The 50447-nt window shown below is 64.9% G+C and carries 63 protein-coding genes and 1 pseudogene (3 of these 64 running past the window's edge); 18 read left to right on the top strand and 46 right to left on the bottom strand.

The window, feature by feature from the left end:
* A protein-coding gene (locus G584_RS11930) for an RNA-guided endonuclease InsQ/TnpB family protein (RefSeq protein ID WP_245563309.1) crosses the window boundary here: on the bottom strand, nt 1-53 show its beginning. The gene continues 1078 nt to the left of window position 1, outside the view; 53 of the gene's 1131 nt are visible here — the first part of the coding sequence; its start codon is at nt 51-53; its stop codon lies off the left edge, out of view.
* Nucleotides 1-195, bottom strand: the 5' portion of a protein-coding gene (locus G584_RS12920; RefSeq protein WP_245563308.1) for a helix-turn-helix domain-containing protein. It extends 60 nt beyond the left edge of the window; 195 of the gene's 255 nt are visible here — the first part of the coding sequence; the start codon lies at nt 193-195; its stop codon lies beyond the left edge, outside the window. Before G584_RS12920 ends, G584_RS11930 begins: the two co-directional genes overlap by 113 nt.
* Nucleotides 186-908: a recombinase family protein gene (locus tag G584_RS11935; RefSeq protein WP_051209167.1), complete on the bottom strand. Its 723-nt coding sequence runs from the start codon at nt 906-908 to the stop codon at nt 186-188. The genes G584_RS12920 and G584_RS11935 overlap by 10 nt, the downstream gene beginning before the upstream one ends.
* 40 nt (nt 909-948) lie before the next feature.
* On the opposite strand from G584_RS11935, the pseudogene G584_RS11940 reads away from it, so the two are divergent.
* The 3 genes and pseudogenes from G584_RS11940 to G584_RS0104235 all read left to right on the top strand — a co-directional run.
* Nucleotides 949-1206 (top strand): annotated as a pseudogene (locus G584_RS11940) (hemolysin III family protein); the annotation flags it as partial.
* Nucleotides 1207-1239: 33 nt separating this feature from the next.
* On the top strand, nt 1240-1914 hold the full coding sequence (locus G584_RS0104230) for a response regulator transcription factor (RefSeq protein ID WP_015718029.1): 675 nt from the start codon (nt 1240-1242) through the stop codon (nt 1912-1914).
* Between the two features lie 77 nt (nt 1915-1991).
* Entirely contained in the window at nt 1992-3398 is a 1407-nt protein-coding gene (locus G584_RS0104235; RefSeq protein ID WP_028493496.1) for a sensor histidine kinase, read from the top strand.
* Here the strand turns inward: G584_RS0104235 and G584_RS0104240 are convergent.
* The 10 genes from G584_RS0104240 to G584_RS0104285 all read right to left on the bottom strand — a co-directional run bounded on the left by G584_RS0104240 (nt 3352) and on the right by G584_RS0104285 (nt 8899).
* Nucleotides 3352-3723 (bottom strand): DUF2089 domain-containing protein, encoded by a 372-nt coding sequence (locus tag G584_RS0104240; RefSeq protein WP_015718031.1) that lies wholly within the window; start codon nt 3721-3723, stop codon nt 3352-3354. The genes G584_RS0104235 and G584_RS0104240 overlap by 47 nt on opposite strands.
* Nucleotides 3717-3878 carry a hypothetical protein gene (locus G584_RS12625; RefSeq protein WP_211218398.1) on the bottom strand — a complete coding sequence of 54 codons (162 nt, stop codon included), beginning with the start codon at nt 3876-3878 and terminating at the stop codon, nt 3717-3719. Before G584_RS12625 ends, G584_RS0104240 begins: the two co-directional genes overlap by 7 nt.
* A 36-nt stretch (nt 3879-3914) precedes the next feature.
* The gene (locus G584_RS0104250) at nt 3915-4286 is read right to left on the bottom strand and encodes an SHOCT-like domain-containing protein (protein WP_028493497.1); all 372 of its coding nucleotides are present in this window, start codon (nt 4284-4286) and stop codon (nt 3915-3917) included.
* A gap of 1 nt (nt 4287) precedes the next feature.
* A complete protein-coding gene (locus G584_RS0104255) occupies nt 4288-4977 on the bottom strand; it encodes an SHOCT-like domain-containing protein (protein WP_028493498.1) in 690 nt (229 codons plus the stop codon).
* Complete coding sequence (locus tag G584_RS11950; protein ID WP_038050675.1) at nt 4967-5164, bottom strand: hypothetical protein; 198 nt, start codon at nt 5162-5164, stop codon at nt 4967-4969. Before G584_RS11950 ends, G584_RS0104255 begins: the two co-directional genes overlap by 11 nt.
* A gap of 66 nt (nt 5165-5230) precedes the next feature.
* Nucleotides 5231-5983, bottom strand: coding sequence for a cytochrome c biogenesis protein CcsA (gene ccsA / locus G584_RS0104265; protein ID WP_028493499.1), 753 nt, complete (start codon nt 5981-5983; stop codon nt 5231-5233).
* On the bottom strand, nt 5980-7158 hold the full coding sequence (gene hemA, locus G584_RS0104270; protein ID WP_028493500.1) for a glutamyl-tRNA reductase: 1179 nt from the start codon (nt 7156-7158) through the stop codon (nt 5980-5982). Before hemA ends, ccsA begins: the two co-directional genes overlap by 4 nt.
* A 73-nt stretch (nt 7159-7231) precedes the next feature.
* Entirely contained in the window at nt 7232-7906 is a 675-nt protein-coding gene (locus G584_RS0104275) for a uroporphyrinogen-III synthase (protein ID WP_028493501.1), read from the bottom strand.
* Nucleotides 7878-8243 (bottom strand): carboxymuconolactone decarboxylase family protein, encoded by a 366-nt coding sequence (locus G584_RS0104280; RefSeq protein ID WP_028493502.1) that lies wholly within the window; start codon nt 8241-8243, stop codon nt 7878-7880. Before G584_RS0104280 ends, G584_RS0104275 begins: the two co-directional genes overlap by 29 nt.
* Nucleotides 8240-8899, bottom strand: coding sequence for an HAD family hydrolase (locus G584_RS0104285; protein ID WP_028493503.1), 660 nt, complete (start codon nt 8897-8899; stop codon nt 8240-8242). Before G584_RS0104285 ends, G584_RS0104280 begins: the two co-directional genes overlap by 4 nt.
* An 85-nt stretch (nt 8900-8984) precedes the next feature.
* Between G584_RS0104285 and G584_RS0104290 the strand changes: the two genes are divergently transcribed.
* Genes G584_RS0104290 through purB form a run of 3 tightly spaced genes read left to right on the top strand, consistent with a single transcriptional unit; the run spans nt 8985 to nt 11443 of the window.
* Nucleotides 8985-9545, top strand: a complete 561-nt coding sequence (locus G584_RS0104290; protein ID WP_028493504.1) for a YceI family protein — start codon at nt 8985-8987, stop codon at nt 9543-9545.
* Nucleotides 9542-10120, top strand: coding sequence for an intradiol ring-cleavage dioxygenase (locus G584_RS0104295; RefSeq protein WP_028493505.1), 579 nt, complete (start codon nt 9542-9544; stop codon nt 10118-10120). The genes G584_RS0104290 and G584_RS0104295 overlap by 4 nt, the downstream gene beginning before the upstream one ends.
* Nucleotides 10121-10132: 12 nt before the next feature.
* Complete coding sequence (gene purB / locus G584_RS0104300) at nt 10133-11443, top strand: adenylosuccinate lyase (protein WP_028493506.1); 1311 nt, start codon at nt 10133-10135, stop codon at nt 11441-11443.
* Between the two features lie 11 nt (nt 11444-11454).
* Here purB and G584_RS0104305 read toward each other — a convergent pair whose 3' ends face one another.
* Nucleotides 11455-12018: a Uma2 family endonuclease gene (locus tag G584_RS0104305; RefSeq protein WP_028493507.1), complete on the bottom strand. Its 564-nt coding sequence runs from the start codon at nt 12016-12018 to the stop codon at nt 11455-11457.
* 73 nt (nt 12019-12091) lie between these two features.
* Between G584_RS0104305 and purC the strand changes: the two genes are divergently transcribed.
* The 6 genes from purC to purF are packed head-to-tail and all read left to right on the top strand — an operon-like array spanning nt 12092 to nt 18016.
* Entirely contained in the window at nt 12092-12787 is a 696-nt protein-coding gene (gene purC / locus G584_RS0104310; protein WP_028493508.1) for a phosphoribosylaminoimidazolesuccinocarboxamide synthase, read from the top strand.
* A 2-nt stretch (nt 12788-12789) separates the two neighbouring features.
* Nucleotides 12790-13044 (top strand): phosphoribosylformylglycinamidine synthase subunit PurS, encoded by a 255-nt coding sequence (gene purS / locus G584_RS0104315; RefSeq protein WP_015718047.1) that lies wholly within the window; start codon nt 12790-12792, stop codon nt 13042-13044.
* Nucleotides 13041-13724 (top strand): phosphoribosylformylglycinamidine synthase subunit PurQ, encoded by a 684-nt coding sequence (gene purQ / locus G584_RS0104320; protein ID WP_028493509.1) that lies wholly within the window; start codon nt 13041-13043, stop codon nt 13722-13724. The genes purS and purQ overlap by 4 nt, the downstream gene beginning before the upstream one ends.
* On the top strand, nt 13721-14434 hold the full coding sequence (locus G584_RS0104325) for an HAD family hydrolase (protein WP_028493510.1): 714 nt from the start codon (nt 13721-13723) through the stop codon (nt 14432-14434). Before purQ ends, G584_RS0104325 begins: the two co-directional genes overlap by 4 nt.
* Nucleotides 14434-16638 (top strand): phosphoribosylformylglycinamidine synthase subunit PurL, encoded by a 2205-nt coding sequence (purL, locus tag G584_RS0104330; RefSeq protein WP_028493511.1) that lies wholly within the window; start codon nt 14434-14436, stop codon nt 16636-16638. The genes G584_RS0104325 and purL overlap by 1 nt, the downstream gene beginning before the upstream one ends.
* Nucleotides 16625-18016, top strand: coding sequence for an amidophosphoribosyltransferase (gene purF, locus G584_RS0104335; protein ID WP_028493512.1), 1392 nt, complete (start codon nt 16625-16627; stop codon nt 18014-18016). The genes purL and purF overlap by 14 nt, the downstream gene beginning before the upstream one ends.
* A gap of 36 nt (nt 18017-18052) precedes the next feature.
* On the opposite strand, the gene G584_RS0104340 is transcribed toward purF, so the two are convergent.
* Nucleotides 18053-18328 carry a hypothetical protein gene (locus tag G584_RS0104340; protein WP_018111348.1) on the bottom strand — a complete coding sequence of 92 codons (276 nt, stop codon included), beginning with the start codon at nt 18326-18328 and terminating at the stop codon, nt 18053-18055.
* 112 nt (nt 18329-18440) lie between these two features.
* On the opposite strand from G584_RS0104340, the gene glyA reads away from it, so the two are divergent.
* The 3 genes from glyA to G584_RS0104355 are packed head-to-tail and all read left to right on the top strand — an operon-like array spanning nt 18441 to nt 22464.
* Nucleotides 18441-19664, top strand: coding sequence for a serine hydroxymethyltransferase (gene glyA / locus G584_RS0104345; RefSeq protein ID WP_028493513.1), 1224 nt, complete (start codon nt 18441-18443; stop codon nt 19662-19664).
* A gap of 23 nt (nt 19665-19687) precedes the next feature.
* Complete coding sequence (recN, locus tag G584_RS0104350; RefSeq protein ID WP_028493514.1) at nt 19688-21292, top strand: DNA repair protein RecN; 1605 nt, start codon at nt 19688-19690, stop codon at nt 21290-21292.
* Nucleotides 21289-22464 carry a GGDEF domain-containing protein gene (locus tag G584_RS0104355; RefSeq protein ID WP_028493515.1) on the top strand — a complete coding sequence of 392 codons (1176 nt, stop codon included), beginning with the start codon at nt 21289-21291 and terminating at the stop codon, nt 22462-22464. The genes recN and G584_RS0104355 overlap by 4 nt, the downstream gene beginning before the upstream one ends.
* On the opposite strand, the gene G584_RS0104360 is transcribed toward G584_RS0104355, so the two are convergent.
* Genes G584_RS0104360 through gmk form a run of 5 tightly spaced genes read right to left on the bottom strand, consistent with a single transcriptional unit; the run spans nt 22448 to nt 25686 of the window.
* A complete protein-coding gene (locus tag G584_RS0104360; protein WP_028493516.1) occupies nt 22448-23059 on the bottom strand; it encodes a MarC family protein in 612 nt (203 codons plus the stop codon). The genes G584_RS0104355 and G584_RS0104360 overlap by 17 nt on opposite strands.
* 6 nt (nt 23060-23065) lie before the next feature.
* Nucleotides 23066-23542: an arginine repressor gene (gene argR, locus G584_RS0104365; protein ID WP_028493517.1), complete on the bottom strand. Its 477-nt coding sequence runs from the start codon at nt 23540-23542 to the stop codon at nt 23066-23068.
* 10 nt (nt 23543-23552) lie between these two features.
* The gene (coaBC, locus tag G584_RS0104370) at nt 23553-24743 is read right to left on the bottom strand and encodes a bifunctional phosphopantothenoylcysteine decarboxylase/phosphopantothenate--cysteine ligase CoaBC (RefSeq protein WP_028493518.1); all 1191 of its coding nucleotides are present in this window, start codon (nt 24741-24743) and stop codon (nt 23553-23555) included.
* The gene (gene rpoZ, locus G584_RS0104375) at nt 24744-25043 is read right to left on the bottom strand and encodes a DNA-directed RNA polymerase subunit omega (RefSeq protein ID WP_028493519.1); all 300 of its coding nucleotides are present in this window, start codon (nt 25041-25043) and stop codon (nt 24744-24746) included.
* The gene (gmk, locus tag G584_RS0104380; RefSeq protein WP_028493520.1) at nt 25024-25686 is read right to left on the bottom strand and encodes a guanylate kinase; all 663 of its coding nucleotides are present in this window, start codon (nt 25684-25686) and stop codon (nt 25024-25026) included. The genes rpoZ and gmk overlap by 20 nt, the downstream gene beginning before the upstream one ends.
* Nucleotides 25687-25779: 93 nt before the next feature.
* Here gmk and G584_RS0104385 point away from each other — a divergent pair, with 93 nt between their 5' ends.
* A complete protein-coding gene (locus G584_RS0104385) occupies nt 25780-27207 on the top strand; it encodes a glycoside hydrolase family 13 protein (protein WP_028493521.1) in 1428 nt (475 codons plus the stop codon).
* Here the strand turns inward: G584_RS0104385 and G584_RS0104390 are convergent.
* The 17 genes from G584_RS0104390 to G584_RS0104475 form a co-directional block, all read right to left on the bottom strand.
* A complete protein-coding gene (locus G584_RS0104390; protein WP_028493522.1) occupies nt 27204-27650 on the bottom strand; it encodes a methylated-DNA--[protein]-cysteine S-methyltransferase in 447 nt (148 codons plus the stop codon). The genes G584_RS0104385 and G584_RS0104390 overlap by 4 nt on opposite strands.
* Before the next feature lie 25 nt (nt 27651-27675).
* Nucleotides 27676-28773, bottom strand: coding sequence for a SpoIID/LytB domain-containing protein (locus tag G584_RS0104395; protein WP_028493523.1), 1098 nt, complete (start codon nt 28771-28773; stop codon nt 27676-27678).
* Nucleotides 28774-28794: 21 nt separating this feature from the next.
* Entirely contained in the window at nt 28795-30249 is a 1455-nt protein-coding gene (bshC, locus tag G584_RS0104400) for a bacillithiol biosynthesis cysteine-adding enzyme BshC (RefSeq protein ID WP_028493524.1), read from the bottom strand.
* A gap of 10 nt (nt 30250-30259) precedes the next feature.
* Nucleotides 30260-30886 (bottom strand): Crp/Fnr family transcriptional regulator, encoded by a 627-nt coding sequence (locus tag G584_RS0104405; protein WP_028493525.1) that lies wholly within the window; start codon nt 30884-30886, stop codon nt 30260-30262.
* A 9-nt stretch (nt 30887-30895) separates the two neighbouring features.
* The gene (locus G584_RS0104410) at nt 30896-31720 is read right to left on the bottom strand and encodes a menaquinone biosynthesis family protein (RefSeq protein WP_038050678.1); all 825 of its coding nucleotides are present in this window, start codon (nt 31718-31720) and stop codon (nt 30896-30898) included.
* Between the two features lie 5 nt (nt 31721-31725).
* Nucleotides 31726-34509 carry a tetratricopeptide repeat protein gene (locus G584_RS0104415; RefSeq protein ID WP_028493527.1) on the bottom strand — a complete coding sequence of 928 codons (2784 nt, stop codon included), beginning with the start codon at nt 34507-34509 and terminating at the stop codon, nt 31726-31728.
* An 89-nt stretch (nt 34510-34598) separates the two neighbouring features.
* Nucleotides 34599-35621, bottom strand: a complete 1023-nt coding sequence (locus G584_RS0104420; protein WP_028493528.1) for a 1,9-bis(guanidino)-5-aza-nonane synthase — start codon at nt 35619-35621, stop codon at nt 34599-34601.
* A 62-nt stretch (nt 35622-35683) separates the two neighbouring features.
* Nucleotides 35684-35905, bottom strand: a complete 222-nt coding sequence (locus G584_RS0104425) for a hypothetical protein (protein WP_015718069.1) — start codon at nt 35903-35905, stop codon at nt 35684-35686.
* Nucleotides 35906-36011: 106 nt separating this feature from the next.
* A complete protein-coding gene (locus G584_RS0104435; RefSeq protein ID WP_028493529.1) occupies nt 36012-36212 on the bottom strand; it encodes a hypothetical protein in 201 nt (66 codons plus the stop codon).
* 45 nt (nt 36213-36257) lie between these two features.
* Nucleotides 36258-37148 carry a 2-hydroxyacid dehydrogenase gene (locus G584_RS0104440; RefSeq protein ID WP_028493530.1) on the bottom strand — a complete coding sequence of 297 codons (891 nt, stop codon included), beginning with the start codon at nt 37146-37148 and terminating at the stop codon, nt 36258-36260.
* Nucleotides 37123-37650, bottom strand: coding sequence for a GNAT family N-acetyltransferase (locus tag G584_RS0104445; RefSeq protein WP_028493531.1), 528 nt, complete (start codon nt 37648-37650; stop codon nt 37123-37125). Before G584_RS0104445 ends, G584_RS0104440 begins: the two co-directional genes overlap by 26 nt.
* A 19-nt stretch (nt 37651-37669) precedes the next feature.
* A complete protein-coding gene (locus G584_RS0104450) occupies nt 37670-38944 on the bottom strand; it encodes a Glu/Leu/Phe/Val family dehydrogenase (RefSeq protein ID WP_028493532.1) in 1275 nt (424 codons plus the stop codon).
* Between the two features lie 11 nt (nt 38945-38955).
* Nucleotides 38956-40215, bottom strand: a complete 1260-nt coding sequence (locus tag G584_RS0104455) for a Glu/Leu/Phe/Val family dehydrogenase (protein ID WP_028493533.1) — start codon at nt 40213-40215, stop codon at nt 38956-38958.
* Nucleotides 40216-40287: 72 nt separating this feature from the next.
* Nucleotides 40288-41232 carry a polyprenyl synthetase family protein gene (locus G584_RS0104460; RefSeq protein ID WP_028493534.1) on the bottom strand — a complete coding sequence of 315 codons (945 nt, stop codon included), beginning with the start codon at nt 41230-41232 and terminating at the stop codon, nt 40288-40290.
* A gap of 502 nt (nt 41233-41734) precedes the next feature.
* Entirely contained in the window at nt 41735-42370 is a 636-nt protein-coding gene (locus G584_RS0104465) for a redox-sensing transcriptional repressor Rex (protein WP_028493535.1), read from the bottom strand.
* Nucleotides 42367-43170, bottom strand: a complete 804-nt coding sequence (locus G584_RS0104470; RefSeq protein WP_028493536.1) for an SPOR domain-containing protein — start codon at nt 43168-43170, stop codon at nt 42367-42369. Before G584_RS0104470 ends, G584_RS0104465 begins: the two co-directional genes overlap by 4 nt.
* 1 nt (nt 43171) lies before the next feature.
* Nucleotides 43172-44521, bottom strand: a complete 1350-nt coding sequence (locus G584_RS0104475; RefSeq protein WP_028493537.1) for a tetratricopeptide repeat protein — start codon at nt 44519-44521, stop codon at nt 43172-43174.
* A 72-nt stretch (nt 44522-44593) separates the two neighbouring features.
* Here G584_RS0104475 and G584_RS0104480 point away from each other — a divergent pair, with 72 nt between their 5' ends.
* On the top strand, nt 44594-45130 hold the full coding sequence (locus G584_RS0104480) for an HNH endonuclease (protein ID WP_028493538.1): 537 nt from the start codon (nt 44594-44596) through the stop codon (nt 45128-45130).
* A gap of 3 nt (nt 45131-45133) precedes the next feature.
* On the opposite strand, the gene G584_RS0104485 is transcribed toward G584_RS0104480, so the two are convergent.
* Nucleotides 45134-45967: a DMT family transporter gene (locus tag G584_RS0104485; protein WP_028493539.1), complete on the bottom strand. Its 834-nt coding sequence runs from the start codon at nt 45965-45967 to the stop codon at nt 45134-45136.
* 45 nt (nt 45968-46012) lie between these two features.
* Between G584_RS0104485 and G584_RS0104490 the strand changes: the two genes are divergently transcribed.
* On the top strand, nt 46013-46489 hold the full coding sequence (locus G584_RS0104490) for a hypothetical protein (RefSeq protein WP_028493540.1): 477 nt from the start codon (nt 46013-46015) through the stop codon (nt 46487-46489).
* Nucleotides 46490-46550: 61 nt separating this feature from the next.
* Here the strand turns inward: G584_RS0104490 and rplQ are convergent, their stop codons facing one another.
* The 8 genes in view from rplQ to map are tightly spaced (at most 49 nt apart) and all read right to left on the bottom strand, a layout consistent with a single transcriptional unit that may run on beyond the window.
* The gene (rplQ, locus tag G584_RS0104495) at nt 46551-46907 is read right to left on the bottom strand and encodes a 50S ribosomal protein L17 (protein ID WP_015718083.1); all 357 of its coding nucleotides are present in this window, start codon (nt 46905-46907) and stop codon (nt 46551-46553) included.
* Nucleotides 46908-46911: 4 nt separating this feature from the next.
* The gene (locus tag G584_RS0104500) at nt 46912-47853 is read right to left on the bottom strand and encodes a DNA-directed RNA polymerase subunit alpha (RefSeq protein ID WP_028493541.1); all 942 of its coding nucleotides are present in this window, start codon (nt 47851-47853) and stop codon (nt 46912-46914) included.
* A gap of 49 nt (nt 47854-47902) precedes the next feature.
* Complete coding sequence (gene rpsD, locus G584_RS0104505) at nt 47903-48532, bottom strand: 30S ribosomal protein S4 (RefSeq protein ID WP_028493542.1); 630 nt, start codon at nt 48530-48532, stop codon at nt 47903-47905.
* A 13-nt stretch (nt 48533-48545) separates the two neighbouring features.
* Nucleotides 48546-48935 (bottom strand): 30S ribosomal protein S11, encoded by a 390-nt coding sequence (rpsK, locus tag G584_RS0104510; protein ID WP_028493543.1) that lies wholly within the window; start codon nt 48933-48935, stop codon nt 48546-48548.
* 37 nt (nt 48936-48972) lie between these two features.
* Nucleotides 48973-49356: a 30S ribosomal protein S13 gene (gene rpsM, locus G584_RS0104515; protein WP_028493544.1), complete on the bottom strand. Its 384-nt coding sequence runs from the start codon at nt 49354-49356 to the stop codon at nt 48973-48975.
* Nucleotides 49357-49365: 9 nt separating this feature from the next.
* Nucleotides 49366-49479 (bottom strand): 50S ribosomal protein L36, encoded by a 114-nt coding sequence (rpmJ, locus tag G584_RS12455; protein WP_003043944.1) that lies wholly within the window; start codon nt 49477-49479, stop codon nt 49366-49368.
* An 8-nt stretch (nt 49480-49487) separates the two neighbouring features.
* Nucleotides 49488-49706, bottom strand: a complete 219-nt coding sequence (gene infA / locus G584_RS0104520) for a translation initiation factor IF-1 (RefSeq protein WP_028493545.1) — start codon at nt 49704-49706, stop codon at nt 49488-49490.
* A 7-nt stretch (nt 49707-49713) separates the two neighbouring features.
* Nucleotides 49714-50447, bottom strand: partial view of a type I methionyl aminopeptidase gene (map, locus tag G584_RS0104525; RefSeq protein ID WP_028493546.1) — the 3' portion only. Its footprint extends 34 nt past the window's final position; only the last 734 of its 768 coding nucleotides appear in the window; its start codon lies off the right edge, out of view — the gene reads right to left on this strand; the stop codon is at nt 49714-49716.

Here is a 50447-nt window from a genome sequence, read left to right on the forward strand (position 1 = left end):
CTCCCGTTTCCACCGGTTCCACTCCCGGTGGAGTTGGGCGGCGTTGGGAACAGCCTTGCCCTCTTCCAGGGCCTTCTTGCAGAGGTTGAGGCCCCAGTTGTAGGCGAAGCGGGCGGCGCCCACGTGCTGGGCCAGGGCGATGCGGGCAGTGCGGTTGGGGTCCAGCTCAAAGCGAAAGGCCTGGGTTACCCGCATCCCATCACCACAAGATACGGGCTTCGCCCGTGACCAAGAGCCCGCTTGGCCCGGTTCCGGGCCGAACGACGTCCGTACAGGCGACCACAGGCGGAGGTGTTGCTTTGCCCGTAGGGCAAACACATTTGCGTAAGCAAGTTGCTTTGCCCGTAGGGCAAACACATTTGCGTAAGCAAGAGGATCTCCAGAAGGTCCCGCACCAGGTCATCCTTGACCTCGCCTTCTTCCACCACCACCACCACCCGCTTGCCTGCCGCCATGAGAGCTGCCTCCACCATCTCGAACCCAAACGGGGCCAGCCGGTCCCGGTGCTCCACCACGATCCGGCCCACCCCGGGGTCCCGGAGCAGGCGCAGGAGTTTTCTGCGCTTCCCATTGAGCCCCGTTGCTTTGCCCGAGTCAGCGAAGCTATCTTGTGGGCAAACAGATTTGCGTAAGCAAGAGGCAATCTCCGTCACCACCTGGAACTCCAGCCAGCCCTGCTCCCGGGCGAAGGCCTCCAGGCGCTGCACCTGGCGCTGTAGGTCATCCTTTTGGTCGGAAGAAGACACCCGTGCGTAAAGCACCGTGCGCCCTTCGGGGTTGGGTTCCTCCACCAGGATGGTGCCGCTGGGGAGTTGCCGGGCGGGCACGGGGAGCTTACCCGCCTTAAACCACCGCCAGGCGGTGAGGTAGCTGATCCCTTGCTTGCGGGCCCAGTGGGAGGGCTTCACTGCTGAGATGGATAATCACAGAAACGTTAACTGCTGTCAACCTCGGTGGCTCTACACCCTGGCCTACCTGGCCCTGGGTTGGCTTTCCGTCTTCTTTCTCCCCAAGCTCCACCTGCCCCTTCCCACCTTCGGCCTCATGGCCCTCTCCGGGACCTTCTACACCCTGGGAGCCTGGGTGTATGCGAGAAAGAAGCCTGACCCCTGGCCGGGGAAAGTGGGGTTTCACGGCCTAGGGCATCTCCTGGTCCTCCTGGGAAGCCTTTTTATGTACCCGGCGGTTCTAAGCCTGTACACCTAGCTTTCTCATGAGAAAGTGAGTATCCTGGAGGGTATGGAACCCCCCCTCATCCTGATCGTGGAGGACGAAAAGGACATCGCCCGCTTCATCGAGCTGGAACTGCAAGCCGAGGGCTACCGCACCGAGGTGGCCTACGACGGCATCACCGGCCTTTCCCGCTTCCGGGAGGTGAACCCCAACCTAGTGATCCTGGACCTGATGCTTCCCGTCATGGACGGGATCGAGGTGGCCAAGCGCATCCGCAAGACCTCCAACGTGCCTATCCTCATCCTCACCGCCAAGGACCGCATCGAGGACAAGGTGGAAGGCCTGGACGCCGGGGCCGACGACTACCTGGTGAAGCCCTTTTCCATAGAGGAGCTCCTGGCCCGGGTGCGGGCCCACCTGCGCCGGGTGAGCCCGGCCATCACCGGGGAGATCAGGGTGGCGGACCTCATCATCAACCTCGAGGGCCGGGAGGTTTTCCGAAGCGGGCGGCGCATAGAGCTTTCCAACAAGGAGTTCGAGCTCCTGGAACTTCTCGCCAAGAACCCCGGGAAGGTCTTCAGCCGCTACGAGATCGAGGAAAAGGTCTGGCCTGGCTACCAGGGGGGAAGCAACGTGGTGGACGTCTACATCGGCTACCTGCGCAAGAAGCTGGAGGCCGCGGGGGAAAGGCGTCTCATCCACACGGTGCGGGGCGTGGGGTACGTGCTCCGCGAGGATTGACGCATTCCTCCCATGCCCCACTTTGAAGCAGCCCTAAGAACCTCCTCGCCGAGATCCCAAAGCCAAGGCAGGGTGGTATGACCCTGCGCTCCCGCATCACCCTCCTCACCGCAGGCCTCCTCCTGGCAACCCTTTTGGTGCTGGGGATAGCCCTGGAAGGCCTCTTGCGGGGCTTCCTCTACCGCTCCCTGCGCCAGGAGCTTCTGGAGGCCAGCAACCAGGTGGTCCGCCTTCTGAACCTGGGCGGCCAAGCCCTTTTGGAGGCCGGGCTTCCCGCAAGCCTCTACGCGGAACTCCAGCTTCTTCCCGAGGAAAACCCCGCCCTTTTGGCCCGGGAAGGGGGAATTAGCCTCCAGAAAAGCCCCGCCTTAGGAAGCCAGCGCCTTCTCCTAAAGGAGGCGGACTACCGTACCCTTCTGGAGCGGGGCGAGGCCTGGGCCTACACCGAGCTGCCGCGGGAAGGACCCCCCTTAAAGCTTCTGGTTTACGCCCGCCGGGTGGAGGTCAGCCTGGCGGGAACCGTGTGGCAGGGAGCCCTCTTGGTGGGGAAGCCCGTGGAAAGCCTGGAGAGCACCCTCTCCCAGTTCGCCCGCATCTATGCGGGTACGGCGCTTCTCGTGCTCCTCCTCTCCATCCTCCTGGCCAGGAACCTGGTGGCCCGGGCCCTCGAGCCCCTGGAATGGGTGGCCCGGCGGGCCGAGGCCATCACCACCCGCCCCGAACCCCTACCCGAACCCGAGGGGCGGGACGAGGTGGCCACCCTGGTGCGGGCGTTAAACGGCATGCTTTCCCGGATGCAACAGGCCTTCCTGGCCCAGACCCGCTTCCTCCAGGATGCCTCCCACGAACTCAGAACCCCCATCACCGCCATTCTGGGCCACGTGGGCTTCCTGCTGCGCCGCACTCCCCTCACCGAGGCCCAGCGGGAGAGCCTCGAGGTGGTGAAGCGGGAAGCGGAGCGCATGGGAAAGCTGGTGTCGGACCTTCTGGAGCTCTCCCAAAGCGGCACTTGGCGTATGGAACCGGCGCCAGTAAAGGTGCTGGACCTCTTGGAAGAGGTCAAGGAGGAGTTCGCCAAAAGCTTCGAGGGGGAGATTGAGGTGGAAGCCCCCCCGGAGCTTTGGGTGCAAGGCGACCCGGATCGGCTCCACCAGGTCCTGGCCAACCTTCTTTCCAATGCCATCAAGGCCAAGGCCCAGCACATTTGGCTCAGAGCCTTTGACCTGGGGGAGAAGGTGGTGGTGCGGGTGGAAGACGACGGGGAAGGCATCCCTAAGGAGCACCTTCCCCACCTTTTTGAGCGCTTCTACCGGGTGGACAAGGCCCGGGACCGGGAGCGGGGGGGGTCGGGGCTGGGCCTCGCCATCGTGAAGGCCATCCTCGAGGCCCACGGGGGGGAGATCTGGGTGGAAAGCGAGGTGGGCAAGGGAACGGCCTTCAGCTTCTCCCTTCCTTCAACCGCGCCACCGCCTCCTCCACGCTGATCTCCCCCCGGCGCAAAGCCTCCAACACCTCAAGCCTGTCTTCCCCTTCCTCTGCGGCCTCGTAGCCCAGAGCCTTAAGGAGAGCGTCCAGCCGCGCCCGCACCGTGGGGTAGGAAACCCCGAGGATCCTCTCCACCTCCTTCAGGTTGCCGCGGGCCTTCACGAAAAGCCGGAGGAAATCCAGGTGCTCCTTGGAAAGAAGGGCGAACTCGTTCAGCTGGAAGCGGCCGTGCACCTCGGTGCCGCAAGAGGGGCAAAAAAGGGCCTTCACCGCCAAAGGAGCCTCGCAGGCTGGGCACCGCACGGGAACGGGTTTCATCACCATAGCCCCACCTTGATTTCTACTCCCTCCGCCTCCACCTCCAGCAGGGTTAAAGGCGGCAACACCCTAAAGGTCCAAAGGGCAGCGAGAGGCAAGGGAATAGGCGCTCCTCCCCGGAAAAGGGCCCGGGTTTTCCACACCCAGAGGGCGAGGAGCAAACCCCACTCCAGGGCGCAAAGGGGGCCAAGCTGGCCTCACACCACCTCCACCAGCACCTGCACCGGATTGCCCTCCTCCTCCTTTTCGATCTCCACCAGCTTCCCCTCGGGCACCCCCTCCCGCACTAGGCGCAAGAGGTCCTTCAAATGCACCCCCCGGTCCTCCAGGGTGAGCTTGGCCTCTTCGGGCAGGAACTTCTCCAGAAGCTCCGCCAAGGCCAGGGGAAGGTTCACGTGGACCCGAACCGGCTTCCCCTTGTCGTTGGCCTGGATCCGCACCCTGAGGAGCCTGGCAGGGGCCTGCGCCCTGGGCCTGGGTTCCTCCACCGCCTCAAGTAGGGCCAAGGCTTCCTCTACCCCAATCTCCCCGGAACGCACCATCTCCAGAATGCGCCCTTTTTCCTCCATGTCATGCCTCCAGTTCCAGATTCCCCATGGCCACCCTGGCCCTGAGCTTGGCCTTCCCCTCTCCCAGGGACCAGCGCCGCCCGCCAGAGGCCGCCACCTGCCGCCAAGGCCCCGCCACTTCGAGGCCCCCCAGGCGCACCTGGGCCTCCACCTCCAGGTCCGAACCCGGCAAAAAGCGGATCTCGGCGTTGCCCGCCCGCACCTCCAGGCGGTGCTCTCCATCCCGGAGGAAAAGGCCTGCTTCCAGGTTGCCTCCCGAAAGGGCCAGGTCCAGGCCCAAAAGCCTATCCCCTTCCAGGTTGGCCCCTAGGGCCCGGCCTTTGAGGACCACCCCGGCAAGATCCACGTGGCTTCCCTTGGCCAAAAGCATAACCTCGGCCCCCTCGGGAACCCTAAGCCTCCCCTCGCCCAGGGAAACCCGATAGACCGGGATCCCGCCCTCCTGGGTTACCCCTACACCCTCCGCCTCCAGCCCCTCCAACCCCGCCACCCCCACCACCTCGAGGCTGGCCCCGAACGCCTGCACCTGAACCCGAAACCCCTGGGGGGCAAAAACCTGGGAAGCCTCCACAGGAGGCCTTTCCCCACCAGCCAACTCCCTTTCCTCCAGCACGGAAAGAAGCTCCAGGGCCTCCTCCGGGGTAAGGACCCCTTCCCTTACCATCTCCAAAATGCGCCGCTTATCCTCCATAGGAAACCTCCCCAAGCTCCGCCGGAGCCTCCGGGGCAAGCCTCTGGGCCCACCGTAAAAGAACCCGGGCCAGCCTCAGACGCCAGGGGGAACGAAGGGGCTTAAGGAGCCTCTCCCGCTCCGCCTCCAAAAGGAGCTCCTCGTACCTCCTCTTCCCCACCCCCGGGTCCCACCATGGGCTCCACATCCTTCACCTCCTTGTGAAGGATTATAAACCCATTGTTCACAATCTGTCAAGTTAAGGTTTCCATATCTAAAACCCCAGGCCCGAAGGATGGCGGGAACCCAGGAAAGGGGCACCGATGAAGGCGAAGAGCAAAAGGGCATAGGCCAGAAGGAGCAGGGCCATGCGCGGGTAGCCCTGAAGCCTCTCCTCAAGGAGGAAGTAAAGGGTGAGGCCGAGCCAGCCCAGGAGCACGGAGATCTCCTTGGGATCCAGGGCCAAAGGGCTACCGAAATACCCCCAGGCCCAGGCCATACCGCTGGTCAGGCCCAAGGTGGCGGCCAGGTACCCCACCCGAAGGTAACCCTGCTCCAGCCGTCTCAGGCTCCAAAGGGGAGCGGAAAGCAGGGCTTTTTCCGGCACCGACCGCAGGCGCAGGTCCTGCATGGCGCACATCACCCCTGCCCCCACCCCCACCGCTAGGGCCAGGTAGGCCACCAGGAAGGCCCCGGCGTGCACCAGGGTAAGGAGGAGGGGCAGGCTTCCCCCCGGATGGGGCAGGGCCTTGAGGGCAAAAAGGCCAAGGAGCATGGCCAGGAGAACCAAGTAGCGGCGGAGAGGGGTAAGCCTCGGCCGAAGCAAGAGGCTCTCTCCCCGTAAGGCCAAAAGCCCCCCCAGGACCAAAGCGGGCTGGGCTGGACCCGAGAAAAACCCCTTAGCGAAGGCATCGGCCAAGGCAGCCCCCAGGTACAGAAAGGCCCCGAGGAAAAGCCCTCGAGGCCAGAACAACCCCACGGCCAAGAGGAGAACCCCCACCAGAGCCAGCAGGGAAACCGCGGTCATAGCCGTGGGGGACGGAAGGCCAGAAGCGGGCACTCCCCAGGGCAGGGAGGTCCTTGGAGAAAATCCTTGGTTCGGGCCTTTACGGCCAAAATCCAGGGATGGGCCCTACGCCCCGCCTCCTTGTGCCAGGTAAGGGGATCGGCCTCCGGGTACTCCCGCACCACCTCCTTATAGGCCAGGCCCTTCAGGGCCCGTATGGCCTCCCGCACCCGGTGGCCCGCATACCACTCCAGGTAGTCCCCAATGGCTCCCTCTATGAGGGCCTCCACCTTGGGCACCTCGCCCTGGCGGGCCTTGAGGTTCTTCTCCACCACCCGCCTTAGGTCGTCCAGGTTGTACAGGTAGGCCTGGGGTAGGCGGCCCACCCGGGGGTCGATGTTCCGGGGCAGGGCGATGTCGATGAGGAAAAGGGGCTTGGACCTCCTCGGCAGGTCCTCCGGGTGCACCAGGTAATGGGGGCTGGCGGCGGAAGCCACCACCAGGTCCGCCTGGCGCAGGACCTGGGGAAGGGCCTCGAGGCCATAGGCCTCCCCTGCAAACCGCTCCGCCAGGACCCTGGCCTTGTCCACCGTGCGGTTCACCACCAAAACCCGGCCTACCCCATGGGCCTTCAAGTGGGTAAGAAAGAGCTCCGCCATCTCCCCCGCCCCCAAAACCGCCACGGCAAGGCCCGTGAGGTCCCCGTACACCGCCAGGGCCAAGTCCAAGGCCGCGTAGGCCACGCTCACCGCTCCCGCCCCGATGCCGGTTTCGCTCCGGGCCCGCTTGCCCAGGGCGATGGCGGACTGGAAGGCCTTCTCCAAAAGGCTTTCCGTGGCCCCATATTTCCGGGCCAGGAAAAGGGCCTCCCGCACCTGCCCTAGGATCTGCGCTTCCCCCATCACCAAGGAGTCCAGGCCCGCCGCCACCCGAAAGAGATGCCGCAGGACCTCTATTCCCTCCTTCTGGTAAAGGTGGTGGGCCTCCACCCCACGTGCAAGGAGGAGGGCTTTGGCCTCCTTAGGGCTCCCCACCCCGTAGATTTCCGTGCGGTTGCAGGTGGAAAGCACCACCGCCCTGCCCAGGGTGCTTAAAGCCGCCGGCAGGGCCACCGCTGGGTCCAGGGCCGCCCGCTCCCGCACCTCCACGGGGGCGGTCTTGTGGGAAAGGCCCACCAGGTAAAGGGGCAGGGCCATAGTCTTTCGTCAGTATACGCCACCCACGTAGGGACAAGTATCCCTCTTTAAGGGCTCACCCTTAACCGAAGGCCTATGAGAGCGCCCGAAGTATGGCCTGAAAAAGCCCTTCCAGGCCCGGCTTCGGTGCCTCCCACACGGCAAAGCCTAGCTGCCTGGCCTCTTCCGCCGTGCTGGGGCCGATGCAGGCCGCCTTGGGCCTCCTAGGGGTCTTCCGGGCGTAGGCCCTGGCGGCGCTTGGGCTGAAGAAGGCCACCACCTGGGCCCTTTCCAAAAGCGCCAGCTCCTCAGGGGAAAGCACCCTCTCCCGGGTAGCGTACACCTCCAATCGCTCCACCGCCACCCCTCGGGCCCAGAGGCCTTCCTCCAAATCCTTCCCCGCCAGATCCCCCGCCACAAAGAGCACCCTTTGGGCCGGGGGAAAGGTTGCCGCCAGGTCCTTGGCCGTGGCCCGGGAAGGGACGAAGGCAGGGGATAGCCCCCCCTGGCGCAGCACCTCCCCCGTTCCCTCCCCCACCGCCGCCACCTTGAGAAGGGGCCTTCCCACCTTTTCCCAGGCCCAAAGGAGCCTCTTAGCTCCCTCTTTGGAAGTGACCGCCACCCAGTCCGCTTGGAGGAGTCTTCCGGGAAGGACCTCGAGGCCCGGCAGGTCCACCTGCTCCAAAAGGGCCACCTCCGCCGCCTCAATCCCCAAGGCGCGGAGCCGGTCCAATAGCCCCTTATCCTTCCCGCGGGTGAGCAGGACCACGGCCTTTAAGGACCTTGTGAAAGAGCTTCATGGCGGCCAACGCTCGAGGGAAACCCAGGAAAAGGGCGGACTGCAGGATGGTTTCCCGCACCTCCTCCTCGGTGGCGCCTACCCGTAAAGCCCCCTCCAGATGGGTGGCCAGCTCCTTGGGGCTACCCAGGGCGATCAGGGCGGTGATGGCCAGGAGTTCCCGGGTTTTGAGGTCCAGCCCTGGCCGGGCCAGGACCTCCTCGTAGGCGAAGTCCCGGATGTAGCGGAAAAGATCCTCGTCCACCTCCTTCAGGCTTGCCTCAATGGCCCCTTGCTTCTCCCCCCAGATGGCCTGCCGCACGCTCATGGCAGGTAGTCTAACACCCCCTCCAGCCGGTGGAGGGCCTGGGGATTCTCCCCCAGGGGATCAAAGAGGAGGGGTTTAACCCCAGCCCCCTGAGCCCCGACCCAATCGGCCTCCGAGTCCCCCACGTGCACCGCCTCCTCGGGAGCCACGCCCAGGGCCTCGAGGGCCTCCTGGAAAAGCCTGGGATCGGGTTTGGCCACCCCGGAAAGGGCACTCACCGAAAGGTGCTGGAAGTAAGGTCTTAAGCCCACCACCTCCAGGATCTCCGGCAGGGTGGCATCCCAGTTGGACACCACCGCCAGGGCATAGCCCCGCTCCTTCAGGGCCTGTAAGGTGGCCTCGGCTCCGGGAACCACGGGCCAGAACCGGGGGTTCCTCCAGTTTTCCACCAGCTCCCGGCTCAGGGCCTCGGCGTGCTCCTCGAGGCCCATCCCTGTAAAGAGCCTGCGGTGGAACTCCCGCCAAAGCCCCAGGGCGGTTTCCAGATCCCGGGCCTTTAGGTGGTGGTCCTCATAGAAGCGAAATGCCGCCAAGGCTGCCGCCTTGGGATCCCTCCTGGGCTTAAGGCCCCGCTCCTCCAAAAAAGGCAGGAGCCAAAACCGGGGGCTTGCCAGGATGAGGGTGTTGCCCACGTCAAAGAGCACCGCCCGGGTCATGAACCCAGTGTATACCCTGGCTTCTCTAAGGGGTGTCTAACCTCCACCTGCTATGGTTTTTATAGCAAAAGGGGAGTGGTAAGGCATGCGATGGCTCGTATGGACCCTGGCATTGCTGGTTCCCAGCCTGGCCCAAAGCTTTGAGGTGGTTTCCGGGGAAGCCCGCTACCGGGTGCGGGAACAGCTGGCGCAGGTGGGCATCGCCGATGCCGTGGGCACCACCCAGGCGGTAAAGGGGCAGGTGGCCCTCCAGGGCACCAGGGCCACGGGGGAGTTCGTGGTGGACCTGAGGGAACTCCGAAGCGACCAGCAGCGGCGGGATAACTACCTCAGGCAAAACACCTTGCAAACGGACCGCTTCCCCACCGCCACCTTCCGGCCCAAGGAGGTGAAGGGCCTTCCTAGCCCCCTGCCCCAAAGGGGCAGGTTCCCCGTGCAGGTGGTGGGGGACCTCACCATCCGGGACGTGACCCAGGAGGTGGTGTGGGAGGGGGAAGTGGAGTTTTCGGGGGAAGAAGTGAGGGTTCGGCTCAAGACCGAGTTCCCCTTTGAACGGTTCCAGCTCACCCCGCCCCGGGTGCCCATCCTCCTCAGCGTGGAAAACCGCATCCGGCTGGAGGTGGACCTCAGCTTGAGGCGAAAATGAAACGGCGCACCCTGTTAGGATTTTTCCTCTCCCTCCCCCTGGCGCGGGCCCAGTGCCCGCCCACCCCGCCCCTCACGGAAGGGCCCTACTACCTTAGGGAGGTACCCCGGCGGAGGGACCTGAGGGAAGGGCTTCCCGGAATCCCCCTTCGGCTTACCCTCCGGGTGCAGGACCGCACCTGCCAGCCCCTTGGGGGCGTGCGGGTGGACCTCTGGCACACGGATGCCCTGGGGCGCTACTCGGGGGTGAACGCCCCCGGGGTCTTCTGCCGGGGCTGGCAGCCCACGGACCACCAGGGCCAGGTGGAGTTTCTCACCCTCTTTCCCGGCTGGTACCCAAGCCGTACCCCCCACCTGCACCTCCGGGTGGAGGCGGGAGGCAGAAGCTTCGCCACCCAGCTTTTCTTCCCCGAGGAAGTCCAGCGCCAGGTCTACGCCCAACCCCCCTACGCGGAAAGGGGGATGCCCCGGATCGGCAACCGCCAGGACATGCTCTTCCGGGCCGACCTCCTCCTGGCCCTGAAGCCCGAAGGGGAAGGTTACGGGGGAAGCTTCGTCCTTACCCTGCCCTTTTAGTACCCTTAAGGCATGGTCCCCCGTTACCAGACCCCCGAGATGGCCGAGCTATGGTCGGAGGAAAACCGCTACCGCATGTGGGCGTTGGTGGAAGCCTATGCCCTCGAGGCCTGGGAAGCCCTGGGCCAGGTGCCCAAAGGGCTTTCCCAAAGGCTTCTTGAGCACCTAAAGGAGCATCCCCTGGACGCCCGCTTCGCCCAGAGGGTGGCGGAGCTGGAGGAGGTCACCCGCCACGACCTGGTGGCCTTCACCCGGGCCCTGGTGGAGTGGACCGGGGACGAGGAGGTGGGGCGCTACCTGCACCTGGGCCTCACCAGCTCGGACATCGTGGACACCGCGCAAAACGCCCTTTTGGTGAGGGCCTTGGACCTGATCCTTGAGGAGCTACGCGAGGTCCAGGAGGAGCTCAAGCGCCTGGCCCTCCGCTACAAGCACACCCCGGCCATCGCCCGCACCCACGGGGTCCACGCCGAGCCCACCAGTTTCGGCCTCCGCTTCCTGAGCTTTCACGCTGCCTTTGAGCGAGACAAGGAAAGGCTTAAGCGCGCTCAGAAGACCATCGGGGTGGCCATGATCTCGGGCTCGGTGGGCAACTACGCCCACGTTCCCCCAGAGGTGGAGGCCCACGTGGCCCGGCGGCTTGGCCTGAGCCCAGAACCCCTTTCCACCCAGGTGGTGCCCCGGGACCGGCACGCGGAGGTGCTGGCCGCCCTGGCCATCCTGGGGGGGAACCTGGAGCGGGTGGCGGTGGAGCTTCGCCACCTCCAGCGCACAGAGGTACTGGAAGCCCAGGAGCCTTTCCGGGAAGGCCAGACGGGAAGCTCCAGCATGCCCCACAAGAAAAACCCCGTGGGTTTGGAAAACCTCACCGGGATGGCCAGGCTCCTTCGGGGATACCTGGGCCCCTCCCTGGAAAACATCGCCCTGTGGCACGAAAGGGACATCTCCCACTCCTCCGTGGAACGGGTCATCCTCCCTGACGCCACCACCGCCAGCCACTACGCCCTGAGGCGGCTAAAGGGCATCCTGGAAGGCCTGGTGGTTTCTGAGGCAAACCTCAAGCGGAACCTGGACCTCACCCGGGGCCTGGTCTACTCCCAGCAGGTGCTGAACGCCCTCATCGCCCAGGGTCTTCCCCGGGACAGGGCCTACGCCATCGTGCAACGCAACGCTCTAAGAAGCTGGGAGGAGGGCCGAAGCCTCGCCGAGCTTTTGGAAGAGGACCCGGAAAACCCCCTAAAGGGGGAAAGGCTTAAGGCCCTCTTTGACCCTGCGCCCTTCCTAAAGCACGTGGACGCCATCTACGCCCGCTTTGGGCTTTGAGGGGAAAACCGTTACCACAAAGGGGCCAGCTGGAGGGCGAAGCCCGGGAGTTCCGGTTCCAGGGAAAGGGTGTCCACACCCTCAAAGCGCTCCGGCTCCTTTCCCGGCCTGTACACCTCCACGGTCCGGGTGTAAGGGTCCACCAGCACCCCCAGGCGCGCTCCCTCCTTAAGGTAAAGGGCCATCTTGGCCCTGAGCTCCTCTATCCCTTGCGAGGAGGAACGCACCTCAAAGACCACGTCCGGAACCAAAGGAGGGAATCCTTCCTTCTCCTCCTCCGACAGAGCCTCCCACCGCTTTTTTTCCACCCAAGAAGCATCCGGGGACAGGATGGCCCCACCCGGTAGCTTGAACCCCGTGGAGGCGTCAAAGACCACCCCCAGACCCCTTTCCTCGTTCCAGCGGGCCAGCTGATACGCCAGCTGGAGGCTCCGCCGACCACTTTGCCCTCCTGTGGGACTCACCCAAAGCCTCCCCTCCGGCGACCGCTCAAACTGGTAGCCGGGATTGCGCTCCGAAAGCAGCCAAAGCTCCCTTTCCCCGATGGGGCGCAGAAGGTCCAGGGATAGGGCCATACCTTCCTCATTGTGGCACCCTCCGGGCTTAAAATGAAGGCTGGATGGGACCAAGGTCCCAAAGCGGAGGCACATGGAAAAGCTTTACGAGGGCAAGGCGAAAATCCTTTACCCGGAAGGGACCGACACCCTCAGGGTTTACTTCAAGGACGAGGCCACGGCCTTCAACGCGCAAAAGCGGGGCCTCATCCCTGGCAAAGGGGTGGTCAACAACAAGATCTCGGCAACCCTCTTCCGCTACCTGGAAGCCCACGGGGTGAAAACCCATTTCCTCGAGGAGCTCTCCGACCGGGAGATGCGGGTCCTACGGGTGGAGATCCTCCCCCTGGAGGTCATCCTCCGCTTCAAAGCAGCGGGGAGCTTCGCCAAGCGCTACGGGGTGAAGGAGGGTACCCTCCTAAGGGTTCCCTTGGTGGAGTACTCCCTTAAAAGCGACCCTCTGGGCGACCCCTTGATCTGCCCCGAGGCCATTTTGGCCCTGGGCCTGGCCACGGAGGAGGAGCTTTCCCAGGTGAAGGCCACCACCCTGAAGGTAGGAGAGCTATTGCGGAACTTCTTCGCCCAAAGGGGGCTGGACCTCATCGACTTCAAGCTGGAGTTCGGCAAAAGGAACGGGGAGATCCTTCTCGCCGACGAGATCTCTCCCGACACCATGCGCCTTTGGGACCAAAAGACGGGAGAGCCCATGGACAAGGATCGCTTCCGCAAGGATCTGGGAGGTGTGGAGGAAGCCTACCAGGAGGTCCTTCGGCGGGTTCTAAGGGGGTAGCCATGCCCAAGTACCAGGCCACCCTGCTCATTGAGCTCAAAGAAGGCATCCTGGACCCCCAGGGCCGGGCGGTGGAAGGGGTTTTGAAGGATCTGGGCCACCCCGTGGATTCGGTGCGGGTGGGGAAGGTCCTCGAGGTGGTCTTCCCCGCGGAAACCCTCCTGGAGGCGGAGGAGAAAGCCAGGGCCATGGGGAAGCTTTTGGCCAACCCGGTGATGGAGGTCTTCACCCTGGAGGCCTTAAAGGAACTCCCATGAAGTGGGCCATCATCCGCTTCCCTGGCTCCAACTGCGACGAGGACGCCCGCTTCGCCTTGGAGAAGGCGGGCTTAAAGGCGGAGTACGTCTGGCACACGGAAACAAGCCTGAAGGGCTTTGACGGGGCCTTCTTGCCAGGGGGCTTCAGCTATGGAGATTACCTGAGGGCCGGGGCCCTGGCGGCCAAAAGCCCGGTGATGGAGGAGGTAAGGCGCTTCGCCCACCAGGGGCGGCCCGTGATCGGGGTGTGCAACGGCTTCCAGGTGCTCACCGAGGCCGGGATCCTTCCCGGGGCCCTCCTCGCCAACCTGAACCTGCACTTCACCTGCAAGGAAGTGGGGGTAAGGGTGGAGCGCAACGATCTCCCCTTCACCCGCCTTTACCAGAAGGGGCAGGTCCTCCGCCTGCCCATCGCCCATGCCGAGGGCCGCTACTATGCGGACGCTGAGACCCTGGCCCGGCTGGAGGGAGAAGGCCTGGTGGTCTTCCGCTACGCCCCCCTAAAGGGGGAAGCGGACTACAACCCCAACGGGAGCCTCCACGATATTGCCGGCATTACCAACGAGAAAGGGAATGTCCTCGGCATGATGCCCCACCCCGAGCGGGCAGTGGATGAGGTTTTGGGCGGCACGGATGGGCTCCCTTTGTTCCTAGGGCTCTTAGAGGAGGTAGCGGGATGAAACCCAAGGCCATCACCTTTGACTTCTGGGGCACCCTCTTCACGGAGGGAAAGGCGTTTTTGGAAAAGGTCATGCCCGCCCGGTACGAGATCCTCCTGGATGCCCTATCCGAGGCCGGGCACCCAGCGGAGGAGCACGAGGTGCGGGAAGCCTACCGACAGGCGGCCCTTGCCTTTGAGGAGGCCTGGAAGGCTGGGGAACACATGTCCGTATACGACCGGGTGGTCCGCATCTTCGCCCTTCTTGGGGCTCCCCACGACCCCGGGCTCATCGCCCTTACCGCCAGGAAGCTGGAGGAAAGCTCCCTTCTAGTGGACCTCGAGGCCCTCCCTGGAGTGGGGGCGCTGAAGGAGCTGGCCAAGAAATACCCCCTGGCCTTGGTTTCCGACACCGGCCTCACCCCGGGCCGCCTCATCCGGGAACACCTGAAGCGGCAGGGGCTGGATGTCTTCCAAGCCTACAGCTTCTCCGACGAAACCGGCTACGTGAAGCCCAAGCCCGAGGCCTTCCGGGTAGCCCTCGAGGCCCTGGGTGTGGCCCCGGAGGAGGCCTTGCACGTGGGCGACCTGCCCCAGACGGACATCAAAGGAGCCTTCGCCACCGGCTACCCCTGGGCGGTGCAGTACGTGGGCCTGAGGGAGGTGAACGGGGAGATCAAGCCCACGGCCAAGATCAAGGACCACCGGGAGCTTCTTCCCCTTCTCCAGTGATGGAAACCCTAGCCCAAGAAATCGGCATCCCGGAAGAGGAGTACCGGGAGATCACCAAGCGGCTTGGCCGGGAGCCCAACCGGGTGGAGCTCTTCCTCTTCAAGGTGATGTGGAGCGAGCACTGCGCCTACAAGAACTCCCGGCCCCTCCTGAAGCAACTTCCCAAGGAGGGGGAGGCCGTCCTCCAGGGCCCAGGGGAAAACGCCGGCGTGGTGCGCATCGGCGAGGGCTGGGCGGTAGCCTTTAAGATCGAAAGCCACAACCATCCTTCGGCGGTGGAGCCCTTCCAGGGAGCCGCCACCGGGGTGGGGGGGATCATCCGGGACATCCTGAGCATGGGGGCCCGGCCCATCGCCCTGCTGGATTCCTTGCGCTTTGGCCCCCTGGGGGACGCTCGAAGCCGCTACCTCCTCAAGGGAGTGGTCTCCGGCATCGCCCACTACGGCAACGCCGTCGGAGTCCCCACGGTGGGAGGGGACCTCTACTTCCACGAGGGTTACCGGGAGAACCCCTTGGTGAACGCCATGTGCCTGGGGCTTCTTAGGGAGGAGCACTTAAGGCGGAGCCGGGCCTCCTTAGGCCGGCCCATCTACTACGCCGGGGCCAAAACGGGAAGGGATGGAGTGGGCGGAGCTGCCTTCGCCAGCCGGGAGCTTTCCGAGGACAAGGAGGAGGACCGGCCAGCGGTCCAGGTAGGGGACCCCTTTTTGGGGAAGCTCCTTATGGAGGCTACCCTCGAGGCCATCGAGAAGGACCTGGTGGAAGGCGTCCAGGACATGGGGGCAGCAGGGCTCACCAGTAGCCTCTCGGAGCTGGCCCATAAGTCGGGCCTCGGGGTGGAGCTGGATCTAGACCGCGTCCCCACCCGGGAAAGGGACATGGGGCCCATAGAGCTTCTCCTCTCCGAAAGCCAGGAACGCATGGTCCTGGTGCCTAAGGAAGGCAAGGAGAAGGAGCTGGAAGAGGTCTTCCAGCGGTGGGGCCTGGACTGCGTGCCCGTGGCCAGGACCATTCCCGAGAGGATCTTCCGCGTCCTCTTCCGGGGCGAGGTGGTGGCCGAGGTTCCCACGGAAGCCCTCGCGGAAGCCCCCACCTACGTGCGCATCGGAAGGGAGGACCCCGAGATTCGAAGGCTCCGGGAGACGCCCCTTCCCCCTCTTGCCGCCAACCCCCAGGAGGTTCTTCTCCAGCTCCTCGCCTCCCCCAACCTGGCAAGCCGGGAAGCCATTTACGAACGCTACGACCACCAGGTGGGAACCCGGACCGCCCTGGTGCCAGGCAAGGGAGATGCGGCGGTGCTCTGGGTGAAGGGAACCCACTTGGGCATTGCGGCCAAGGTGGACCAAAACCCCAGGTATAGCCGCCTCCATCCCCGGCTTGGAGCCATGCACGCCTTGGCGGAGGCCTGCCGCAACGTAAGCGTGGTGGGGGCAAAACCTCTGGCCTACACCGACGGCCTCAACCTGGGAAGCCCGGAAACCCCGGAAGGCTACTTTGAGCTCCAGGAAACCATCGCCGGCCTTAGGGAGGCCAGCGAGGCCCTGGGGGTGCCGGTGGTCTCCGGAAACGTATCCCTTTACAACGAAAGCGGGGGCTGGCGCATCCCCCCCACGGCCATGGTGGGGGTAGTGGGGGTCTTGGACATAAGAAGGCGGGCAGAGATGGGCTTCCGCCGCCCGGGAGAGGTGATCCTCCTTCTAGGGGAGGAGAAAGGGGAGCTTGGGGGAAGCGAGGTCCTCCACCTCCTTACGGGCCTCGAGGCGGGCCATCCACCCAAGCTGGATCTGGAGCAGGAGAAGCGGGTACAGGAGGCCATCCGGGAACTCATCGGCTTGGGCCTCACCCGCACCGCCCACGATCTGGCGGAAGGAGGGCTTTTGGTGGCCCTGGCGGAGATGACCTTCCCCTACGGCCTGGGGGCCACGGTGGAGGTGCGCACCCGGGGCCTCGACCAGCCGTCAGGCCAGCTTGCCACCCTCTTCGGCGAGGCACCGAGCCGGATCCTCTTCACCGTGGCCAAGGAGGACCTCAAGGAGGTCACCTTCCGGCTGGAGGAATGGGGCCTTCCCTACCGCGTCCTGGGCGAAACCGGGGGGAATACCCTCACGGTCCTCACCCTGGATGGGGTGCTAGAGTGGGAGGTACAGGAACTCCTCGCCGCCTGGAAGCGGCCCCTGAGGGAGGTGCTGGATGGACAAGCCTAGGGAAGAGTGCGGGGTCTTGGGGCTTTGGAGCGAAGAACCCCTGGACGTGGCGGGATTACTCCATCTGGGCCTCCTCGCCCTGCAACACCGGGGACAGGAGGCGGCAGGGATTGCTGTATCGGACGGAAAGGAGTTTTTGGTGGAGAAGGATCTGGGCCTGGTAAACCAGGTTTTTACGGAGGAGCGGTTGGCCCGCCTGCGCCTGGGGGAAGCCCGGCTGGGCCTGGCCCACACCCGCTACTCCACCACGGGCTCCAACCTGCGCTTCAACGCCCAGCCCCTCACCGCCCGCACCGCCCACGGGGTTCTGGCCATCGCCCACAACGGCAACTTCACCAACGCCAAACCCCTTCGCGACCGGCTTCTAAGAGAGGGGGCCACCTTTCAAAGCACCACGGACACGGAGGTGATGCTCCTCCTCCTCGCCCGCTTGGGCCACCTCTCCCTCCCCGAGGCGGCCGCCGAGGCCATGAAAGCCCTGGAAGGGGGGTATTCCATCCTCCTCATGGACCGCAGAACCGTGGTGGCCCTCCGGGATCCCCACGGGGTGCGGCCTCTGGCCATCGGCAGGCTTCCTAAAGGCTACGCCTTTGCCTCCGAGCCCCCAGCCCTCGAGCTCATGGGGGCTCGGTACCTCCGGGACGTGCGCCCGGGAGAGGTGGTCTGGGTGGAGGAAGGCGAGCTTAAAAGCCTCCAGGCCCTTCCCCCAAACCCCGCCCCATGCGCCTTTGAGTGGATCTACTTCGCTAGACCCGATAGCCTCCTGGACGGGGTGGAAGCCTACGAAGCCCGTGTGCGCATGGGCATGGAGCTTTTCCGGGAAGCGCCGGCCGAAGCGGACATGGTGGTGCCGGTCCCCGACTCCGGCATCGGGGCGGCGGTGGGCTACGCCCGCTCAAGCGGCCTCCCCCTGGAGTACGGCCTTTACAAGAACCCCTATGCGGGCCGGACCTTCATCCAGCCCACCCAGGCGCTACGGGACCTGAAGACCCGCTTAAAGCTCTCCCCCACCTCGGCGGTGCGGGGCAAGCGGGTGGTGCTCATCGACGACTCCATCGTGCGGGGCACCACCAGCCGCCACATCGTGGCCATGCTGAGGGAAGCAGGGGCCCGGGAAGTCCACTTCCGGGTCTCCAGCCCCCCCATCCGCTTCCCCTGCTACTACGGCATCGACACCGCCGCCCGTAAGGAGCTCATCGCCGCCGAGAAGAGCGTGGAGGAGATCCGGGCCTTTATCGGGGCGGATACCCTGGCCTTCCTCTCGGAGGAAGGGGTTAAACGGGCTATCGGAGGGCCCGTGTGCTTAGCCTGCTTCAACGGGCGCTATCCGGCTGGGGTGCCCGTGGAAGGGGAAAAGCTGGCCTTGGAAATCCTGTAGGCCCCACCCCAGGCCCCTACCGTGGCAGGGCCTGGGTTAATCCTTTGAGGCCACCCCACGCCCCAGGAAAAACCCCGACCCAAGGCCCAGAAGAAACCCCACCAGCAGGAAGATAAAAGCGAAAGCGCCGGTGGAAGCCAGGTGCCAGCCGAAGAACCAGTAGCTACACACCGCATACCGCTCCACCTGCACCCGGACCAGCTCCGGCAGGTCACGGCTAGAAGTAAAGTTGATGAGAATAATGGCCAGGAGCAGGATAGCCAGGGTCAGAAGAAGCCCCCACTTCAAAATCGGGAAAACGCCTCCCTTCATGCCCCAAGCTTACCAAGGGAATCGCCCTTCTCGGGGTCCATCCGCCAACCCATAAGGCATCGGATCCAGGAAGAACCTAGTCCCACCCCGGTTCAGGACCTATAATCGGCCTATGGTCAGGACCAGCTTAAGAGACGAGGCCCTTTTTCAGCTCATCGCCCTGGAGGAAAAGCGCCAGCGGGAAGGCCTGGAACTCATCGCCAGCGAGAACTTCGTCTCCGCCCAGGTGCGGGAGGCCGTGGGGAGCGTCCTCACCAACAAGTATGCGGAGGGCTACCCGGGTGCCCGCTACTACGGGGGATGCGAAATCATAGACCAGGTGGAAAGCCTGGCCATCGAGCGGGCCAAGGAGCTCTTCGGCGCCACCTGGGCCAACGTCCAGCCCCACTCTGGCTCTCAGGCCAATATGGCGGTGTACATGGCCCTCATGGAACCGGGGGAGACCCTCATGGGGATGGACCTGGCTGCCGGAGGCCACCTCACCCACGGCTCCAAGGTGAACTTCTCCGGGAAACTCTACAAGGTGGTTTCCTACGGGGTCCGACCCGACACTGAGCTCATCGACCTGGAGGAGGTGCGCCGCCTGGCCCTCGAGCACCGGCCCAAGGTCATCGTAGCGGGCGCCAGCGCCTACCCCCGCTTCTGGGACTTCAAGGCCTTCCGGGAGATCGCCGACGAGGTGGGGGCCTACCTGGTGGTGGACATGGCCCACTTCGCTGGTCTGGTGGCGGCGGGGCTCCACCCCAACCCTCTACCCTACGCCCACGTGGTCACCAGCACCACCCACAAGACCCTAAGGGGCCCGAGGGGTGGGCTCATTCTCTCCAACGACCCGGACCTGGGCAAAAAGATCGATAAGATCATCTTCCCCGGAATCCAGGGCGGGCCCTTGGAGCACGTGATCGCCGGCAAGGCGGTGGCCTTCTTTGAGGCCCTGCAGCCCGAGTTCAAAGAATATAGCCGCCTGGTGGTGGAAAACGCCAAGCGCCTTGGCGAGGAGCTGGCCAAAAGGGGCTACCGCCTGGTCACGGGGGGAACCGACAACCACCTCCTCCTCCTGGACCTCCGCCCCAAGGGCCTGACCGGCAAGGAGGCGGAGGAGAAGCTGGATGCCGTGGGCATCACCGTGAACAAGAACGCCATCCCCTTTGACCCCAAGCCCCCCAGGGTCACCTCTGGGATCCGCATCGGCACCCCGGCCATCACCACCCGGGGCTTCACCCCGGAGGAAATGCCCTTGGTGGCGGAACTCATCGACCGGGCCCTTATGGAGGGGCCCTCGGAGGCCTTGCGGGAAGAGGTTAGGCGGCTCGCCCTAGCCCACCCCTTGCCCTAGGGAAGCCTTAGAATTGGAAGAAGATGCTCAAGCGCCTCGAGGTGCGCAACCTCGCCGTAATCCGCGAGGCTACCCTGGAGCTCGGGCCTGGGCTCAACGTCCTCACCGGGGAAACCGGGGCGGGGAAAAGCCTCCTGGTGGACGCTTTAGCCCTGCTCCTGGGGGCCAGGTCCGAGGGGCTTCTGGGGCCTTTTGGCGACAGCCTCCTGGTGACCGCCTTCTTCCAAGGTGAGGGCGAGGAGCGCATCCTTTCCCGCCGCATTGGAGGCCGTTCCACCCCGCGGATCGATGGGGAGGTGGTGAGCCTAAAAGAACTCCAAGAGGAGGCGGAAAGGTGGCTTTCCCTCCACGCCCAGTACACCGCCATCGCCCTCCTCTCCCCCAAAAGGCAGCGGGAGCTTCTGGATGCCCTGCTGCCCCCGGGCCTCCTCCAGGAATACGGGGAGGCTTACAGGAAGCATCAAGCCCTCCTTGCGGAAAAGCGCACCCTGGAGGAAGTCCTGAGGGCCAAGACCGAGCGGGAGGACCTCTTGCGCTTCCAGCTCAAGGAGATCCAGGAGGCGAGCCCCAGGCCTGGCGAGGATCAGGAGTTGGAAGCCGAGGCGCAAAGGCTCCGCCATCTGGAAGCCCTAAGGGAGCGCTCGGGAAAGGCCTACACCCTCCTGGCGGAAGGAGGTGCCCTGGATCTTCTTCAGGCGGCCCTCCGGGAGCTAAGGGCGGGGAGCCGCTTTGACCCGGCCCTCGAGGCCCTGGCCAGGGACCTGGAGGCGGCTTTGGAGGGAGGCCGGGCCGTGGCCCGGGAGCTGGAGGACTACCTGGAAAGCCTGGAAGGAGATCCAAGCCGCCTGGCCCAGCTGGAGGAGCGCCTTTCCCTTTTGGAAAGGCTTAAGCGCAAGTACGGCCCCACCCTGGAGGAGGTCCTGCGCTATCGAGAAAGGGCAGAGGAGGAGCTGAAGGCCCTGGAGGGAGGGGAAGAGCGGCTTTTGGAGCTGGAAAGGGCTTTAAGGGTGGCCTCGGAGGCCCTCTATAAAGCGGGAGAGCGCCTTTCCGAAGCCCGCCTCGAGGCGGCACGGAAGCTGGAAAAGGAAATGGAGGCGGAGCTTTCCGCCCTGGGTTTCCCCAAAGCCCGCTTCCAGGTGGAGCTCAAGCCTCTTCCCGAACCTGGGCCCCAGGGCCTGGAGGAGATCCTCTTCCGCTTCTCCGCCAACCCCCACCTTCCCCCCGCTCCCCTTTCCGCGGCTAGCGGCGGGGAGCTCTCCCGCATCGCCTTGGCCTTGGCCCTCCTCACCGGGGCCGAGGCCCCCACCGTGGTCTTCGACGAGGTGGACACCGGGGTGGGCGGGGAAACCGCCTGGAAGGTGGCGGAAAGGCTCGCCCAGCTGGGCCAGGCCCGGCAGGTCCTGGTGGTCACCCACCTGCCCCAGATCGCCGCCCGCGCAAAGAGGCACCTCAGGGTGGTGAAGGAGGGGGAGGAGGTGCGCATCGAGGTCCTGGAAGGGGAAAAGCGCATACGGGAGCTCGCCCGCCTCCTCTCCGGCCAGTACACCGAGGCCGCCCTAGCCCACGCCCGCCTTCTCCTGGAGGGAAGCAGCCAACCTGCACAAGGTCGGGTGGAAGTTCAGGAATGAATCCCCTAGAGGCCCCCTACCCCGTCTACCTTGTCCGGGAAACGGAGGTGGTGCGCAACTCCTTGGCCGAAGGCCTCCCCCTCCCCCAAGGGGACACCCTAGAGGTGGGGACGAAGACCTACCAGGTGGTGCGCCTGCCTGCCCCAGAGGGCACCTACCTGCTTCTCCTCGAGGTCAGCCATCTGGCCGTGCGGGCCAAGGCCTACCAAAGCCTCCTTCGGGTGCTGAAGGGGCTCCTGCAACACGAGGAGCCAGAGGGCCTTCTCAAGGACTTGATCCGCGAAGCCGTGGCGGTGGTACCAGGAGCCGAAGCAGGCAGCATCCTCCTAAGGGAAGGAGCCTTCTTTTACCTGGTGGCCCAGGAAGGTTTCAGCGATCGCCTGCTCATGGCCCGCACCTCCCTGGAGGAGGAGCTCTTCTGGTATGGCCTGGGAGTGGACAACTGGCAAAAGGGCCGGCCCCGGGTCCTCAAAGGGGAGGAGGTGCGGCACCTTTCCAGCCTGAGCACCGTGGAGGCCAGACCCCTCTTCTTCGAGCACGGCCGCCTTCTGGAAATCCAGGCCACCTTGGGCCTGCCCATCGTCCTGGAGGGCGAAGTGCTGGCCACCATGAACCTGGATAGCTTCTCGAACCCTGAGGCCTTCGGCCCTCTTTCCCTGGAGCTGGCCCAGGCCTTCGCCTTGGAAGCCGCCCTCCTCCTCAAGGCCCTTAAGGAGCGCCAGGCCCTGCAGGAGGCCGCCCGCACCGACCCCCTCACCGGTTTGGGCAACCGCCGGGCCCTGGAGGAAGCCTTTCCCCTCTTTCTCCAGGAAGCCCGGACCCTGGGGGAGCCTTTGTCCCTGATCTACTGGGATCTCGACGGCCTTAAGGCCTTGAACGACCGGGAGGGCCACGCGGTGGGCGACCAGGCCCTGAAGAGCCTGGCCCAGGCCCTAAGAAACCTCTCCCGCCGCCGCGACGTGGCCTTCCGCATCGGCGGGGATGAGTTCGTGAGCCTCCACCTGGGCCTGAAGGCAGAGGAGATCCCCACCCTCATCGCCCGGCTTCAGGAGAACCTGCCCTACCAGGTGGCCGCAGGAGGGCTTCTGGTGGAGGGAGAGGACCTGGGGGCCCTCCTCAAGGAGGCCGACAAACGCATGTACCGGGCCAAGAAGGCTAGAAAAGGGCTTTAACCCCATCCGCCACGTACTGCACCGCCAAGGCGGCCAGGAGGATCCCCAAAACCCGGGTAACCACGTTCACCCCCGTGCGTCCCAGGGCCCGGCGCACCTGGGCCGCAAGCCGGAGGAACACATAGGCCAGAGCCAGGACCAAAAAGACCGTGGAAAGGACCACCGCAAAGCCCAAGGGTTCCCTCCGGGCCTCTGCGGCCAGGATAAGGACGCTGGCCAAGGCCCCAGGGCCGGCAATCAAGGGAATGGCCAGGGGAAAGACGGAGATATCCGCCCGGAGGCGGGCCTCATCCTTTTCCTCCTCTGTTTCCCGCTCGTGGTGGGCGAAAACCATCTCGGTGGCGATGCGGAAGAGGAGGATGCCCCCGGCGATGCGCAGGGCCTCGAGGCTGATCCCCAGGTAGCCCAAAAGCCCCCGCCCGAAGAAAAAAAAGGAGACCAAGAGCCCCCCCGCCACCAGCACCGCCCTCCCGGCGATCTGGGCCTGTTTCCTTTGAGGGCGGTCCCCGGCCAGGGCCAGAAAGACCGGCACCAGCCCCACCGGGTCCATGACCACGAAGAGGGTGAGGAAGGATTTGAGGAAAAGCTCCAGCACGAAGGCCTAAAGGCGCATCTTCCCCGCCACGAGGAGTCCCCCGAACTCCTCCTCCAAGGCTCTCGCCCCTTCCTCGGTCCGGGCCACCACCAGGATGGTATCCTCCCCCGCCAGGGTGCCCACGATCTCGTCCCGCTTGAGGCGGTCCATCAAAAGGGCAATGCCGGAGGCGTGGCCCTCCGCCGTCTTCACCACCAGGATATTCCCCCCTCGGTCCACATCCTTGACAAAGAGGCCAAACTGCCGCTTCAGTTCCTCGTAAACGTCCTCGGGAAACTCCATGGAGGGCAGGGCGTACTTGTGCCGCCCCTTGCCCAGGGAAACCCGGGCCAGCCTCAGCTCAGCGATGTCCCGGCTCACCGTGGCCTGGGTCACCTCAAAACCCAGCTGCCTCAGGCGCTCCACCAGCTCCTTCTGCGTGCCGATCTCCTCCCGGCTCACGATCTCCTGAATGGCGCGGTGCCGCTCCGCCTTGCTTCGCATAGACACCCCTCTAACCCTTCCAGAACTCTTTAACCAAGTCCAGTATACGGTCGGCCACCTGCCGCTTGGGCATGCGGGGGAGTTCCAGCACCCGGCCATCCCGCAGGAGGAGGACCACCTCGTTCTCGAAGCTACCGAAGCCCACCCCTTCCCGGTTCACCCAGTTGAGGACGATGAGGTCCAGATTCTTGCGAAGAAGCTTCTCCTTGGCCCGCGCCAAACCCTCCCCGGTCTCCATGGCGAAGCCCACCAGGACCCTTGATCCCTTGTTCTCCCCCAGCTCCTTGAGGATGTCGGGGTTGGGAAGAAGGCGGAGGACCTTTTCCGCCGCCACCTTGGGCTCCTTCTCCCGGCTCACCTCCGCCGGGCGGTAGTCGGCCACCGCCGCCGCCATCACCACTGCCTGGGCCCAGGAATAGCGCCCCAGAATGGCCTCGCGCATCTCCAAGGCGCTTTCCACCCGCACCACCTCCACCCCCCAAGGGGCGGGCAGGGCCGTGGGCCCGGAAACCAGAACCACCTCCGCCCCCCGGTCCCGGGCAGCCTCGGCCACGGCATAGCCCATGCGGCCCGAGGAAGGGTTGGAAAGGTAGCGCACTGGGTCCAGGTACTCCCGGGTGGGGCCGGCAGACACCAGAAGCTTAAGGCCCTTAAGGTCCTTGGGGGTGAGGAAGGCCTGAAGCCTCTCCAAAAGCTCCTCGGGCTCCAGCATCCGTCCCCATCCTTCCCCCTCCCCCGCCGCCGCCAAGGGTCCGTGGGCGGGGCCGAAAAGGGCATGGCCCATGGCCTCGAGGGTCCGGGCATGCTCCTGGGTCCTGGGGGAAAGCCACATGGCCTCGTTCATGGCGGGGGCCCAGGCCACCCGCTTAGCCCCTGCGAGAAGCGTGGCGGAAAGGAGGTCGTCGGCTAGGCCCAGGGCCGCCTTGGCCATGGCGTCGGCGGTGGCGGGAGCCACCAGGACCACATCGGCCCAGCGGGCGAGCTCTATATGTAAGGCCCGGCCATCGGGCCTGAACCAGGCCTCCTCCGTGGCCACCTCCCCTCCAGCGGCCACCGCCAGGGAAAGGGGGGTGATGAACTCCAGGGCCCTGGGAGTGGCCAGGACCCGCACCTCGTGGCCTTGGGCCCTGAGAAGGCGGAGGAGGTGAGGGGCCTTGATGGCCGCCACCCCCCCCGTCACCGCCACCAGGACCCGGGCCACCTACTCCTCCTCTTCCACCGGGTAAAGCCGTTCCATCTCCCTCTGCAGGCGGTCCTCAGGCACCAGGTTCTCCCCGAAGACCAGCCTTCCCATGAGCATCTCCTTCATGGCCCAGGTGACGGGGTTGGGGTCGTCCAGGATCCCCTCGAGGGTCCGCATTTTGGGCCTCTCCTCCGGTTCTAGAACCGTGTTCTTAAAGCGGTGGCGGAGAAGCTGCTCCGCCCGCTTGGCCACCACCACGGTGAGCCGGTACTTGGAATCCACCATGCCAAAGAGCTTGTCAATCCCGGGTTCCGCCATAACTCCTCCGCAGAATCTCGTCCAGCTCGGCTTCCAGGTCCTTATCCCGTTTCAAAGCCCTCTCCAAAGCGGGACCCATCCTAGAAGTGCGCCGCCTCTCAGCGGTAAGGATGGCCAGGAAATCGGCCACCGCTTCCTCTAGCACATCGTTCACGATCACGTAGTCAAAGAGGTGGGCGTTTCGTATCTCCCACTCCGCCTGTTTCAGGCGCTTTTCTATCCTCTCTGGGGTGTCCTTGCCCCGGTAGACCAAACGCCGCTTCAACTCGGAAAGGGATGGGGGCAGGAGGAAGATGAGAACCGCCTCCGGTACCTTCCTGCGCACCTGCAGGGCTCCCTGGACCTCGATCTCCAGGAGGACATCCTCCCCCCGGGCCAAGGCCCGCTCCACCGGAGCCTTGGGGGTACCATAAAGGTGCCCCACGTACTCGGCGTGCTCCAAGAACCCATCCTCCCGCAGCAGGGCCTCAAAGGTGGCCCTATCCACAAAGTAATAGTCCACCCCATCCCGTTCCCCAGGACGCGGGGGACGGGTGGTCATGGAGATGGAATAGAAGAGGCGGGTACGCTCCAGCACCTTGGCCCGCACCGTGCCCTTCCCCACCCCGCTGGCCCCGGTCATGACGAAAAGGCGGCCCCCCATACCCCTCACCCCGGGAGGATACCAAAGCCATCCCGAAGAGACAAGGATTTTTGTGGCCTATCACACACTGCCCGCGTGGTACACTTGGGCCCGGTGGCCTGGTACGAGGGGGCCTTCTTCTACCAGATCTTTCCCGACCGCTATTTCCGGGCTGGCCCTGCCGGAAAGCCTGCCCCAGCAGGTCCCTTGGAACCCTGGGAAGCCCCGCCCTCCCTTAGGGGCTTCAAGGGGGGAACCCTCTGGGGCATTGCGGAGAAAATTCCCTACCTCAAGGACCTAGGGGTGGAAGCCCTTTACCTGAATCCCGTCTTCGCCTCCACCGCCAACCACCGGTACCACACCACGGACTATTTCCAGGTGGATCCCCTCCTGGGGGGGAACGTAGCCCTAAGGCACCTCCTGGAAGTCGCCCACGCCCACGGCATGCGGGTCATCCTGGATGGGGTCTTCAACCACACGGGTAGGGGCTTTTTTGCCTTCCAGCACCTTTTGGAAAACGGAGAGCAAAGCCCCTACCGGGACTGGTACTACGTGAAGGGTTTTCCCCTAAACCCCTATAACCGCCACCCCAACTACGAGGCCTGGTGGGGCAATCCTGAGCTTCCCAAGCTCCGGGTGGAAACCCCGGCGGTGCGGGAGTACCTCCTGGAGGTGGCGGAGCACTGGATCCGCTTCGGCGCGGACGGCTGGCGGCTGGACGTGCCCAACGAGATCCCCGACCCCGAGTTCTGGCGGGCCTTCCGCAGGAGGGTCAAGGGAGCCAACCCTGAGGCCTACATCGTGGGGGAGATCTGGGAGGAAGCCGACTTCTGGCTCCAGGGGGATATGTTCGACGCCACCATGAACTACCCCTTGAGCCGGGCCATCCTGGGCTTCGTGGGGGGAGAGGTCCTGGACCAGGAGCTATCCTCCCGCTCGGGCCTGGGGCGGATCGAACCCCTGCAGGCCCTAGCCTTCAGCCACCGCCTGGAAGGCCTCTTCAGCCGCTACCGCCCGGAGGTGGTGCGGGCCCAGATGAACCTCCTCACCTCCCACGACACCCCCCGCCTCCTCACCCTCCTTAGGGGAAGCGTGGAACGGGCTAAGCTGGCCCTTTCCCTGCTTTTCCTCCTGCCCGGAAATCCCACGGTGTACTACGGGGAGGAGGTAGGGATGGAAGGGGGCCATGACCCGGAAAACCGGGCGGGCATGGTCTGGGACCCGGCCCGCTGGAAGGAGGAGATCCGCCAAACCGTGCGGCGCATGGCCCGCTTACGACAGGAACACCCCGAGTTCCGCACCGCCCCCTACCAGCGGGTCTATGCCGCAGACGGGCACCTGGCCTTCACCCGGGGGCCCTACCTGGTGGTGGTGAACGCCTCTTCCGAACCTTTCCGCCAGGATTTTCCCCTGCATGGCGCCCTGCCTCGAGGGGCCCAGGCCGTGGACCTCCTCTCCGGGAAAACCTGCACCCCGGCGGGAGGACGCCTTTGCGGGCCCGAGCTTCCCCCCTTTTCCGTGGCCATTTGGGTGGAGGTCTAGGGCCAGGCTCCTTCAAAGCGCAGAAGCCAGGCCTTAAGCCCCTCCTGCCCGGCAAACCCCCCAAGCCGCCCGTCGGCGTGGATCACCCGGTGGGCAGGCACCAGGAGGAAAAAGGGCGAGGCCCGCATCCCCGCCCCCACGGCCCTCGGGGAAAGGCCAAGCTCCCGCGCCAGGCTTCCATAACTCTCCGTGCGCCCGTAGGGGATAAGGCGCACCCTCTCGTAAAGGGCCACCCGTTTGGGGGAAAACCCCGTGTAGTCCAGGGGGATGTCCAAAAAATCGGGCTTTTCCCCGGCGAAGTAGGCCAGCACCCGCTCCCGCACCCTTTCGGCCAAGGGACCCCTGGCCTCGAGGCCCCGGGGGAAAAGGGCGGGCTCCAAGCGCCGCACCCCCCGGGGGCTCACCTCGAGCCATAAAGGACCGATGGGGGTGGGAATCAACATGGGTCTTTAGCCGGGTCGGCCGAGGCTATCTTGTGGCCCAAGCCTCCTCGGGGCCCGGAATCCCACCCAGCAAAAGGTCAGAGAGGAAGGTGCCGGGGAAGTAATGCCCAAGGATCTCCCGGTACCCGTACCCCGCCTCCGCCATGCCCTTAGCACCCCACTGGGAAAGCCCCACCCCGTGCCCTGCTCCCCGGCCCTCCGCCTGCCAGCCCCTAAACTCCACCAAGGCCGAAGGCAGGCCCAGGTTCCGCACCAACCGCTGGGCCTCCGGGCCCTGCACCTCCACCCCCAAAAGCCGCAGGCGCCACACCCTTCCCGAGGCGCTTCGCTCCAGCACCACCGGGGAATCCCCAAGGGAGCCAGCCTGGGGCGTACGGCCCATGGCCCTCAAGGCCGCCACCGCTCGCTCCGGGCTCACGGAAAGCTGCCACTGGCTTTTGGGACCCCGGGCGTAGGGGTCCGGCCTCGGCCGCAAATAGGGCAGGGCCTTCTGAAAGACCTCCTCGCTCCCCGCGGTCATACCCCCGGAGTCGGCGTGGTACAGCGCAGAAATGACCCTTCCCTGGTAGCTCAAGACCTTACCCCGGGTAGCCCTCACCGCCTCTCTATGCCTGGGGGTTTCCACGCCCGAGCCCAGGTAGACCTGGCAGATCTCGCTGGCGCAGAGGTCGTAAGGAGCCCGGGGATTCAAGCGGTTCACGGCGAAGGTACGGGCCACCACCGCCTGGGCCTTCAGGGCCTCCTGGGGAAAGCCCTCGGGCATCTCCGCGGGGAGGACGCCGAGGAGGTAATCCTCCAAAAGGACCAGGTTCACCACCAAAAGCTTTCCCCCCTGGGCAAGAAGGTGCACCCCACCCCTATAGGTGCGCCCATCGAGGCGGAAATAGGGGCCGGGAAACTCCCAAAAGGGCTGGAGCCTGCCCTCCACCCAGACTCCTTGGGCCTCCCCCCTGGCCCGCACGGTTCCCTGGCCCTCCGGCAGGAGAAGGGATACTTCCTGGCCTTCCGGCACCTCCTTAAGGAGCACCCTGAGGAGGAGGTCCCCCTCCTGGCCCCGGGAGGGCAGGAGGGGGACCAGCAAAAGGAGGCATGCCAGAAGGGCGCCCTTTAACCCATGCGTCATATATTGTCCCCATCCTACCACCTAGCCCAAAACCAAGGTGGCCCTTCCCAAGATGGGTGCCTCCTGGAGCTTAAGGAGGGCCTCCGGGTGGCGCAAGGCGTACATGGCGAAGGGGTAGACCCGTTCCTGGGGCAGGCCTCGAGGCAAAAGGTGCCGCTTGAGGCGCTCCAGGTGATGCAGAAGGACCGCATCCCGCCCCATGCGGGCGCGAAGGAGCTTCTTCAAAAGCCTTTCCCCCTCCCCCTTCAGCCTCGCCTGGAAGCGGCGGAAAGGCCTTTCCAAGGTGGGCTCCAGGGCACGGGCCTTCTGGCCCAGGGCCTCCACCTCCTCCAAGAGGCGCAAAAGCTCCGCCTCGAGGCCCCTGAACCCTTCCAGCACCTCCTTGACAGCCTTCAGGAAGGCATCCTCCCCCCCATCCACAAACGCCCAGGGATCTAGGCGGTACCTCTCCACAATGCGGCGGATGGGAGGCTCCAAAACCACCGCCCTTAGACGGAGGAACAGGGCAGGCATGGGGATGCCATAAAGGGCGTAAACCCCGGAAAGCTCAGCCACATACCGAAACTCGTTGGGACCCACCACGAAGCCCGCCGTGGGCAGAACCAGGTCCTGGAACACCGGCCTCAAGCCCGCTGCGGGGGTGAGGCGGCTGGGATCGGTCCTGAGGATCTCCAGAAGCTCCTTTTTGCTGTAGCGGCGCACCCCGTCAGTAAAGGCTCCATCCTGGTAAAAAAGCAGTCTTCTCTGGTCTGTTTCTAAAAAAAGATTGGTGGCTCCTGGCTTGCGCTTCAAAGGAGGCTTGCCCCCCAAAGCGCGGATGCGCTCCGCCTCCTGATTGATGGCCTGGGCGCTGGCCAAGGGGTCCTCCAGCTCCCTCTCCAGGGCCTTTTGGAAAAGGGGGGCAAGCTCCGGAGCCATGGGGTCAAAGGGAATGAGGCCCCGCCCCCCCAAAAAGGCCAAGAGGGTGCGGGCGAAAAACTCGGACAGGGTCTCCCCCTCCAAGGCGTAGGCTACCCGGGCATCCCGGGACCAGGGGCCCAGAAACTCCCTCACCGCCTGCCGGTAAGGGGCGAGGGGGATTCGCCCCGCAGGAAGGGGCGGCAGGGGCAGGGACAGGGTACGCCCCTCCTCTTCCAGGAGAAGGTGAAGGTGGCGCACCTCCTCCACATCGTGGTCCTGGGAGGCCACCCAGAAGAGGGAAGCCGCTCCCACCTTCTCCGCCAGGCCCAAGGCGGTGTGGGCCTTGTAGAAGGTCAGGGCAGGCCCTCCCAGAAGCCCCGCCTGCTGGCCCGTGACCACCGCCCCCTGACCCAGACCCTCGAGGGCCGTCAGGACCTCCCGTGGAGCCTGAAGCCGCTTCAGATAAGCCGCAAGCGCCGAAGAAAGTTGGGGATGGCCTTCCCGGCCCAAACGCTCTTTGAGGACCTCTTCCCCCTGGGGTAGGCCCAAAAGCTGGGCCAGGACCTGGGCCTCCATGCTTCAAAGCCTAAAGCGCCTCGGCCAGGCGGGCAAGGGCCTGGGGTTCCCGAACCTCCACCCGACGGTAGCCCAGGTCCACTACCCCCGAAAGGGCCCACTCCCCCAGGAGCTTGGTCACGGTCTCCCGGGTAGCCCCCACCATACGGGCCAGGTCTTGGTGGGAAAAGGCCACCTCCCCCGCCTGGCTTAGCCTCAGGAGAAGCCGGGCCAAGCGCTGGCTCACGGAGAGGTGGCGCAGCTCCCAAAGCCGCTCCTCTGCCTCTTTCAGCCGGGCGTACAGAGCCTCCAGGAGGAAGCGCTCCACCTCGGGAAAACGCGCCCGCAAGGGGGCTAGGGCTTCCTGGGGAGCGAAGAGGAACTCGGCGTAGGTCAGGGCGGTGGCTCCCGAGGTGCGACGTCGCCCCCCCACCAGGACCTCCTCCCCAAAAAGCCCTCCAGGCCCCACCACCCCCAAGGTGGCTGGCTCCCCTTCCGCCGAGCGGGGTCCTTCTAGCCAGACAAGCCCCTCCCGCACCAGGTACACCCCGTCCGCCCGGTCCCCCAAGGCGTAGAGGGGGGTACCCCGCAAGACCCTCTTGGGCTGGAACACCCTGGCCATCTCCCGCCGGGCCTCGAGGGACAACTCCTGGAACATGCCCCAAGTCTACAAAAAGAGGGGGGCTTCGGAGGAGGGGAGAAGCCCTCGGGCCTCGGCCTCAGCAAAGAGCCTCTCCACTGCCCTTTCCCCTTCCTCCCCTACGTCACGGCTGAACCCGTTCACATAGGTGCGCACATGGGCCCAGATCACCTCCTCCGAAAGCTCCTGGGCATGGGCTTTCAGGTAGGGAAGGGTTTCTTCGGGATGGGCAAAGGCGTATTCCAGGCTCCGCCGCACCGCCTCATCCAGGGCCTGGATGAGCCCCTCTCCCAAGTCCCGCCGGGCCAGGATGGCCCCCAAAGGAAGGGGCAGGCCCGTTTCCCCCTCCCACCACTCCCCTAGGTCCAAAACCTTGACCAAGCCGTACTCCGGGTAGGTGAAACGGCTTTCGTGGATGATGAGGCCTGCCTCCACCTTTCCTTGGGCCACCAAGGGCATAATCCGGTCGTACCGCACCTCCACCGGCTCAAACCCTTCCGCGTACAGGGAGAGGAGCAAAAAGGCCGTGGTGTTGCGCCCAGGAATGGCCACCCGGGCTCCCTTCAGGCTCCTCAAGGGTTTCTTAGCCACCACCAAAGGGCCCACCCCTCTCCCCAAGGCTCCCCCGCTCCTTAGGGCCACATACCGGTCCCGCACCCTCCCATAGGCGGCATAGGAGAGCTTGGTCAGGGGTAGCCTCCCCTCCAAAGCCCAGCGGTTTAGGGTCTCCACGTCCTCCAAAACCGCCTCCACGGGAAGGGGGCTTTCCACAAGGCCATGGGTCAGGGCATAGAAGATGAAGGTGTCGTTGGGGCAGGGGGAGTAGCCCAGCTTCAGAACCGGCACCTCCATGAACCCTACTGTACCCCCTTGAGGGCCCGTTTGAAGAGCTCGGGGGCGAAGGCCTTGAGGGCCCTGAGAAACCCCGTGGCCCCCCGGGCCCGCCCCGGGATCACATAGACCGGAACCCCCAGGCGCTCCGCTTCGAGGCGCACGGGCTCGGAGAAGTCGTGGCCCACATAGCTGGAGACGATCATGAGGCCATGAGCCCTTTCCAAGCGGTTCTGGATACGCCTCAGGGCTTCCTTGCCCACCCCAGCGGTATCCGCGTCAAACCAGTCCACCTTGAGGCCCCGGGCCTCGAGGAGGGGAACCAGCCGGCTCCTGAGCTGGGTGTGCCCGCCCACCACCAAAAGGTGCTCCCCGTGAAACTGGGGCAGGCCCTCCTCCAAGAGCTCCTCCTTGGTTTCGGGCAGGGCCTTTGGGCTTTCTCCCAAGGCCTCCAGGCCTCGGCTCACCGCCTTAAGCTCCTCCAGGTAAAGGGAAAGGCTCTCATCGTTGGGCCTCAGGAAAAGGAGGTTTCTTAAGACTTCCCGGGAAAGGTCCAGATCCTTTTCCCGGTAGAGGGCTACCTCTAAGGCTTTCTGCCAGTGCTCCGCCGCCTTCCGCCAGTTGCCCTGGGCCTCGTAGTGCTCCGCCAGGTCAAAGAGCACCTCCAGGGCCTGGGGATCAACCTTCAGCTCCTCCAACAAGAGCCTTTCCACCTCCTCCCCCCGTCCCTCGGCATAAAGGGCTGCCAGGTACTGCCCTCGAACCTCCGAGGCCTCGGGGCTTTCCCGGAAAGTGCGGGAGAGGCGGTAGGCCAGGGCCAGAAGCTCCAGGGGGGGCTTGGACGTGCGGCCCAGGGCCTGGTAGAGAAGGCTGAAGGCAGCCCAGGGACCCTCCAGCCTCTCCAGAAGGGCAAGGAGCCCCATGAGGTCCTCCTCAGCCACCTCGGAAAGCCCGGCATCCCGGGCCCGGGAGAGAAGCTCCCGGGCCAGGACCTCCTCTCCCCCCTTCAGGGCCTCCTGGGCCAGCTGGAACAGGTAAGGGGCAGGGTAGGCCCTTAAGGCATGGGCCCGCTTGTGGTCTCCCAGGATCTCCTTAAGGGGCCGTCTGAGGGCCCTCTTCACCTGGGCCAGGTGGTGGTAGGCCAGGCCCGCCACCTCCCCTTCCCCCCGCTCCGCCGCCCGCTCCAAAAGGCGCAGGGCCTCCAGGTGGCGCCCCTCCCGTTCCCGGAGCATCCCGAGAAGCAACAAGGCCTCGGGGATCTCCGCCCGGGCCAAGGCCTCGGTGAGGTAGGGCTCCACCGGCTTCAAGTCCTCCATGGGCCGCACCTCCAGAGGGGAGCGCACCCTGAGGGCCACCAGGGCAAGCCCCAAGAAGCCCTCGGCCTCGTCCAGATCCGCAAGCCTCCTGGCATACCGCTCCGCCCGGGCAAAAAGCCCTTGGATCAGGGCGGCCTTTAAGCCAAGCCGGAGCATCTCCCGGGTCAGGAGGTTTGGGGAAAGGTCCTCCACAAACTCCGCCCGGCGGCTTACCTCCGCCCACTCCCCTTCCCGGGCGAAGCGGCGCATGCGCTCGGTGATCCGTTCCAGGGCCTCCCGCACGTACCCTTCCGCCTCGGGCAGGCCCGATTCCACAAACTGCCTGAGGGCGTCCGCATACCGCCCCAGGCTCAGGTAGACCCGGCCCAGGTAGATGCGGTACCTCCCTCCCCTCCCGGCCAGGGCCTCGAGGCGGGGCCTGGCCCGCTCGTACTCCCCGAGCTCCACCAGCACCATGGCCCTTAGGTCCTCCGCTTCCTCGGAAAGGGCCCGCCTTAAGACCTCCTCCGCCTCGGCATAGCGGGAAAGGGCGAAAAGGGCCCGCCCCCTCAGGCAGGCCGCCTCCCCTTCCACTCCCTCGGGCAGATGGGCCAGCACCTCCGCATACCGCCCTGCGGCCAGAAGCTCCCGCACCTCGGAAAGATCCCCCTGAACCAGAACGGGAACTTGCAGGGGTGCCTCCTCGATGTCCAGGGAAGCTTCCTCGTCCACCGCCAGGGACCAGGCCTCCTCTTTAACCTCCAGTGCCTCGGGCCTTCTCGCCAGCACCAGAAAGTACTCCCCTTCCCCCACCCGTTCCACTTGGTAAAATCCCAGGCGCCTTAAGCCTTCCTCCACCCCTTCCGGGCTCTTGCCCAAAAAGGGTCCGTGGCCGTAGACCAAAAGCCCACCGGGCTTCAAAAGCCGGGCAAAGAGGGGAAGGCGTTCAAAGAAACCGAAGCGCTTCCAAAAGGAATGGACCTCGAGGCGGCTTTCCAGCTCCTGGTCCACAAAGCCCTCGGGGAACACTGAAAGGAGAAGCAGGGTGTCAAAAGGAGGAAGCTCCGCCTCCTCCGCCCAGGCCGCATGCCAGACCACCTCGGGCACCCGCTTTTTCCCAAGCTCCACGGCCTCCTCCACCCCGTCCAGGGCGGAAAAGGAGAGCTCGGGCCGCTTCCTTTGCAAATATCCCACCAAGGCCCCGGTGAAGGCCCCCACCTCCAAAACCCGCCCCTCCAAGCGGGAAGGCACCTCCCGGGCGTAGAACTCCAAAAAGGGCAGGTGCATGCCGTAGACCAAGGCCTCCCCCTTGGGCACCTTGAGGATCTCCTGGTAGAAACTTCGCACCGCCTCCCTGCCGCCCCCCGAAAGGTAGGCGCGCCAGGCCTTGAGAACGGGCTCCCGCTTGGCGGGGCTTCCCACCCGCTTGGCCAACTCGGCCTCAAAGCGCCCTGGGGAAACCGGCCCCAAGACGCCAAACCGCTCCTTCAGGTATAGCCTTAGCTCATCGGGCATTTGCCGGAAGTCTACCAAAGGGAGGGGGGGTTGGTCCAGCAGAAACCCCCCGCCCGGGCATAACCCCAAGCGGGGGGAACCCCGGCCCGCTAGGCGGGAACCTCCTCAGCGAAGAGGTCGGCGTAGCGCCGCTTGGCCCGCATGGGAGCCCGGTGGTAAACGTAGGAGGCCAGGAGGGGGAAGGCCAGGGTGGCCTCGGCGAAGACCATCTGGGAAAGGGCGGCGTCCACCTTGCCCCAGCTTTGGGCCTCGGAGAGGGTGGAGCCGGAAAGCCCCCCATCCCGCTCGTCGGCCACGGTGATCTGGATGGCGTACTTGTGCATCTCCACCTGGTGGCCCAAGACCTCCGCAGCCACCACAATGTCCTGGGCGAAGTTCTTGGGCACCCCACCCCCCAGCATCACCAGGCCCGTGGTGCCGGCTTTGAGCTTGATCTCAGTGAGCTCGCGGAAGTCGGCCACGGAGTCAATGGTCACGTGGGCCTTGGGGTTTTTCACCTGGTGGTAGACCAGGCCGAAGCCCGCGGAGGAGTCGGAGAAGGCAGGCACGAAGATGGGCACCCCCTCCTCGTAAGCAGCCCGGACGATGCTCTTCTCCCCCAGACCCCTTTCCGCCAGGTAGCGGCCCATGTGCCAGATGAACTCCCGGCTGGAGTAGGGCCTAGGCTCCAGGGAATCGGCGATCTCAGCGATGGTGTAGTCCGTGTGGCGGAGTTCCTCCTCGTCGATGTAGGTGTCGTAGATGCGGTCGATCCAAAGCCGCCTAAGGGTTTCATCGTCAGCCTTGGGGTCCCCCTGGTAGTGGCGGTGGCCCAGGGCCTCAAAGAAGTCCTGGTCCACAATGTTGGCCCCGGTGGCCACGATGGCGTCCACCAGGCCCTTCCGGATGAGGTCGTGGATGATGAGGCCCTGGCCCGCGGAAACCAGGCTCCCCGCCAGGGTGAGGATGACGGCGGCGTCGTCCTCCAGCATCTTGAGGTAGATCTCCGCCGCCCGGTAAAGGTTCCGGGCCTGGAAGGCAGTCTTGCCCATGGCCTCGAGGATGGGCCCAGCGTCAAAGGCCTTGATGTCTATGGGAACCACGGGCGTAGAGAGGAGTTCTTTCTTCTCCATCCTTCTCCTTTCTACGCGGGGTGGGCGTCGGGCGGCTCCCCCCTTGTTCGCGCCCCCTGCCTTTAGGGCAGGACTTCCAGTATACCACCCCCGGCGATGGGGGGGTAGACCTCGAGGGGGCCCTCCACTTCCTCGTGGGGCTCCACCATCCTTCCACCCACCGCCAGAAGCCAGGCCTCCTCCAGGGGAATGCCCAGCTTCTCCAGGGCTTCCTTGGGCGTCTTGGCCTCCACCTCGAGGACTTCTCCAAACCGCCTAAGGTCCCCGTGAAGAACCACCTTCATCGCATCCTCTCCAAAAACTCACGCACCCCAATGACCCTTACCCCAGGAACCTTAATCCCTAGGGTCAGGAGGCCCGCCACAAACACGTTGGTATCCAGCACCCCCCTCACGAGCGCAGCCGCCGGTAAACCTCCTCCTCCGTAAGGCCCAAGGACCGGACTTCCCGCAAAAGAAGCCGGACCTCCTCACGGGGATCTTCGGCTCCGGCCAAGAGCTCTATGAGGTCCCTCCGCCAACGCCGCCCCCGGGCCTTGCGGAACTTTTCCAAGGCCTGGGCCACATCCTCGGGAAGGGCAACCGTCTTCATGCTCTTCAGGGTAGCATGACCCCTCCCGACAAAGGAGCGATGGCCTTAATATCCCTCCAAAACCACGTTCCTAAGGGGCTCACCCCGGAGGTACCGCCCCACCTGCTCCGCCAAGAACCGGGCCGCCCGGCGGTGGAAACCCTGGGAAAGCCCGGCCACATGCGGGGTGATGAGGACTCCGGGAGACTGCCAAAGAGGATGGTCGGAAGGTAGGGGCTCAGGGTCGGTGACATCCAAGGCCGCCCGAACCTTCCCCTCCCGTAGGGCCTCGAGAAGGGCTTCCGTGTCCACCACTGGCCCCCGGCCAGCATTCACCAAAAGAGCTCCCGGCTTCATCCAGGAAAGAAAATCCCGGTCCACCAGCCCCCGGGTTTCGGGGGTAAGGGGGAGGAGGATCACCACGGCATCCGCCTGGGGCAGAAGATGCGGGAGGTCCTGGGGAGTATAGACCCCAGGGCGGGCGTGCTTGGCCACGGGAAGTACCTCCACCCCAAAGGCCCTAAGCCTCTCCTCCACGGCTTTTCCGATGGAACCGTAGCCCAATAGAAGCACCCTCTTGCCCTCGAGATCGGCCAGCACCCTGGGAGCCCAGCGCCCTTCCCCCTGGGCCTGCAAAAAAGCCGGCAGATCCTTAAGGAGGGCCAAAAGGGTCATCACCACCCACTCCGCCACGGGCACGTCGTGGATGCCCGAGCCATCGCAAAGCACCACCCCCTCGGGCAAAAGGGGAAGGATCCAGTCCACCCCGGCGGAAAGGGTCTGGACCACCTTGACCTCTACTTGTTCCAGTACCCGCCGCACCACTTCCTCCTGGCCAAAAGGAGGCAGGAAGAAGTCCACCGCCCTGGGCCAAGGCGCGTCCAGGTAATGCACCTCCACCCCCTCGGGCAAGAGGGCGAAGACCTCCTCCCTAAGCCTCGGACTCAAGATCTTCACGGCTCACCTCCATGTACACATCCTCCCCCCCCTTAGGCCCCGGTCCCAGGCCTACCTGGCGGAAACCCGCTTTCTCAAAAGCCCGCCTGGCCCTAAGGTTATGGGAAAAGGTGCGGAGCTTTACCCGTTTAAGCCCCAAGGAACCGAAGGCATAGGCCAAGGCCGCCCGCACCGCTTCCGTGCCGTAACCCTGGCCCCAGCGGTCCTTCCGCCCGATGAGGATGCCCAAGGTAGCCTCCTCCGGGGTGAGATCGTAAAGCTCCAGGGTGCCCAGATACTCTCCCCTCTCGTCCAGGATGGCAAAGGCCAGGCGGTCCTTGCGGCGCATCTCCGCCAGGACGAAGCGCTTGAAAAGCCAGAAGGGAGAGCGTAAGGGGCTCGAGCCATTCCACTCCGCCACCTCAGGATCGCGGAAGGTCTCGTAAAGCCCCTTCCACTCCTCCTCGGTGAGCCCCGCGCTAAAGGGCTTCAGGGTAACGCGGCCATAGCGGGGCCAGTCCACACGAATAGCCTAATGGAGGCTAGGGGTAAAGCCCCCTGAGGGCCCTAGCCTCGAGGATCCGGGTGGCGGCCACCACATAGGCCGCCGTGCGCAAGGGAATTTTCTTCTCCTGGCTCACCTGCCACACCGCTTCAAAGGCATTCCTAAGGACCCGCTCCAAACGAGCGTTGATCTCCTCCTCCGTCCAGAAGTAGGAGTTGAAGTCCTGCACCCACTCAAAGTAGCTCACCGTAACGCCCCCGGCGTTGGCGATGACATCAGGCACCACCAGGACCCCCTTCTCCAAGAGGATATCGTCGGCGGCCGGCGTGGTGGGGCCATTGGCTCCCTCGGCGATGATCTTGGCCTGGATCCGCCAGGCGTTCTGCTCGGTGATCTGCTTCTCCAAAGCCGCAGGGATGAGAAACTCTGTGGGTATGGCCCAGAACTCCGGGTTGGGCAGGGGCTCGGCTTTAGGGTAACCCCGCACCCCCCCGAACTCCGCCACGTGCTTGAGGAGGTCGTAAGGATCTATCCCCGCCTCGTTGTAGATGGTGCCCGTGTGGTCCTGAACAGCGATGATGCGGGCTCCATGATCGTGGAAGATGCGGGCGGCAGCGTTCCCCACGTTGCCGAAGCCCTGGAGAATGACCCGGCTCCCCTCTATGGGAAGGCCTATCTTCTCCGCCGCCGCCCTCGCGGTGACGAAGACCCCGCGGCCCGTGGCGTCCCGCCTTCCCAAGGAACCCCCTAGGGCAATGGGCTTCCCCGTCACCACCCCGGGCACCGTGCGGCCCACGTTCATGGAAAAGGTGTCCATCATCCAAGCCATCTCCCGTTCCCCGGTGTTCACATCGGGAGCAGGGATGTCCCGATCCGGGCCCAAAAGGATCCCGATCTCCGAGGTGTAGCGGCGGGTTAGGCGCTCCAGCTCCCCGGGGGAAAGCTTCTTGGGGTCCACCCGGATGCCCCCCTTGCCGCCCCCATAGGGCAGGCCTACGGCGGCATTCTTAATGGTCATCCACGCAGCCAAGGCCATCACCTCGGAAAGGGTCACCTCGGGGTGGTAGCGCACTCCCCCCTTGGCCGGCCCCCGGGCGGTGTTGTGGTGGACCCGGTAACCTTCAAAATGGGCCACGGTACCGTCGTCCAGGTGGATAGGCACATCCACGATCAGGACCCGCTTGGGCCTCTTAAGGCTCTCCGCCAAAGGGGCATACCGTCCCAGGTAGGGGATTACCCGGTCCACCTGCTCCACGAAGATCTCCCAAGGACCGCCGTCCTTGCCCAGGTAGGAAAGGGGTTCGCTCTTCATAGACACTCCTCTTAGGGGTAGACGCCTCTTAACCGCGTGGCCTCGTTCACCCGCTCCAAAGCCAGGGCCATGGCCCCGGTGCGCAAATCGGTGGAAAGAGCCTCAGCCCTATCGCACACCTCAGCCACCGCCTTGGCCACGCTCTTAGCAAAACTTTGCCGCACTTCCTCCTCGCTCCAGAAGAACATGTTAAGATCTTGGACCCATTCCAGATAACCCGCCAGAAGTCCCCCACCCCCCGTGAGGAGGTCCGGCACCACCAGGACTCCCTTGCCCAGGAGATAGGCCTCCCCCTCAGGGGTCAGGCCGAAGTTGGCGGCCTCCAGCACCGCCTTGGCCCGGACCGCCTTGGCCATCTCCCCGTTCAAGGCCCCCTCGAGGGCGGCCAGGACGAGGTAGTCCACATCCAAAGCGAAAAGCTCCTCCGGGGCGAGGTCGTAGCGGGGAAGCTCTCCCGTGGCCTCATAGTGGCGCAGGACCTCGGCCACCTCGAGGCCCTCTTCCTGGTACATGGCCCCCCGGGCCGTGGATACCGCCACCACCTTCAAGCCCATCCCTTCGGCATGCAAGGCGAAACTGCCCCCCACCTGGCCGAAGCCCTGCACCGCCACCCTGGCCCCTTCCAGGGGAAGCCCCCGGCGCCGGGCGAGCTCCTTGAGCACCAGGGCCACCCCGAGCCCAGCGGCATCGTCCCGGCCCTCGCTTCCCCCAAGGGCATGGGGCTTGCCCGTCACCACCCCCGGCACCGTGGAGCCCACGGTCATGGAGTAGGTGTCCATGATCCAGGCCATCACCTGCTGGTCGGTCCCCAGGTCGGGACCCAGAATGTCGATGTCGGGCCCAATAAGGTTGACCAGCTCGGCGGTATAACGGCGCACCAGCCGCTCGAGCTCCCTGCGGGAAAGGAGCCTGGGGTCGGCGGCGATGCCCCCCGCCGCCCCGCCAAAGGGCAGATCGTAAACGGCAGCCTTCAAGGTCATCCAGGCGGCCAAGCCCGCCGTCTGGCCCAGGGTCACCTTGGGATGGATCCTCACCCCCCCCTTGGCGGGCCCCCGGGCGATATCGTGCACCACCCGATAACCCTGGAAAACCCGCACCTTCCCGTCGTCCATGACCACGGGTAGGGAAACCGTAACCAGGCGCTTGGGGTGGGTTAGGTACTCCACCGTGGTGGGGTGGATCGCCGCCACCCTTAACGTCTTTTCCAATCGCTCCAGGAAGGCCTCCCAGAGGCCTGGGTCCTCCGGGGACCTGTATGCGGGAATAGCCATAGCCTCACCGGAGGGGATTATACCCCGCTTGCAACAGGATGGCTGCCCCGCCCGACTTCCCGTTCCGAGGGCCTAGGAAAGGCGCTCGGCTTCCTTTAAGGCCAGGGCCTCGAGGGCCTCCTTGTAGGGGGAGGGAGGAAGAGGCTTAAGGGCCGCCGCGGCCAGAAGCGCCCTCTCCCGGATACGCCTTTCCACCTCCTCCGCCACCCCGCTTTCCCGAGCCAGCATGCGCAGGCGGTCCAAGTCCCCCTCACGCCTTCCCTTACGCCTTAGAACCTCCCGCACCTCGGGAAAGCGCTCCATGAGGAGAAGGGTGATCAACGTGGCCTTTCCCTCCCGCACATCCCCCCCCACCGGTTTGCCCAAGGCCTCGGGGGTGCCCATGAGGTCCAGGTAATCGTCCCGCATCTGGAAGGCCTGGCCATAGTAAAGGCCAAAGCGGGCCAAGGCCTCCCGCACCTCCCCATCCACCCCCTTGAGGAGGGCAGGGCCTTCCGCGCTGAGTTCCATAAGCACCGCCGTTTTGGCGGTGATGATGCGCTCGTAGTTTTCCAGGGAGTAGTCCTCCAGGGCTGCCACCTGGAACTGCAAAACCTCCCCTTCGCTCAAGGTCTTGGCCACCTGGGCGAAGCGCTCCACCAGCTCCATCCTCCCGGTCTTGGCGATCACATGGAGGAGCCGGGAAAGCAGGAAGTCCCCCGACAGTACGGAAACCGCATTCCCGTACCGACGGAAGGCGGCCTCCTTGCCCCGGCGGGTTTCCGCATCGTCGATGAGGTCATCGTGGAGAAGCGTGGCGGAGTGCAGAAGCTCCACCGCCAAGGCCAGCTCCATCTCGAAGGGAGCGCCCCCGATGGCCCTCGAGGCCAAAAAGACCAAGCGGGGGCGGATGCGCTTGCCCCCCGCCGTCACCAGGTCCTGATGAATCAGGCGCACGAAGAGGACGTCGGAGGCTATCAACTCGGAAAGGGCCTCCTCAAAGCGGTTAAGGGGAGCCTCGAGGTCGGGAAGAACCACCACGCCCCCCAGTATAGCCTCAGCAATCTGGGCAAAGGAAAATCAGTAAAGCTCTATAGGCACAGGCAGGGGAACTTCCTTAGCCTGGCCATCGGGTCCAACCGAGCGGTATTTAACCGCCTGCACAGGTGATAAGGGAGCGCTCACCTTCTTATACACAGGCCGGATAAAAGGACCACAGGGGTCGGCCCTTCCCCCAGGGCAGGAGCTGGGAATCAGAAACGGAGATTCCAGAGAGTTACCAGCGGAGTCCAGCAGGATCACATATCCAGCCCCGGATCCAGGTTGCGCATAGAGGACGATATCGTAGCTGTAAACGTGGAAAGTATTGTTGTTACTATCGGTCTCCACGGTGTAGGAAAAATTTTCCCGGGTAACCCACACCGTGGGCCCCCCCACCATCACCCCTCCCTGAAAGAACGTGCTGCAAGAACTCAGCCCCACGGCCACGAGCGATGCCGTGAATAAAGCAAACATATTCCGTCTCATCCTGCCCCCTCCCTCACCCCATCATCTCCTCGCGCCACTTGGGATTCAGTATGGCAAAGCTAAGCCGGGCCAGGCCCGCCAGAAAGTCCACGTTCTCCACGACCACCTCCTTGGGCACCTCCAGTACCGTGGGGGCAAAGTTCAGGATACCCTTGATCCCCGCGGCCACCAAGCGGTCGGCTGCCTCCTGGGCCGCCTCCCGAGGCACGGTGAGGAGGGCGATCTCTATGCGTCCGGGCACCCTTTGGGGAAGCACGTCCATGGGCTCCACCACCCCATCCCTCACCCGGCGGCCAATCTTCTCGGGATCCACGTCGAAGAACCCCCTTAGCTCAAAGCTCTCTCCAAACCCGGGGTAGTCGGCCAAAGCGCTACCCAGACGGCCCATACCCACGATGCACAGGCCCCACTTTCGGTTCAGGCCCAGGATGTGGCGGAGTTCCCGCTTGAGCACGGGCACCGTGTAGCCCACCCCCCGGGTGCCGTAGGAACCAAAGTAGGAAAGGTCCTTCCGCACCTGAAACGCCGTAACCTGGGCTTCCTCCGCCAGCTGCTCGGAGCTGGTGCGGTGAACCCCCTTAGCCTCCAGCTCCTCCAGGATGCGCAGATACGTGACCAACCGGCTGATGGCTGCACTGGGAACCTTCATCGCACCTCCAAGGCCTCGAGGCCCAAGGCCTGCACCCTGGCCTTGACGGCCTCCTTCTCCTCCTCGGCCACCGGGCCCACCCGCACCCGGTAGACCCCATCCTTTACTAGAACCACCGGCAAGCCCGCTCCCCTAAGTTTCGCGACCAAAGCCAGGGCGTTCTCCTCCTTCTGGAAAGCCCCCACCTGGAGGTAAAGGGTACCCGAGGCCGGCGGGGCCGCCCCCTGGCCGCGGTACACCTGAGCCCCGTAAGCGGCCAAGGCCTCCGCCACCCGTTTGGCCTCGGCCTCGGAGGCGTAAGGACCCACCACCACCCGGGTCAGGTTCCCCGAAGGCTCCAAGCGAGCCGGGTACCCCTTCTGGACCAGCTCCTGGCGAAGCCTGGCCGCATTTTCCGGATTGGCAAAGGCCCCCACCGCCACCCGGTAGGTCCCACCTGGCGCAGGCGCCGAAGGAGCGGGCGCGCTTGCGGGGGATCTTCCGGGCGAGGCAGGGGTTTTGTCCTGGGGTGCTGGCTTGGCCTCCGCTGGAGCCTGGGGTAGGGGAAGCACGGTGATCACGGGTTCAGGGGCCGGTTTGGCCTCAGGGGAGGGCGCCTGCGGAGCTGGCTCCACCTTGGGGGGCTGAACCGGGGAAGGAGGGGGCGAGGAGGTTACCGAAGGACCGGGCATGGGCGAAGCGCTCACCCTCGGCCGGGCAAAGGGATTGATTCCGGTTAGGTAAAGGACAATACCCGCCGCCACCAAGGCGATGAGGAGAAAAATGAGAAAGTCCAGCCAGTTTTCCCGTAGCCAGCGCATCCTACCTCCGAAGCAGGGCCTGCGCCTCCTTCGAGCCCAGGGCCGCCGCCTGGTTCAAGGCCCGCTCCGCCTCCGCCTCCCGGCCCAGGCCCCTTAAGGCTAGACCCAGGTTGTACCAGGCCGCCGCCTGCCTGGGGGCTCTTCCCAACACCTCCCTGAGGACCAGCTCCGCCTCCCCGAAGCGCCCCAGGGCTATCAAGGCTGCCGCCAGGTTCACCCCCACCCCTGGATCGCGTCCGGACTCGTAGAGGGGGCGCAGGAGGGCCAAGGCCTCCTCGAAGCGGCCCATCTCCAGCAACAACGTGCCCCTAAGGGCCTGGGCCTCTGGGGCCGTAAGCCCCTCGAGGAGCTTCAAAGCTTCCTCCTTCCGGCCCAAGGCGTAGGCAGCCTGGGCCTTGAGGAAGCTCCCCGGAGGTCCTGCCTCCTCCGCATACCGGTAGGCGTTCTTATAGTCCTTAAGCCGCAGGTAGGCCGCCGCCAGGGCCAAGGCCACCTGGGGCTCGGGGCTGGTCCGGTAGGCGGAAAGCAGGTACCCCAAGGCTCCCTTAGCATCCCCCGCCTCGAGGCGGGCCTGCCCCAGGAGGTAGGCGGCCTCCCATAGGGAAGGATCCTGGGCGTAGGCCTCCTTAAGCAGGGGCTCCGGGCGGGAGGAGAGAAGGGCCTTGCGCAAAAGGAGTCTCGCCCTGGCCTTCCCCTCCACCGCCTTAAGACCCCGGTCCAGCTCCCTTAGGGCCCTTTCCTTCAAGCCCTCCTCCGCCAGGATGCGGGCCAGCAGGTCCCAGCCCTCGGCCGACCCGGGCTCCCGGTTGAGAAGGCCATAGAGCACCGGCACCGCTTCAGCCCGCGCCCCTGCGGCGTAAAGGGCCTGGGCCAGGGCCAGGTGGTAAGCGGGGCTCCGCTCCGGGGTAAGCCCTTTGCGCAAAACCGCCGCCGCCTCCTTGGCCTGGCCCGCCTCGGCGAGGGCGCTGGCCCACCCCAGGTAGGCCTCCTCCGTGGGGGAAAGTCCCGCTGCCTTGGCAAAGGCCTCCGCCGCCTCCTTGGGCTTTCCCAGGCGCAGGTACACCTGGCCCAGGTTGTAATGGCCCTCGTAACGGTCGGGAAAAACCCGGACCATCTGGTCAAAAGCGAAGCGGGCCTCCTCGAGGCGGCCCAACCGGAAGAGGCTCACCCCAAGGCCCAGATGGGCCTCGAAGCGGCCATAGTCCTGGGCCAAAACCTCCTCATAGGCCAGGACGGCTTGGGCATACTCCCCGGCCTTGAACAGCGATTCCGCCCGTTCCAAGGAGTTCTGCGCCAAAGCCAGACCCAGCCCCAGGAGAAGGGCAAGGGCTTTGGGAAAAGGTCTCGTCATAAGGGCCTCCAAACCCGTCGTTGCCTTAAGCATAGCACAGCTCCAGGGGAAGGTCTTTGTTATTCTAAGGGCGTGGGTCCTGCGTTGGGCAAGGCCCTAGACCTGGATGCCCCCCGGGTCTTGGTCCTGAACGCCGCCTACGAGGTCTTGGGGCTTGCCAGCATCAAGCGAAGCGTCCTCCTGGTGCTTTCCGGGGGAGCGGAGATGCTCTCGGAAAGCGGGCGCTACCTGCACACTCCCTCCACCCGGATCCCGGTCCCTAGCGTCATCCGCTTGAAGCGCCTGGTGCGGCGGGGGCCAAGCCGCATCCCCCTAAACCGCCGCAACATCCTGAGGCGCGACCGCTACACCTGCCAGTACTGCGGCCGCCAAGGGGGGGAACTCACCGTGGACCACGTGCTTCCCAGAAGCCGGGGAGGCAGGAGCACCTGGGAAAACCTGGTGGCCGCCTGCCGCCCCTGCAACCTGAAGAAGGGGGATCGCACCCCCGAGGAGGCGGGGATGCGCCTACTAAGGCCTCCTCGGGCGCCCAAGGCGCCCCTTTTTCTTTCCGATCTAAAGGAGGTTCCCGAGGATTGGCAGCCCTACCTTCAGGCCTGGTTGTCCTAACCCCTAGCGCCGCACCGTGAGGACCACCGCCAAAAGCACCAAGCCTGCCCCCATGTAGGCCCAGAGGGAAAGCACCTCCCTAAAGAGGAGGAAGGCGAACAGGTTGGCCACCACGGGCTCGAGGGTAGCCACCACGCTGGCCCGGGTGGCGGGAAGGCGCTTCAACCCTGCGTAGTAGGCCAGATAGGCCCCGTATGTGGAAAATACCCCCAAAAAGAGCAAGGCTTCCACGGCCCTTGGGCCCAAAGGGGCAAACTCCACCCAGGGCAGAAGCCCCAAGGCCCCCACGGGCAGGGCGTAGAGGAAGAGGGTGGGGGTGGCGTAGCGGGGAAGGTAGAGCTTGCCAAAGATGTAGTAAAGCGCATAGGTGAAGCTGGAAAGAAGCCCGAAGAAAAGGGCGAGGGAGAGGATCCTTACCCCGCTTCCCCCTCCCACGCCCATAAGCCCCACCCCCAGCAGGGTCAGGGCCACTGCCAAAAGGCCGGTGCGGTCCAGGGACTCCTTCAGGACCACCAGGGAAAGGAGGGCCACCCAGGCTGGGGCCGTGTACAGGAGGACGGAGGCCAAGGCCGCCCCCCCGTAGACCACCGCCAGCTGATAGGAACCGTAGAAGAGGGAAACCCCCACCAGGCCGAAAAGAAGGAGAGGTAAGGCATCCCGCCTTTCCACCCTGACCTGGCGCAGGAGCAGGGCGTGTAGGCCGAAGAAGACCCAGGCGATGCCTGCCCGGAAGAAGGCCACGGCCAGGGGAGTAAGCCCCTCCTGAAAGGCCAGGCGGCTTACGGGGCCGATGAGACCCCAAAGGAAGGCAGCCAGGAGCAGGTACAGGTAGCCCATGGGGAAGAGTGTATAATCCCCCCAGTGCCCTATGGAGGCTGACCTATGAGCGCGCGTACCCTTTTTGCCCTCCTTGTCCTCCTTCTTTTGGTCCTCTTCTCCTGGCTCAACTGGGGGGAGATCACCAAGCCCACCTCCCTGTCCCTGGGCCTCACCCGGGTGGAGGCCCCCTTGGGCCTGGTTCTGGTGGTGGCCCTGGGGGTGGTTTCCCTCCTCTACCTCATCTTCACCATCGGCCTGGAAACCGCCGCCCTTTTGGAGGTGCGGCGCTACGCCCGGGAGCTTCTCCATTACAAGAAGCTGGCCGAGGAGGCGGAGCAGAGCCGATACACCCAGCTCAGAAGCTACTTGGAGGCGGAGTTCAAGCGCCTGGCGGAGGCGGAGAAGGAGGAGATCCGGGCCCTCGAGGCCCGCCTGGCGGAAACCCTGGAAAAGCACGGGAACACTTTGGCCGCCTACATCGGCGAGCTGGAAGACCAGCTCCTCAGGCTCCTTCAGGGGCGGGGAGGAGAGAACACGTAAGCGCCGGCACCCCATCCCGGGGCCCGACGCTTAGGGGCATCCTTCCCTTTTTTCGGCGCCCCTACTCCACCAGCTCCACCAGGGCCAAGGGCGCCCCATCCCCCCGCCGGCGTTCCGCCAGCTTGAGCACCCGGGTGTACCCTCCGGCCCGGTTCTGGTACTTGGGGGCGATCTCGTCGAAGAGCTTCCGCACCAGCTTCACGTCCTGCAGGTCCCTCAGCACCAGGCGGCGGGCGTGCAGGTCCCCCCGCTTGGCCAGGTGGATGAGGTGGTCCACGAAGCCGGTGAGCTCCTTGGCCTTGGGCACGGTGGTGGTGATGCGGCCGTGGATGAGAAGGCTTTTGGCCTGGTTGCGGTAAAGGGCCAGGCGGTGGGAAGAGTGACGGTTCAGCTTTCTTCCAGACTTCAGGTGGCGCATGGTCTCACTCCTTTAGGGCGAATCCCTTTTTGGCCAAAGCCTCGCGGATCTCCTCGAGGCTCCTTTCCCCGATGCCGGGGATGTTCTTAAGGTCCTTGAGGTTCAAGGCCAAAAGCGCCCGCACCGACTCGATCCCCTCCTCCTTGAGGCTGTGGAGAACGCGGGTGGAAAGGCCAAGCTCCTCCAGGGGCAGGTCCAGGTCCTCCTCCCCTTCCGCACGCTCCACGGAAGCCGGTTCCGGGGCAGGCAGGGCGGTGGCCTGCGGGTTGGCGAAATAGGAAAGGTGCTCCTTGAGGATCTCCACTGCCTGGTTCAAGGCCTCCAAGGGGGTGACGGAGCCATCCGTCCAGATCCGCAGGGTCAGCTTGTCCAGGTCGGTGCGCTGCCCAAGCCGGGTATCCTCCACCTGGAAGGCCACCCGGCGCACGGGGGAGAAGATGGCGTCCACGGGGATGGAGTTGATGCGGTCCTTGATGCCGTGGCGCTCGGCGGGCACGTACCCCACGCCCCGGTCCACCCGCACCTCCATGTAGAGCTTCCCTCCCTTGTCCAAGGTGGCGATGGTGAGGTCCGGGTTCAGGATCTCCACATCGGGAGGCACGATGAAATCCCCCGCTTTGACCACCTTGGGGCCTTCCGCCTTCAGGACCAGGGTGGTGGTCTGCATCTTGGGATCCAGGAAACGCACCACCAGCTCCTTGAGGTTCAGGATGATCTCCACCACGTCCTCCTTGACCCCGGGAATGGTGGAGAACTCGTGGAGGACATCCTCAATGTACACGCTGGTGACCGCGGTCCCGGGGATGGAGGAAAGGAGAATCCGCCTCAAGGGGTTGCCCAGGGTAACGCCAAACCCCCGCTCCAAGGGCTCCAGGACAAACTCCCCGTACTCCCGCCCCTGGGTGCGTACCGTGAAGACCGGGGTTTTCAGCTTGCTCTCTAACATAGACCTCCTTGCCAGGACACGTGGGCCCGGTCAGGCCGGGCCCTCAGGGTTACCTGGAGTAGAACTCCACCACCAGCTGCTCGTTGACAGGAAGGGCCAGCTCTTCCCGTTCGGGAAGGCGCAGGAACTTACCCTTCATCCCCTCCACATCCAAGGAGAGCCAGGGGCCCACCTTGCGGCCCTTCATGGCCTCGAGGTTCTCCCGGATAAAGGCCAGGTTGCGGCTGCGCTCGGCGATGGCGATCTCATCCCCAGGCTTCACCCGGTAGGCGGGAAGGTCCACCCGGCGACCGTTCACGGTGATGTGGCCATGGCGCACCATCTGCCGCGCCTGGCGGCGGCTAACGGCAAAGCCCAGCCGGTAGACCACGTTGTCCAGGCGGGACTCCAAAAGCTTTAGGAAGACGGTACCCGTAACCCCCTTCTTGCGGCTGGCCTCCTCAAAGAGGTTGCGGAACTGGGTTTCGGAGATCCCGTAGATGCGGCGGAGCTTCTGCTTCTCCCTCAGGCGCACCGCATAGTCGGAGGGACGGCGGGTGCGCTTCTGCCCGTGCTGCCCCGGAGGATAGGGGCGGCGCTCCATGGCGCACTTGGGGCCGTAGCAACGCTCCCCCTTCAGGTAGAGCTTGACTCCTTCCCGGCGGCAAAGACGGCAAACAGGACCAATGTAACGACCCATCTTCTCCTACTCCTTATGAAGCCTTGCGGAACTTCTTCTTAGGCCGGCAACCGTTGTGGGGCACAGGGGTGTCGTCCACGATGGACTTCACCTGCAAGCCCGAGGCCTGGAGGGCCCTGATGGCCTGCTCCCGGCCCGCCCCGGTGCCGCGTACGATCACGTCCACGCTCTGCATACCGTAGGCCATGGCCTTCTTAGCGGCGTCCATGGCCGCAAGCTGGGCCGCATACGGGGTGCCCTTACGGCTCCCCTTGTAGCCGATGACCCCCCCCGAGGACCAGGTGATGGGGTTGCCGTCCGGGTCGGTAATGGTGACGATGGTGTTGTTGTAGGAGGCATGGATGTACGCCCTCCCACTGGCCACCTGTCGCTTGATTTTTTTCTTGCTCGCTTTTCTGGCCATACTCTCCCCCAGCCAGGAGTATCCACTGGCCCTACAACTACTTTCTGACGACTTTCCTCCTGCTACCTGCTACAGTCTTACGAGGACCCTTGCGGGTACGGGCATTGGTGCGGGTACGCTGCCCCCTCACCGGCAAACCCCGGCGGTGGCGGAGGCCCCGGTAGCAGCCAATATCCATAAGGCGCTTGATGTTGGCGGCCACCTCGGCCCTGAGCTCACCTTCCAGCTTCCAGGTGTTCTCCACGTACTCCCTGAGGCGCACCACCTCCGCCTCGGTGAGGTCCTTCACCCGGGTCGCTGGGTTGATACCCGTCTTTTCCAGAGCCTCCTTGGCCCGAGCCCGCCCCACCCCGTAGATGTAGGTGAGGGCCACGTCCACCCGCTTGTTCCTAGGAATCTCCACGCCTGCAATCCTTGCCACGTTCCCTCCTTACCCTTGCCGCTGCTTGTGCTTGGGGTTCTCGCAGATCACGTACACCCGACCGTGCCGGCGTACCACCTTGCACTTCTCGCACATCCTTTTAACCGATGCCCGTACCTTCATTTTGCCTCCTACTTCCTGTACACGATGCGGCCCCGCGTGGGGTCGTAGGGAGTAATCTCCACCACCACCCGGTCCCCGGGCAGGATGCGGATGTAGTGCATGCGCATCTTGCCCGAGATATAGGCCAGAATCTCCGGCCCCGAGTCCAGCTTCACCCGAAACGTGGTGCTGGGCAAAGCCTCGGTGACCACGCCTTCCGCCCGAATGGTGTCCTTCTCCTTCGCCATACCCCTCCTACCGCGCCCGCACCAAGGAAACCCCGGTGAGAAGCTCCGGGCCCTCCTCCGTCACCAAGACGGTGTTCTCGTAGTGGGCGGCGAGGTTGCCAGGTCCGGCGCTCGCCGTCCAGCCATCTTCTAATATTACCACAGAAGCTGGCCATAAGGTGACCATGGGCTCGAGGGCCAGGGTCATGCCCGGCCTAATTTTCGGCCCGCTTCCCGGCTTGCCGAAGTTGGGCACCTGGGGGTCTTCATGAATCTCCCGCCCCACCCCGTGCCCCACAAATTCCCGTACCACCCCATACCCACGGCTTTCCAGAAACGTCTGCACCGCATGGGCCACGTCCCCGATGCGGTAGCCGGGCCTAAGGTACTTCATTCCCTCCCAGAAGGCAGCCTCGGTATCCCGGATGAGCCTTTCCGCCTCCGGGGAAACCTTGCCCACAGGAAAGGTGCGGGCCATGTCCGCAGCAAACCCCGCGTAGATAAGGCCCACGTCCACCGAAAGGATGTCGCCTTCCTTCAAAGGCCTTTCGGAAGGAATGCCGTGGACCACCACCTCGTTCACCGAGGTGCACAGGGTGGCGGGAAACCCGTACAAACCAAGGAAAGCTGGCTTGGCCTTGCGCTTCCTTATGGCCTCGTAGGCAATCCGGTCCAGCTCCTTGGTGGTGATGCCGGGCTCCACATGCCGGCCCACCTCCTCCACCACCTCGGTGAGGAGGGCCCCCGCCTCCCGCATGCGCT

The organism is Thermus antranikianii DSM 12462 (assembly GCF_000423905.1).
Lineage (GTDB): Bacteria > Deinococcota > Deinococci > Deinococcales > Thermaceae > Thermus > Thermus antranikianii.

What these genes read in the sequence shown, in the direction of transcription:
- G584_RS0104470 (WP_028493536.1), bottom strand. Translation starts at nt 43,170, where the DNA reads ATGCGCTGGCTACGGGAAAACTGGCTGGACTTTCTCATTTTTCTCCTC.
- G584_RS0104250 (WP_028493497.1), bottom strand. Translation starts at nt 4,286, where the DNA reads ATGGAGGAAAAAGGGCGCATTCTGGAGATGGTGCGTTCCGGGGAGATT.
- G584_RS0104455 (WP_028493533.1), bottom strand. Translation starts at nt 40,215, where the DNA reads ATGGCTATTCCCGCATACAGGTCCCCGGAGGACCCAGGCCTCTGGGAG.
- G584_RS0104420 (WP_028493528.1), bottom strand. Translation starts at nt 35,621, where the DNA reads ATGGAGAAGAAAGAACTCCTCTCTACGCCCGTGGTTCCCATAGACATC.
- G584_RS0104390 (WP_028493522.1), bottom strand. Translation starts at nt 27,650, where the DNA reads ATGTTGATTCCCACCCCCATCGGTCCTTTATGGCTCGAGGTGAGCCCC.
- rpsD (WP_028493542.1), bottom strand. Translation starts at nt 48,532, where the DNA reads ATGGGTCGTTACATTGGTCCTGTTTGCCGTCTTTGCCGCCGGGAAGGA.
- G584_RS0104240 (WP_015718031.1), bottom strand. Translation starts at nt 3,723, where the DNA reads ATGGTGATGAAACCCGTTCCCGTGCGGTGCCCAGCCTGCGAGGCTCCT.
- G584_RS0104255 (WP_028493498.1), bottom strand. Translation starts at nt 4,977, where the DNA reads ATGGAGGATAAGCGGCGCATTTTGGAGATGGTAAGGGAAGGGGTCCTT.
- rpsK (WP_028493543.1), bottom strand. Translation starts at nt 48,935, where the DNA reads ATGGCCAGAAAAGCGAGCAAGAAAAAAATCAAGCGACAGGTGGCCAGT.
- G584_RS0104485 (WP_028493539.1), bottom strand. Translation starts at nt 45,967, where the DNA reads ATGGGCTACCTGTACCTGCTCCTGGCTGCCTTCCTTTGGGGTCTCATC.
- G584_RS0104355 (WP_028493515.1), top strand. Translation starts at nt 21,289, where the DNA reads ATGAATCCCCTAGAGGCCCCCTACCCCGTCTACCTTGTCCGGGAAACG.
- rpoZ (WP_028493519.1), bottom strand. Translation starts at nt 25,043, where the DNA reads ATGGCGGAACCCGGGATTGACAAGCTCTTTGGCATGGTGGATTCCAAG.
- glyA (WP_028493513.1), top strand. Translation starts at nt 18,441, where the DNA reads ATGGTCAGGACCAGCTTAAGAGACGAGGCCCTTTTTCAGCTCATCGCC.
- G584_RS0104395 (WP_028493523.1), bottom strand. Translation starts at nt 28,773, where the DNA reads ATGACGCATGGGTTAAAGGGCGCCCTTCTGGCATGCCTCCTTTTGCTG.
- G584_RS0104425 (WP_015718069.1), bottom strand. Translation starts at nt 35,905, where the DNA reads ATGAAGGTGGTTCTTCACGGGGACCTTAGGCGGTTTGGAGAAGTCCTC.
- hemA (WP_028493500.1), bottom strand. Translation starts at nt 7,158, where the DNA reads ATGGCCCTGCCCCTTTACCTGGTGGGCCTTTCCCACAAGACCGCCCCC.
- recN (WP_028493514.1), top strand. Translation starts at nt 19,688, where the DNA reads ATGCTCAAGCGCCTCGAGGTGCGCAACCTCGCCGTAATCCGCGAGGCT.
- G584_RS0104500 (WP_028493541.1), bottom strand. Translation starts at nt 47,853, where the DNA reads ATGTTAGAGAGCAAGCTGAAAACCCCGGTCTTCACGGTACGCACCCAG.
- purB (WP_028493506.1), top strand. Translation starts at nt 10,133, where the DNA reads ATGGTCCCCCGTTACCAGACCCCCGAGATGGCCGAGCTATGGTCGGAG.
- bshC (WP_028493524.1), bottom strand. Translation starts at nt 30,249, where the DNA reads ATGGAGGCCCAGGTCCTGGCCCAGCTTTTGGGCCTACCCCAGGGGGAA.
- G584_RS0104450 (WP_028493532.1), bottom strand. Translation starts at nt 38,944, where the DNA reads ATGAAGAGCGAACCCCTTTCCTACCTGGGCAAGGACGGCGGTCCTTGG.
- purQ (WP_028493509.1), top strand. Translation starts at nt 13,041, where the DNA reads ATGAAGTGGGCCATCATCCGCTTCCCTGGCTCCAACTGCGACGAGGAC.
- rpmJ (WP_003043944.1), bottom strand. Translation starts at nt 49,479, where the DNA reads ATGAAGGTACGGGCATCGGTTAAAAGGATGTGCGAGAAGTGCAAGGTG.
- rplQ (WP_015718083.1), bottom strand. Translation starts at nt 46,907, where the DNA reads ATGCGCCACCTGAAGTCTGGAAGAAAGCTGAACCGTCACTCTTCCCAC.
- gmk (WP_028493520.1), bottom strand. Translation starts at nt 25,686, where the DNA reads ATGGGGGGCCGCCTTTTCGTCATGACCGGGGCCAGCGGGGTGGGGAAG.
- G584_RS0104230 (WP_015718029.1), top strand. Translation starts at nt 1,240, where the DNA reads ATGGAACCCCCCCTCATCCTGATCGTGGAGGACGAAAAGGACATCGCC.
- G584_RS0104295 (WP_028493505.1), top strand. Translation starts at nt 9,542, where the DNA reads ATGAAACGGCGCACCCTGTTAGGATTTTTCCTCTCCCTCCCCCTGGCG.
- G584_RS0104340 (WP_018111348.1), bottom strand. Translation starts at nt 18,328, where the DNA reads ATGAAGGGAGGCGTTTTCCCGATTTTGAAGTGGGGGCTTCTTCTGACC.
- purF (WP_028493512.1), top strand. Translation starts at nt 16,625, where the DNA reads ATGGACAAGCCTAGGGAAGAGTGCGGGGTCTTGGGGCTTTGGAGCGAA.
- G584_RS0104490 (WP_028493540.1), top strand. Translation starts at nt 46,013, where the DNA reads ATGAGCGCGCGTACCCTTTTTGCCCTCCTTGTCCTCCTTCTTTTGGTC.
- ccsA (WP_028493499.1), bottom strand. Translation starts at nt 5,983, where the DNA reads ATGACCGCGGTTTCCCTGCTGGCTCTGGTGGGGGTTCTCCTCTTGGCC.
- G584_RS0104410 (WP_038050678.1), bottom strand. Translation starts at nt 31,720, where the DNA reads ATGGAGGTGCCGGTTCTGAAGCTGGGCTACTCCCCCTGCCCCAACGAC.
- G584_RS0104305 (WP_028493507.1), bottom strand. Translation starts at nt 12,018, where the DNA reads ATGGCCCTATCCCTGGACCTTCTGCGCCCCATCGGGGAAAGGGAGCTT.
- argR (WP_028493517.1), bottom strand. Translation starts at nt 23,542, where the DNA reads ATGCGAAGCAAGGCGGAGCGGCACCGCGCCATTCAGGAGATCGTGAGC.
- G584_RS0104435 (WP_028493529.1), bottom strand. Translation starts at nt 36,212, where the DNA reads ATGAAGACGGTTGCCCTTCCCGAGGATGTGGCCCAGGCCTTGGAAAAG.
- G584_RS0104290 (WP_028493504.1), top strand. Translation starts at nt 8,985, where the DNA reads ATGCGATGGCTCGTATGGACCCTGGCATTGCTGGTTCCCAGCCTGGCC.
- G584_RS0104405 (WP_028493525.1), bottom strand. Translation starts at nt 30,886, where the DNA reads ATGTTCCAGGAGTTGTCCCTCGAGGCCCGGCGGGAGATGGCCAGGGTG.
- G584_RS0104415 (WP_028493527.1), bottom strand. Translation starts at nt 34,509, where the DNA reads ATGCCCGATGAGCTAAGGCTATACCTGAAGGAGCGGTTTGGCGTCTTG.
- purC (WP_028493508.1), top strand. Translation starts at nt 12,092, where the DNA reads ATGGAAAAGCTTTACGAGGGCAAGGCGAAAATCCTTTACCCGGAAGGG.
- G584_RS0104465 (WP_028493535.1), bottom strand. Translation starts at nt 42,370, where the DNA reads ATGAAGGTTCCCAGTGCAGCCATCAGCCGGTTGGTCACGTATCTGCGC.
- G584_RS11950 (WP_038050675.1), bottom strand. Translation starts at nt 5,164, where the DNA reads ATGTGGAGCCCATGGTGGGACCCGGGGGTGGGGAAGAGGAGGTACGAG.
- G584_RS0104475 (WP_028493537.1), bottom strand. Translation starts at nt 44,521, where the DNA reads ATGACGAGACCTTTTCCCAAAGCCCTTGCCCTTCTCCTGGGGCTGGGT.
- G584_RS0104280 (WP_028493502.1), bottom strand. Translation starts at nt 8,243, where the DNA reads ATGAGCGTGCGGCAGGCCATCTGGGGGGAGAAGCAAGGGGCCATTGAG.
- purS (WP_015718047.1), top strand. Translation starts at nt 12,790, where the DNA reads ATGCCCAAGTACCAGGCCACCCTGCTCATTGAGCTCAAAGAAGGCATC.
- G584_RS0104235 (WP_028493496.1), top strand. Translation starts at nt 1,992, where the DNA reads ATGACCCTGCGCTCCCGCATCACCCTCCTCACCGCAGGCCTCCTCCTG.
- purL (WP_028493511.1), top strand. Translation starts at nt 14,434, where the DNA reads ATGGAAACCCTAGCCCAAGAAATCGGCATCCCGGAAGAGGAGTACCGG.
- G584_RS0104325 (WP_028493510.1), top strand. Translation starts at nt 13,721, where the DNA reads ATGAAACCCAAGGCCATCACCTTTGACTTCTGGGGCACCCTCTTCACG.
- G584_RS0104285 (WP_028493503.1), bottom strand. Translation starts at nt 8,899, where the DNA reads ATGACCCGGGCGGTGCTCTTTGACGTGGGCAACACCCTCATCCTGGCA.
- infA (WP_028493545.1), bottom strand. Translation starts at nt 49,706, where the DNA reads ATGGCGAAGGAGAAGGACACCATTCGGGCGGAAGGCGTGGTCACCGAG.